The following is a 56,614-nucleotide window of genomic DNA, read 5'->3' as shown; positions in this document are numbered from 1 at the left end:
TCCTACACAATCGGCCAGGCGGCGCGCCTGCTCGGCGTCAGCCCGGACACCGCACGGCGGTGGGCGGACGCGGGCCGGGTCGCCACGCACCGTGACGAGGGCGGTCGCCGCCTCATCGACGGACGCGCCCTCGCCGCCTTCTCCGTCGAGCTCGCCCAGAGCGGCAACACGGAGGAGGACGCCTCCTACACCTCGGCGCGCAATGCCTTCCCCGGCATCGTCGCCGCCGTCAAGCTCGGCGACGTCGCCGCGCAGGTCGAGATCCAGGCAGGCCCCCACCGCCTGGTGTCGCTGCTGACCCGCGAGGCGGTCGAGGAGCTCGGCCTCGAGGTCGGCATGGAGGCCACCGCCCGCGTGAAGTCGACCAGCGTGCACATCGACCGCACCTGAGCCGTCCTCCGCAGCGCGCCCCCACACCGCTGTTCCCCTGAGCCGTCAACACCGCTCGTTGCGGCCCCAGTTCAGCGGCGGCCGTCCCCGTCGCCCCGCCCGCCAAGGAGTCCGACCCTCATGTCCCGTTCCCTCTCCCCGGTCCTCACCCAGCGCCGCGCCGCCGCCGCGCTGGTCACCGTCGCGCTGCTCACCCCGCTCGCCGCCTGTGGCAGCGACGACGACAGCAAGAAGGACGGCGCCGCCGGCTCGAAGGACGTCAACCTGACCGTCCTCGCCGCCTCCTCGCTCACCGACGTGCTCCCGAAGCTCCAGGCGGCGTACACGAAGGAGCACCCCGGCACCAAGTTCACGCCCTCCTTCGCCGGTTCGCAGGAGCTGGCCGCGCACGTCAAGCAGGGCTCCGGCGGCGACGTCCTGGTGACCGCCGACACCAAGACCATGGACGGCCTGAAGTCCGACACCGGCACCCCGGCCGTCATCGCCAAGAACCGCCTCGTCATCGCCACCCGTGAGGGCAACCCCGACAAGGTCAAGGACCTCAAGGACCTGGCGAACGAGAAGCTGAAGGTCGTCCTCGCCGACGACACCGTGCCCGTCGGCCGGTACAGCAAGCAGATCCTCGACAAGCAGCACGTCGACGTGAAGCCGGTCTCCAAGGAGCCCAACGTCCGCGCCGTCCTCAGCAAGGTCGAGCTCGGCGAGGCCGACGCCGGTCTCGTCTACAAGACGGACGCCGCGTCGGCGACCGGCAAGACCGACGCCATCGACATCCCGGACGCGCAGAACGCCGTCGCCTCCTACCCGGCGGCCACCATCAAGGAGTCCGAGCACGGCAAGGAGGCCGCGGACTTCGTGAAGTGGCTCAGCACGCCGAAGGCGCAGAAGATCCTCCAGGACGCGGGCTTCCAGAAGCCGTAACCGTCGCGCGGGGGTGCCCGGTCGGGGGGCCGGGCACCCCCGCGCCCCCAGGGCCTGAGCCGCCACACGGCGGGCCCCGGCTGAAACTCTTCCCAGGAACCCGCCATGAGCAGCCTTCTCCGGAAACACGCACCCGGCCGCACCCGGCCGCCCCTCGCCCTCGCCGTGCCCGCCCTGCTCGCCGTCGCGTTCCTGTTGCTGCCGCTGCTCGGCATCCTCGCCCGCACCGAGTGGGGCGACCTCGGCACCCACCTCACCAGCCCCGGCGTCACCGAGGCGCTGAAGCTCTCCCTGTACGTGTCCTTGTGGGCGCTCGGGTTCTCGATCGTGCTCGGGGTGCCGCTGGCCTGGGTCCTCGCCCGGGTGGAGTTTCCCGGCAAGGCGCTCGTGCGGTCGCTCGTGCTGCTGCCCATGGTGCTGCCGCCGACCGTCGGCGGTGTCGCGCTGCTGCTCGGGTTCGGGCGGCGCGGGCTCATCGGGCCCTGGCTGGAGAACACCTTCGGGATCGTGCTGCCCTTCCACACCTCGGGCGCGATCCTCGCCGCCACCTTCGTGGCGATGCCCTTCCTCGTCATCAGCCTGGAAGGGGCCCTCTCGGGGCTGAAGCCCGGGTACGAGGAGACCGCCGCGTCGCTCGGGGCCTCTCCCGTACGGGTCTTCCTCACCGTCACCCTGCCGATGGTCGCCCCCGGGCTCGCCGCCGGGGCCGCGCTCACCTGGGCCCGGGCGCTCGGTGAGTTCGGCGCCACCATCACCTTCGCGGGGAACCTGCCGGGCTCCACGCAGACGCTGCCGCTCCAGGTGTATCTGCTGCTCCAGGACTCGCCGGAGGCCGCGACCTCCGTATCGCTGCTGCTGCTCGCCATCGCGATGGCCGTCCTCGTCGCGCTGCGCGGGCGGTGGACGGGCGGGGCGGCCGACCGGGGGCGGCGGGCGAAGCGGCGGGTGGTGCCCGAGGAGTCCGAGCCGGGGCCCGATGCGCCCGTCGCACCTCCCGCTGCCGTCAAGTCGCCCGAACCGCACGAGCGCTGGGCCCTGCACGCCGACGTCACCGGCTTCAACCGGCTCACCCTCGACGCCGAGCCCGGCACCACCATCGCCGTCGTCGGCGAGAACGGCGCGGGCAAGACCACGCTGCTGCGCGCCCTGCTCGGCCTCACCCCGCGCGCCCGCGCCGAGCTCCGGCTCGGCGACAGCGACGTCACCGCCCTGGCGCCGCACCGGCGTGGCGTCGCCTGGGTGCCCCAAGAGGGCGCGCTCTTCCCGCACTTGAGCGCCCTGACCAACACGGCATACGGGCTGCGCGCACAGGGCGTGGCACGGGCCGAGGCCCGGCGGGCCGCGCAGGAGTGGCTGGACCGGCTCGGCGTCGGACACCTCGCGCACCGGAAGCCCGCACAGTTGTCCGGTGGGCAGGCTCAACGGGTCGCGCTGGCGCGGGCGTTGGCGGCACGGCCCCGGCTGCTGCTGCTCGACGAGCCGCTCGCCGCCCTCGACCAGACGACCCGCGCCCACGTCCGGCACACCCTGCGCCGCCACCTCGACTCCTTCGGCGGCGTCTGCCTCATCGTCACGCACGACCCGGTGGAGGCCGTGTCCCTTGCCGACCGCGTCCTCGTCCTCGACGAGGGGCGCACCCTCCAGGACGCGCCGCCCGCCGAGGTCGCCCGGCATCCGCGCTCACCGTGGGTGGCCCGGATGCTGGGGCGCAACGCCTGGCCGGGGACGGCGAGTTCGGACGGAACCCTTGCCCTCGCCGGGGCCGGGCAGCTGGTGGTCGCCGACCCGCTGGACGAGGGCACCCGGGCGCTCGCGATCATCGCGCCCGAGGCGGTGTCGCTGCACCGGGACAAGCCCGAGGGCAGTCCGCGCAACGTCTGGCCGGGGACGGTGCGCGAGATCACGGCGGCGGGCAGCAGGCTGCGGGTCCTGATCACCTCGGACCAGGCGCCCGACCTGGTCGCCGAGATCACCCCGCAGGCGTCGGTCGACCTGGGGCTCGCGGACGGGGCCGAGGTGTGGACGAGCGTGAAGGCGACCGAGGTGTCGCTGGTGGCTCTCTGAGGGGCGGTCCCCCGATGCGGCAGTTCCCGGACGCGGGCAGGTCCTAGAGCGGGGCCTGCCACGTCTCCGTCGTGCCCGTGGTCCCGTCGTCCGTCCTGCCGTCGTCGTACACCGTGAGCCGCACCGCCTCGCGCCCGTCCGGCAGGGCGGCCGTCGCGTCGACCGTCACGTCCACGCGGGTCACGTCCGTGCGGCGGGAGACGGCGGCGAGGGCGCGGCGCAGGGCGGACAGGAGGTGGCTGCCCGGGGGGTCGGTGACGCGGGCGTCGACGGCGCCGGTGAAGTGCACGGACGGCTGGAGCCCGAGGACCGCCGCCGCCCCCGCCGTCTCGCGAAGTACCTTGCCGCGAAAGGTCGTCGGGGCGTCGGCCGGGGGCTGCTGGAGCGCGAAGATGGCCGTGCGGACCTCCTGGATGGTGGCCTCCAGCTCGTCCACGGCCCGGTCGAGCGTGTCCTGCACCACCGGCAGCCGGGCCCGGCGGCGGGTGGACTCCAGCATCATGCCGGTCGCGAAGAGGCGCTGGACGACGAGGTCGTGCAGGTCGCGGGCGATCCGGTCGCGGTCCTCGAAGACCGCGAGGCGCTGCCGGCTCGTCTGGGCGTCCGCGAGGACGAGGGCGATCGCCGCCTGCGAGGCGAACTGCGTGGCGAGCAGCCGCTCGGCCGGGGTGTAGGGGCGGGCGCCGCGGTGCCGGGGCAGGGCCAGGGTGCCGATGAGCTGCCCGCCCGCCTGCAGCGGCAGCATCATGCTGGGCCCGAAGCGGCTGCGCACCGGGGTGGTCATACGGGGGTCGGTCGCCGAGTCCTCGATGAACACCGGTTCCCCGCCGAGGAGTTGCTCCAGGACGGCGGTGCCCGGCTGGATGGTGGTGCCGATCAGGTCGTTCTGGAAGCGGAGCGAGGGGTGCGGGCCCCGCGGGTCGTTCGTGGACGCCGCGACGATGCGCATGCCGCCCTGCTCCGTGGGCTGGAGGATCACCCCCGCGGTGGCCTCGGCGAGCAGCCGGGCCCGCTCCGCGACGGTCCACAGCGCGTCCGCCGCGGCCTCCCCGGTCAGCAGCGACGTGGTGACCGCGGCCGCGCCCTCGATCCAGCGCTCGCGCTGCCGCGCCGCCTCGTACAGGCGGGCGTTGCCGATCGCGATGCCCGCCTGCCCGCCGAGGACCTCAAGGAGCTGGACGTCCTCCTCGGTGAAGGAGCCAGAGCGCTTGTCGGTCAGGTAGAGGTTGCCGAACACCTCGTCCTGGACGCGGATCGGGACGCCGACGAAGCCGCGCATCCCCGGGTGGCCCGGGGGCATCCCGCTGGAGCGCGGGTCGTCCGCCAGGTCGTCGAGGAGCAGCGGCCGGGCGTCCTCGATGAGCGCGCCGAGGACACCGGAGTGGCCGTCGGGAAGGCGCCCCATCCGCTCCCGCTGCCCCTCGTCCAGGCCGACCGTGAGCAGCTCGGCGATGCCGCTGCCGCCGGGCCCGAGGACGCCGAGCGCCCCGTACCGCGCGTCCGTCAGCTCGGCGGCGCGGGTCACGATGTGCTGGAGCGTGGTGCGCAGTTCGAGGTCCGTGCCGATGTCGAGGACGGCTTCCAGGAGCTGGGGGAGCCGGGGTGCTGCGGGACCTTCGGTCATCGGGACGTCGTACTCCGTACTCCGGTTCGGGGCGGTCAGCCGCGCGGCCGGTGAGCTGCTCGGCCGGTCAGCCGGCGGACAGCGGGTCCAGGACCAGCGGCTGGATCTTGCCCTCCAGCATCGCACCAAGTCCGAGAACAGCGCATACATCAGGCCGTTCCGCGATATGTACCGGCATTCCGGTCGCATTGCGAAGCATCTGGTCAAGTCCGGGCAGAAGGGCGCTGCCGCCGACCATCATGATGCCGCGGTCGGCGAGGTCGGCCACCAGGTCCGGCGGGCAGTCCCGCAGCACCTTGCCGATGCCGTCGAGCACGGCGGTCAGCGGGGTGTGGATGGCGTCGCGCACGGCGGCCGTGTCGACCTGCACGGAACGGGCGAGCCCGGTCGCCACGTCCCGGCCGTGGATCTCGGTGGAGGCTGGGCCCTGCGGGGTCAGGCCGTTGCCGCTGAGCGCCAGTTGCAGGGGGCGCACGGACTGGCTGGGCAGCACCAGTTCGTGCTGGTGGCGCAGGTGCTGGACGATCGCGTGGTCGATGGCCTCGCCGCCGACGGGGATGCGCTCCGCGGTCACGATCGCGCCCATCGAGAGCACCGCGACCTGGGTGGTCGCCGCCCCGCACACCATCAGCATGGTCGCCTCGGGCCGCTCCACGGGCAGTCCGCAGCCGACGGCCGCCGCGATCAGGGTGTCCACCAGCTCCACGCGCCGGGCCCCGAGCCCGACCATCGTCTCGACCGCCGCGCGCTGGGCGAGCGGGTCCGCGTCGTGCGGGGTGCAGGCGGCGGCGCGCAGCCGGGGCTTGCGGCGCAGGGTGCGGCGGAGCTTCTCGCCGAGCAGGTGGCGGAGCATGCGCTGGGCCATCTCGATGTCGACGACGGTGCCGCCGGAGACGGGCCGCACGACCCGGATGTAGGCGGGGGTGCGCCCCGTCATCTGCTCCGCGAACTCGCCGACCGCGATGAGCGCGCCGGTCCTGGTGTTCACGGCGGCGGCGCTCGGCTCGTCCACGACGAGGCCCGCGCCCTTCACGAACACGCGGGTGCGCGCGGCGCCCAGGTCGACGGCGAGATGGCAGCGGCGCAACTGCTCCAGACTGACGGTCATGGCAGATCCTCCCGAGAGCGCAGACCGTTGAGGACCGCCGGGCGGCGGTCCCCTGTCTCGCATCGTGCGGTGGCCGTGGGCGGCGCGCGCGCTGGGCTGAGCCGGCCGGGGTGCGGCCGCACGGGTGGTCTTGAGGGAGCGGACGGCGTCCCGGTTAGAGTCCCCTGTGCCAGAAACGACCTCGAAGAGCGGCGACGAAGCCGGTGTCCCCCCGATATCCCCTCCACCAGTGGACCCGGAGCGGCCCGCCAAGAAAAGGCGGATACTCGCCGATCTGACGCCTTTGCGCACCTCTGCCGACTACCGGCGCCTCTGGCTCGGCAACACCATCTCGTGGGTCGGCCAGGCGATGACGACGCTCGCCATCTCGCTCCAGGTCTACGACATCACCGGGTCCAGCTTCTCCGTGGGCCTCGTCGGCCTCTGCTCCCTCGTCCCGCTGCTCGCCCTCGGCCTGTACGGGGGCGCGGTCGCGGACCGGGTGGACCGGCGCCGGCTCGGGCTCGGCTCGGCGGCCGGGTCCTGCGCGCTGTCGGTGACGCTCGCGGTGGCCGCGTTCGCCGGCTTCCACCATGTCTGGTTCCTGTACGCGGTGGTGGCGCTGCAGGCGGTCTGCCTGTCGCTGAACTCCCCGGCCCGTACGTCGATGATCCCGCGCCTGCTGCCGCCGGAGCAGCTGCCCGCCGCGAACGCGCTCAACTCCGTGACGATGACGTCCGGTTCGATGCTGGGGCCGATGCTCGGGGGTGTCGTCGTCGGGGTGTGGGGCTATCAGGCCGCGTACACCGTGGATGTGGTGGCCTTCAGCGCTTCGTTGTACGCGATGTGGCGGTTGCCGGCGATGCGGCCGGAGGTGGCGGGGGGTGCGCCGGAGGTTCGTAAGAGGGCTTCCGTTGTGGACGGGCTGCGGTTTCTCGGGTCGCGGCCCAATCTGCGCATGACCTTCTTCACCGATCTGTGCGCGATGGTGTGCGCGCATCCGCGCTCGCTGTTCCCGGCCGTCGCCGTGGTGTGGTTCGCGGGGGACGCGCGCACGGCGGGGATGCTCGCGGCCGCCCCGGCCGTGGGGGCGCTCGCGGGTGGGGTGTTCTCCGGGTGGCAGGGGCGGGTGCACCGGCACGGGCTGGCGATTCTGCTGGCCGTCGCGGGGTGGGGCGGGGCGATCGCCGCGTTCGGGCTGACGCGGCAGTTGTGGCTGGGGCTCTTCTTTCTCGCGCTGGCCGGGTACGCGGACACCTCTTCCATGGTGTTCCGCAACACGATGTTGCAGGCGGCCACTCCTGATGAGATGCGGGGGCGGCTTCAGGGGGTGTTCCTGGTGGTCGTGGCGGGTGGGCCGCGGCTGGGGGAGTTTCTTGCGGGGGTGGTGGGGGACTGGGCGGGGCCGGAGGTCGCCGTGGTGGGGGGTGGGGTGGTGTGTGTGGTGGCTGTGGGGGTGCTGGCTTTGGTGTGGCGGGGGTTTGCGGGGTATGACGCGAGGGTGCCGGAGGCGTAGGCGGTTTTTTCCTTCCCCGATCCCGCCCCTTCCCGAATACGGCGACTCCGTCGCGCCTGGGGTGGCCCTCCTGGGGCTTTGCCCCTAGACCCCCTGTCGGCGCTGAACGCGCCTCGTCCTCAAACGCCGGACGGGCTGAATGGGTCCCGGACGGGCTGAATGGGTTCCGGACGTGCTGAAGGGGACCCCGGGCCGGCTGAAGCGCGGCGGGAATGTGCTGTGGCGGGTTTCCGCCAGTGTTCGTCAACAGCCCTGTCACACGCGGCCCTTCACACTCCTGGCATGAGCAGATCACCCATGGGGCGCAGCGTACGACTGGTGGTGTCGGCGGGGCTCGCGTTCGCCCTGCTCCCGGCCGGGCACGGGGTCGCCCGTACCGGTGGCGGCGAGGCCCGCCCCGTACGGGCCGACGCCCACACCGTCACCCTCGTGACCGGCGACCGCGTCACCGTGACCCGGCTGGGCGGCGGCAAGCAGACCGTGACCGTGCGGCGGCCCGACGGGGCCAGTGGGGCGGTCAGGAGTCAGGTCTCGGGCGGGCACGTCACCGTCGTGCCGGACGAGGCGCGGCCCTATCTGCGGGCCGGGGTGCTCGACCGGCGGCTCTTCGACGTCACCGAGTTGATACGGCAGGGGCTCGGAGGGCCGGGTGAAGCGCTTCCGCTCGTCGTGACGTACGCGAAACGCCTACGCGATGCCGCGGCGCCCGCAGGGGCGACCAAGGTGCGGGCGCTGCCGAGCATCGGCGCCCTCGCCGTCGAGACGAAGGCCGCCGAGGGGGAGGCCGCCGAGGGGGAGGGGGGCTTCTGGCGCTCCCTCGCGAGGGAGACGGGTGCCAACTCCTCGTATGACGCTGGGAGTTCGCGGTTCTCCGGTGGGGTGCAGAAGGTCTGGCTCGACGGGCGCGTGCGGGCCGACATGGAGCAGAGCAACGCGCAGATCGGCAGTCCGAAGGCGTGGCAGGCCGGGCTCACCGGCAAGGGGGTGAAGGTCGCCGTGCTCGACACCGGTGTCGACGTCTCGCATCCCGACCTCAAGGACCGGGTGGGCGAGACGAAGAGCTTCGTCCCGGGGCAGGACGTCGCCGACCGGCACGGTCACGGCACCCATGTCACCTCCACGGTCGGCGGCAGCGGTGCCGCGTCGGACGGGAAGGAGAAGGGCGTCGCGCCCGGTGCGACGCTCGCCGTCGGCAAGGTGCTCGACGACTCCGGCAACGGGTCCGAGTCGGAGATCATCGCCGGGATGGAGTGGGCCGCCGAGGACGTGCGCGCCAAGGTCGTGTCCATGAGCCTCGGTTCACGGGAGCCGAGCGACGGCACCGATCCGATGGCCGCCGCCGTGAACAGCCTGTCCAAGGAGACCGGCGCGCTCTTCGTCGTCGCGGCGGGCAACAGCGGCGCCCCCTCCTCCATCGGCTCGCCCGGCGCCGCCGACGCCGCCCTGACCGTGGGCGCGGTCGACGCGGGCGACCGCGCGGCCGACTTCAGCAGCCAGGGCCCCCGCATCGGCGACCAGGCGCTCAAGCCCGACCTGTCCGCGCCCGGCGTCGACATCCTCGCCGCCCGTTCCCAACTGGCCGGCGGCGAGGGCTACTACACCTCCATGAGCGGTACGTCGATGGCCACTCCGCATATCGCGGGCGCCGCCGCGCTGCTCGCCGAGCGGCACCCCGACTGGTCGGGCGCCCGGCTCAAGGACGCCCTCATGTCCAGCTCCACGCAACTCGACGCGTCCGCCTATGCGTTGGGTGCGGGGCGGGTCAGTGCCGGGGATGCCGTCGATGCCCGGGTCACCGCCACGGGCAGCCTCGACCTCGGCTTCCACCGGTGGCCGTACGGCGGCAATCGCCCGGTCCGGCGGACTCTTGCCTACGCCAACTCGAGCGCTGTCGACGTCGAGTTGAGCCTTGCCGTCGAGGGGGGAGGCGAGGGGGTGGCCGAACTCGCCGACCGTACCCTCACCGTGCCCGCCCACGGCACCGCGACGACCACCGTGACCGGTGACGGGGCCAAGGCCGCCGTCGGGGGCAACAGCGGTCGCATCGTCGCCACCTCCGGTGGCAAGGAAGTCGCGCACACCGCCTTCGGGCTGGTCAAGGAGGACGAGCGGTACACGCTCACGGTCCACGTCAAGGACCGTGCGGGTGCCGCGACCGCCGCCGACCTCGTGGTGCAGCAACTCGCCGACGGCACCGAGCCGTTCCCGGTCTCCGCCGGTGACTCCGGCACGGTCGAGCTGCGCCTGAAGCCGGGCACGTACGCGCTGAGCTCCTTCCTGGACGTGCGCGGCGCGGGCGGCAAGGACTCGCTGGGCCTCGGCTTCCTCGCGGCGCCCGAGATCACGTTGGACCGGGATCGTGACGTCACCCTGGACGGAAGGAAGTTGAGGAGGGTCGCTGCCGACGTGGGGCGGCGTACCGAGACGCGGCAGCTGGTCATGGAGTACGACCGTGCGGCGAACGGGGCGGACCTCCAGGGTGCGGTGCAGGTTCCCCTCACCTACGACAGCGTCTTCGCGGCGCCCACCCGGAAGGTGACCCGGGGCAGCTTCGAGTACCGCACGGTGTGGCGGCTCGGACAGCCCCAACTCGCCGTGCGGGGGCTGGAGGAGGCGGTGCCGCAGCCCGGCGGCACGCTGACGGCCGGCCGCACGAAGCTGTCCCTCGTGGACGCGGGCGGCGGCGCCCCCGCCGACTACGCGGGCAAGGACGTGCGGGGGAAGGCGGTGGTGGTGCGCCGGACCCAGGGCGGTGCCGCCCCGGCGGAGCTCGCGCAGGCCGCACAGGACGCGGGCGCGAAGGCGCTCTACGTGACGGACGACGTGCCGGGACGCCTCATGGCGTGGTTCGGCACGGACGACAACGCGGACCGGCCGCTGCAGATCGCGACGGTGGACGCGGCGGACGGTGCGCGCCTGATCGCCGCCGCGCGGGCCGGGCGGACGGTGGAGTCGGCCGGGACGCCGTACACGCCGTACGTGTACGACCTCGCCAAGTCGTACACCGGAGCGGTGCCGGAGCGGGACCTCGCGTACCGGCCGGGGAAGCGTGAACTGGCCGTCCTGGAGAGCGAGTTCCATGCGGCGAAGCCGGTGGCGGGCGGCGAGTTCCGGTACGCGATCAGCGACGCCTTCCCGGTCGGGCTCGGGTTCCTGGAGAAGATCGCGTACCCGGTGCGGCGGACGGAGTACGTGTCGACGGGCGGCGGCACGCGGTGGCACGAGTCCGCCCAGGCGGGCCCGACGTCCCTGGAGCAGCGCAGCGGCCTGGTGGCCTACCGGGGCGGGCGGCGCGGGAAGCTGGACTGGTTCCGGCCGGTGTGGCACCCGTGGCTCGGCACCGGGCTCGGCTGGGGCCAGACGCGCACCGGCAACGACCTGGAGTTCAACGTGCCCGGCTGGGGCGACTCGGGGCCCGACCACACCGGGTTCGGCGACGTGTGGGACGAGGGCTCCGGGATGACGCAGTTCAGCGAGGTGTACGCGGACGGGAAGCTGGTCGACCGGAGGAAGAGCTCGGGGGTGTACGCCTGGGACTCGGACCCGGCCGAGCACACCTACAAGGTCGTGACCGACACATCCCTCGCCCCGGCCGTCTGGGGGCGGGCGACGAAGGGGCACACCGAGTGGACCTTCAGGTCGAAGGAGACCCCGGCCGGGCGGAGGACGTATCTGCCGCTGCTGAACCTCGGGTTCGACGTGCCCACGGACCTCACGGGCGCGGTGCGGGGCGGCCGGACCGTCCCGGTGGGGATCTTCGCCGAGTACGTGAAGGGGGCCGTGGACACCGGCAGCATCGGGGGCGGGCGGCTTGAGGTGTCGTACGACGACGGGAAGACGTGGAGGCCGGTCGAGCTGCGGAGGGACGGGGGAAATGCCTTCTGGAAGGGGGAGTTGACGGTGCCGTCCGGTGCGTCGTCCCTGTCGCTGCGGGCCTCGGTCTCGGACGACCGGGGTGGGTCCGTGGTGCAGGAGATCGTCGGGGCGGCGGGAGTGAAGCAGGCCAAGTCGCAGGCCAAGTAGGTGGAGTGGGCGAAGTAGGCGCAGTGGGCGGCCTCCGAGGGAGGTCGCCTGGCCCCAACTTGTTCTACTACTATGCGAACAAGGGGGTTTTCATGAACCGAGTCCGAAGCCGTCTCGTCGCCGTCGCGGCGCTGCCGTTCCCGCTGGCCCTCGCGGTCGACCTGGCCTTCTTCCTGGCCTGGCGGGAGCGGCTGCCGGAGCGGATCGCCACGCACTTCAGCGGCGGGGGCGACGCCGACGGCTACTCCTCACGCGGGTCCTTCGTCGTCGTGGCCGCCGCGCTGCTGGTCGGGATGGCCGTCCTGTGGGGCGGCATCGCGGCCGCCTCGCAGCGGGACGCTCGTGGGATGAGGGCGGTGCTCGTCATCGGGTACGGCGTCGCCGGGCTCATCGGGTATCTGATGGTGGCCACGCTGCGCGCCAACCTGGACGTCGCCGCCGACGCCGGGACGGTCCGACTGCCGCTGTGGCAGCTCGCGGCGGCCGTCGGGGCGGGGGCGCTCGCGGCGGGGCTCGGCGTCCTGGCGGTGCGGAAGCTGCCCGAGTCCGCGCCGCCGCCGGGCGGGGGCGGGCCCGTTGAGAGGATCGACCTCGCGGACCAGGAGGTGGCGAGCTGGTCCCGGCGCGCGCCTTCCAGAGTGCTCGGCGCCGTGAGCGCGGCCCTGGTCGTGTTCGGGGGCGTCATGGTGTACGCCGACGGGTGGAGCGGTGCCGTGCCGCTGCTGTGCGGACTGCTCTGCCTCGTCTTCTGCGCCCCGCACGTCACCGTCGACCGGCACGGGCTGACCGTCCGGTTCACGCCGCTGCCCTGGCCGCGTGTGCGGGTGCCGCTCGCCGACGTCGAGCGGGCCGACAGCCGGGAGGTCAAGGCGCTGCCCGATTACGGGGGTTGGGGCTACCGCGTCCGCAGCGGGCGGTCCGGCGTGATCCTGCGGTCGGGGGAGGCCGTCGTCGTACGGCGCTGCGGCGGGCGGGAGTTCGCGGTCACGGTCGACGACTCGGCGACCGCGGCCGCCCTGCTGAACACTCTCGCCGGCCGAGAGGCCGTGAGGCGCTGATGCTGTTCCGGGTCGACCCCGCCGCGCCGCAGCCCCTCGGCGACCAGATCGCCGCCTCGGTGCGCCGCGCCATCGCCGAGGGCGCGGTCGCCCCCGGCGAACGGCTGCCCGCCGCCCGGCTGCTCGCGGACTCCCTCGGCGTCAACGTCCACACGGTCCTGCGCGGCTACCAGCGGCTGCGCGAGGAGGGCCTGATCGAGCTGCGCCGGGGGCGCGGCGCCGTGGTGGTGGACGGCCGGAGCTCCCGCGACCGTGCTCAACTTCTCGTACGGGTACGGGAGTTCGTCGACCAGGCGCGGGATCTCGGGCTGTCGGAGGGAGAGGTGCTGAAGCTGGTGCGGGACGGGTTCGGGGCCCGGTCGTAGTGCGTGTCCGGCGTCAGCCCGCCCGCAGCGCCCGCTTCATCACCTTGCCCATGTCGTTGCGGGGCAGCGCCGCGAGGTGGTGGACCACCCGCGGCCGCTTGTGCGGGGCGAGGCGGTGGGCCACATGGTCCGCCAACTCCTGTGCCGTGGGCGGGTGTTGCGCGTCGGCCGGGACCACCCACGCCACCACCCGCTCGCCCAGGTCCGGGTCCGGCTCGCCCGTCACCGCCGCCTCCCGCACCCCGTCGAGCTCAAGCAGCGCGTTCTCGATCTCGCCCGCCCCGATCTTGTAACCGCCGCTCTTGATCAGGTCGGTGGCCTTCCGCCCCACGATCCGGACGTACCCGTCCGGGTCCCGCAGCGCCACGTCCCCCGTACGGAACCAGCCCCCCGGCGCGAACGCCGCCGCCGTCGCGTCCGGGCGCCCCAGGTACTCCGTGAAGAGGTTCGGGCCCCGCACCTGGATCTCGCCGACCGCCTCGGGGTCGCCGGGCGGGAGCTCCTCGCCCGCCTCGTCCACGAGGCGCAGCTCGACGCCGGGCAGCGGCACGCCCACCGTGCCCGCGCGGGGCTCCCCGTCGGCGCGCACACTCGTGTTCATGAGGGTCTCCGTCATGCCGTAGCGCTCGATGACCCGGCGGCCCGTCGCCGCCGCGATCCGCTCGTGGTCGTGCACCGGGAGCGCCGCCGAGCCCGAGACGAGGAGGCGGGCGGAGGCCAGGGCCTTGCTCAACTCCGGGTCGTCCGGGAGCGCTTCGGCGATGCGGTGGTACATCGTCGGGACCCCGAACAGCATCGTGGCCCCCGCACTCAGCTCCCTGGCCACCCCGTCCGTGCTGAACCTGCCGAGGTGACGCACCGAGCCGCCGCGCCGCAGCGGGCCGAGGACGCCGAGGATCAGACCGTGGACGTGGAAGAGGGGGAGGCCGTGCACCAGGACGTCGTCGGCGGTCCACTGCCAGGCGTCCGCGAGCGCGTCCAGCGTCGTGGCGAGCGCGCGGCGGGGCAGGACGGCGCCCTTGGGCGGGCCCGTCGTGCCGGACGTGTAGACGATCAGGGCGGGGGACTCAGGGTCGAGGGGCGTCTCCGTGCGTACGGTGTCGTGGCGTCCGGCCCCTGGGGGCGCCGCCTCGGCCCTGACCTCGATCTGTTCCAATGCCCGCAATTCTGGCGGGAGTTGAGCCCCCGGCCCCGCCAGTACCGCCGCCGGCTCACTGTCCGCCACGATGTGCGCCAGCTCCCCGCCCCCCGACTTCGGGTTGAGCGGCACCGCGGGCACCCCGGCGAGGAGCGCCGCCACCACCGCGACGGCCGTCTCCAGCGTCGGCGTCGCCCACACCGCGACGCGGCCCGCGCCCTCCAGGCGTCCCGCCAACGTGCGTGCCGTGTCCGCCAGTTGCGCGTACGAGAGGGAGCGCTCACCGAAGCGGAGTGCGGGGCGGCCGGTGGTGCGCCCGGCAGACAGGGGCGGGAACAGCGGGCCGGAGGGTGCGGTCACGTGGGTGCTCTCCTTCGTGTGCTCAGTCCGTGCACAGGGGCGTAATCAGAGCTTTACGCCCCTGAAGATGCGGTGTCACAGAGATCGTTGAGGCTGATGTGGCCGATTGGCCCGGGATTTCGGGTTGGTCGGTGGTCCTCCCCCACAATCCGAACAGGATGGGACCACACACATATGGTCACTGCAATACCGCCGCGCCCGGGCCCCCGTCAGGCCCCGGGCGCCGTCGCTCATGTGCTCGCCGTCGGCCCGCCCGGGCCCAGCCGGGAGCAGCTCACCCTCAATCTGAAGTCGACCGGGTACGAGGTCACCCACGCCGCGCCCGGCGAGGTGCACCGGCACGTCCGGCAGGCGCCCCCGGACGCGATCGTCGCCCTCGACGGCGGCACCAAAGGCTCCGGCGGGATCGAGCTCGTCCGGGAGGTCCGGGGCGATCCGGCCGGGCAGGCGCTGCCGCTCGTCATGGTCACCGAGGACCGCGCCCCGGACCCGGAGGCCGTCGCCGACCTGCTGCGGCACGGGGCCGACGACTGTCTCCCGGAGACCTCCGCGCCCGTCGAACTGTCCGCCCGCATCGCCGCCAAGCTGCACCGGGTGCCGATCCCCGTAGAGCATCTGATGCGGGACCCGCGGACCGGGCTCTACTCCGCCCCGCACTTCATGGACGAGCTCGACCGCGAGCTGCGCAGGCCCGCCGCCGCCCGCCTCGGCGGGATCCTCGCCGTCGTCGGCGTCGCCGAGATGAGCGCCCTGGAGGCGCGGCTCGGTCCGCGGGTGCGGCGCGAGGTCGCCGAGCGGCTCGCGGGCGTCGCGCAGGGGGTCTCCCCGGCCGCAGCGGGATCGAGAGCCCGGGGAGGGATGGGGAGCGCGGCCGCCGGCCTGCTCGGCTGGGACGAGAAGGGGCAGCTGCTCGTGCTGATGCCGGGCGTCGACGAGGACGCGGCCGTCGTCGCGCTGCGGGAGTTCGCGCACTCCGTCGCCGGGACCCGGTTCGTCGTCGCCGACGAGAACGTCCGGCTCACCCCGGTCGTCGGCTGGACCCCGCTCGCCGGCTGCCCGGACCACGAGCGGGCCGCCGAGTACGCGCGGGACGCCGTCGCGGAGGCCGTGCGCCACCGCGATCTGCGGCCCGTGCGGTACGAGCCGTGGATGCGCACCAGCACCCCGCACCGGCACCGCGCGGGCGCCCGCTTCGGCCTGCGCCCGCTGCTGCGTCCGCTGCTCTGTGCGCTCACGCCGCTGCTGCCGCTCGTCCTCGGCGTCGGGCTGCCGTTCCTGCTGTACCAACAGGCGTACGCCATGGGCTGGGACGCCGCCTCGGTGGCGTACTGGGTGGTGGTCGCGGGGCTCGTCCTGTCGGCGCTGCTCATCGTCCTGGAGTGCCTGTTCTCGCTCGACGCCGAGCCGCGCCCGGACGGGCCCGCGCAGCCGTACCCGGCGGCGAGCGCCGTCATCGCGGCGTACCTGCCGAACGAGGCCGCGACGATCGTCGACACCGTCGAGTCGTTCCTGCGCCTCGACTACCCGAACGAGCTGGAGATCGTCCTCGCGTACAACACCCCGCACCCGCTGCCGGTCGAGGACACGCTGCGCCGGATCGCGGAGCGGGACCGGCGGCTCGTGCTGCTGCCCGTCGCCGGGTCGACCTCCAAGGCGCAGAACATCAACGCGGCCGTCACGCGCGTGCGCGGCGAGTTCGTCGGGATCTTCGACGCCGACCACCACCCCGCCCCGGACGCCTTCCGGCGCGCCTGGGACTGGCTGTCGAACGGCTACGACGTCGTGCAGGGCCACTGCGTGATCCGCAACGGCGAGAGCTCCTGGGTCGCGAAGCTCGTCGGCGTCGAGTTCGAGGCGATCTACGCGGTCAGTCACCCCGGGCGCACCCGGATGTACGGCTTCGGGGTGTTCGGCGGCTCCAACGGCTTCTGGCGCACCGATCTGCTCGCGCGCACCCGGATGCACGGCTCGATGCTCACCGAGGACATCGACTCGACCATGCGCGCCCTGAACGAGGGCGCCCGCATCGCCATGGACCGCACGCTCATCTCCAGGGAGTTGGCGCCCACGACGCTGCGGCCGCTGTGGAACCAGCGCTCCCGCTGGGCGCAGGGCTGGCTTCAGGTCTCGCTCAAGTACCTGTGGCAGGGCCTGCGTTCACCGTCCTTCACACGGCGGCAGAAGGCGGGCCTCTTCGTGCTGCTCGGCTGGCGCGAGGTGCAGCCGTGGCTGACCCTGCAGATCCTGCCGGTGCTGCTGCACGCCGCCTGGCGGGCGGGCGGCGCCGACCGGCTCGACTGGGCGGTGCCCGTCTGCCTGATCGCGTTCGCGGTCACGCTCTCCGCGGGGCTCGTGCAGGCGGCCTTCGCCTGGCGGCTCGCGGTGCCCGAACTGCGCCGCCGCAAGAGCTGGTTCTGGCGCTACCTCGTCGTCACGACCGTCTTCTACACCCACTTCAAGAACATGGTGGCCCGCCAGTCCCACCTCAAGGAGGCGCTGGGCGACCGGAAGTGGCGGGTCACACCGCGCACGGAGACGGCCGCCGCGGCGACGGCACGGGCGGAGGCTTCATGACCGCGCTGACGGCCACCACGGCCAGGCCCGAGGTCCGCACGGCCGCCACGGCCACCAAGGCCGCCACCACCCCGGCCCCGGGGCGGCGCGCCCTCGAACTCCAGGGCTTCCGCGGGATCGCCGCGCTCAGCACGGTGATCTTCCACGTGTGGCAGCAGTACCACACGTACGACGCGGACGGCTCGCACCCGCCGGTGGACAGCCCCTACCTGGGGGCGCTGCTCTCCCTGGAGGTCATCGACCTCTTCTTCGTCATGTCGGCGTACCTGCTCACCCTGTCGTACGCGCGGGCGGCCATCGACGGCGACGACCGTTCGGTGCGGACCGCCCGAGTGTTCCTCTTCCGGCGTGCCGTCCGCATCCTGCCGCTGTACTTCCTGGCGGTCCTCGTGGTGTGGGCGACGCGCAACCCGACGCTGCCGGGGGACTGGCGGGACCTGGTCGAGCACCTCACCTTCACCCATGTCTTCGACCGGGAGCGGATCTTCTACACGCTCGGCCCGACGTGGTCGCTCGCCCTCGAAGTCGCCTTCTATCTGGTGCTGGTCGCGCTCGGCCCGCCGGCCGTGCGGGCGTGCCGGAAGCTGCCCACGAGGCGGGCGCGGGCCGCCCTGTGCGGCGCGGGGTGCGCGGCGCTGTTCGCGGCGCCGGTCGCCTGGATCGGCTGCGCGCACTACCTCGCCGGGGTTCCGTACACCGACTGGCCGGTGTACTTCGGGCCGCAGGCCCGCTTCGGCGGCTTCGCGGCCGGGATGGGCCTCGCGGTGCTCCTGGTGGCGCTCGGCGACCGGGGGCGGCTCACCGCGCGCGGGGCGGCGCCCCTGGCGCTCGGCGCGGCGGCGGGCCTGTACGTGCTCTCGTACACGTCCGCGCCGGAGAACTTCGGGCAGACCTTCTACCACCCGATCGCGGCCGTTCTGTGGAGCGTGCTCCTGTACGCCACGCTGCATCTGCGGACCGGCCAACAGCCGCGCTGGCACGGCCTGTTGAGGTCCCGCTCGCTGACGGCCGTCGGCCTGATCAGCTACAGCCTCTACATCTGGCACGAGCCGGTGATGCTCCAGCTCGACCGGTCGGGTCTGCTCCCGTCCGGCCGGACGGGCTTTCCCGTCGCGCTCCTCGCCGTACTCCTGGTGGCGCTGGTGGCGGGGACGGCGAGCTACTGGCTGATCGAGTACCCGGCGAGCCTGCTGGGCAGGGCCAGGGACGGCAAGGGGGCGGCACGGGACTTCTACCCCCGCGCGTGAGCCCGGTGCGCCCGTTGCACGCGGCGGCGCCGCCTCCCCTGGGACGGGGGAGACGGCGCCGCGCTGTCGTGCGGTCCTGCGGGTGACGTCAGACCAGCCAGCCGACGAAGTGGGCGAGACCGGCGAGGACGTCAGTGATGAGGTTCATGGTGGTGCTTCTCCTTGGGACATGCTTGGGACATACGGGACTTGATGGAACGTCAACTACGGTCTGCAGCCCGTTGGTTGCGCCCCGTAAGCATCGTCAATCACAGGGGCCGCACGCAAACTCTGGGGCGACGACCACCTGTTCCGGGGAACAACTGCTCCCCTGTTCGCATGTGTGGGGTGGCGCGCCCCTGGTGGTTGCCTCAACTCCAGCGCGTCGGAAGGGTGCGAGAGGTGCGCCCAGGTGATCCCGGGCACGGGACAGGCCCCCGCGTGAGCGATCCGCGGGGGCCTGTTCCGCTGGGGAGGGGAAGGGTCAGAGAAGGTGGATGCCCCCCAGCAGGTTCAGGCCCAGGTCGATGTCCGCGTTGAGGCCGAGGTCCACGTCGATGCCCGCGTCGATCGCGGCGTTCAGGTCGACGTCGAGGTCCGCGGCCAGCGCGGCGTCGAGGTTCAGGCCGACGTCGACCGAGCCGGTGGTGAGGACGGCGCCCTCGACCAGCACGTCGACGCCGAGCGCCGCGTTCAGCCGCGCCGCCGCGGCCGCGTTCAGCACGATGTTGTTGTCGGCGCTGAGGCCGATGTCGAGGTGGAGGAGGTGCTCGCCCTCCTTGGAGTACGCGTGCAGGGAGCTGGTGTCGATGGTGCCGAGCACCATCACCGTGCCGTTGACCGACCCGCGTACGTTGCCGGTGGCGAGGTCGATGCTGACGTTGGAGATGGTGGCGGCCTTGGCGCCCGCGTTCAGGGAGATCTTGCCGGTGAGGTTCACCGTGCCGCCGACGATGCGGTGGTCGGCGGTGACGATCCGGCCGCCGCCGATCTTCAGGCCGACGTTGCCCTGGATGCCCAGGTCCGCGTTGAGGCCGAGCGAGACGGTGCTGTTCGCCGCGACGATCGGGGTGTCGTCACCCGGGGCGGCGACGGCTGCGGCGGGCGCCGTGACCGGCGCCTTCGGGGCGGCCGGGGCGGCGTGTGCGGCGGCGGGCAGGGCCACCGTCGAGGCGAGCGCGGCGGCCACGACGAAGGCGGCGGCCCGGGCGGAGAGGAGGGTGCGGGACATGGGTACGGGATCCTTTCGGCAGGGGACTGTGGAATTGATCGCTTAATCGCACAGTTCCGCCCGGCCGTGGACTTGCCCCGGCTCTCCTGCCTCTTCCACCCATACGGCCCCGTGCCGCGACCGGCGGCCGCGGGCCCGCGACGGGGTGTGTGAACGGACCCGCGACGGGGTCCGCAAAGGGCCCGGCTCAGCCCCCGGCGGCCGCCTTGAAGGACCCGCCGGCCTTGTCGAAGTGGCGCTTGCCCGTCGCCTGCTGCCCCGTCGGCGCGGACACCCACAGGTCGTACATCTTTCCGCCCTCGTCCCAGCTCAGGTCCCACGTGGTGCGCGGGCCGCCGTCCGTCGAGCTGCCGTCCCACGTGAACACCCAGAGCGCCGCCGGGTGTCCGTTGTGGGTGGTCTTCGTGACCGAGGCGGCGCGATAGCCCGGATAGTCGGAGGGGCCGTCCTTGTGGGCCTGGCGCATCACCTCGTACGGGCCCGCGGGGTCCTGTTCCTGCGGGTGGACGCCGATGCGGAACTCCTTGCCCGGCGAGTAGTAGTAGACGCGCGGGCCCTCGGGGGTACGGGTGAACCCGGTCGGCGCGCTGAAGGAGAAGCCCGTCGGGTCCGTGACCGTGTGATAACCCGTGCCCGACGGCGTGGTCGGCTTGGGCGACCCGGCGGAGGCCGGGGACTCCGCGGGCTTCGGGGCCCGGGTGGGGACCTTGGGCCCGTCGTCCTTCTTGCGGCCGGGCCCGCTGGTGTCGGGCTTCGGCGCCGAGGTCTTCCTGTCCTTCTTCTTGTCCTTCTGCTTCTTGCTGGGGTGCGGCGTCGGCACGTCCTTCTCGCGCACCTCCTCGGCCGCTCCGCCCGAACCGGCCGACTGCGCCGAGGAGTTGGTGTCGTCCCGGGTCATCGCCCACACCCCGGCGCCGACCCCGCCCGCCGCGAGCGCGGCGACGGTGACACCGATGACGAGGGCGCGGCGGCCGCGTCGCCCGCGCCGGTTCGCGGCCCGGGCGGAGGCGTGCACCACGGGCTCACCCGGGTCGCCGGGGGTGCCTGGACGGCCCGGGCCGTTCTCCTGGCGGAGGGTGGCGGCGGGCGGAGGAGGCGGCGGGGCGGCGTGGCTGTGCGGGGCGGCGTGGGTGTGCGGGACGGTGGCGGCTTCACCGTGGGCCGACCGCCCCCCGCCCGCTCCGGGATACCCGTTCGGGTTTCCGCCCCCGCTCAGCGCCGACTGCAGCGCCCGCTCCGCCTCCGCCGTGTCGAACCTGCGCTCCGCGTCCCGCTCCAGCAGTCCCCGTACGACGGGAAGCAGCGCCCCCGCCGACTCCGGCAGCCGCACCTCGTCGACCACGACGGCGTGCAGCACCCCCGCCACCGAGTCGCGGTGGAACGGCGACTCGCCCTCGACGGCCGCGCACAACAGCACGCCGAGCGACCACAGATCGGACTCGGGGCCGGTGCGCCGCCCCGACATCCGCTCCGGCGCCGTGTATTCGGGGGAGCCCACGAACGACCCGGTCGCGGTGAGCGTCGTCTGCCCGTCGAGCTGGGCGATGCCGAAGTCGGAGAGGACGACGCGGTCGCTGCCCGACTCCAGCAGGACGTTCGCGGGCTTGAGGTCGCGGTGCAGCACCCCGGCGGAGTGTGCGGCGCGCAGGGCGGCGAGCAGGTCGAGGCCGATGCGGGCGGCCTCGGCGGGCGGCAGCGGGCCCTCGGCGGTGATCCGGTCGGCCAGCGAACGGCCGTTGATCAGCTCCATCACCAGCCAGGGCTGCCCGTCGTGCTGCACCACGTCGTGCAGGACCAGGATGCCGGGGTGCCGGATCTGCGCCACGGTGCGGGCCTCGCGCAGCACGCGCTCGCGCTGCACCTGGGCGTCGACGGCCGAGAGCCCGTCGTCGACGTGCAGCTCCTTGACCGCGACGGCGCGGCCGAGCAGCTCGTCCTGGGCACGCCAGACCGTGCCCATGCCGCCTCTCCCCAGCCGTGCTGTGATGCGGTAGCGGCCCGCTATGAGATCCCCGTGGCTTGCCATGGGCGGCATCATAGGCGCGGTGAGGTCATGGCCATGAATCCGTGTGCCCATGTGAACTGACCCTGAATGTGCGGTAGTTGAGCGTTTCTGGATCGCCTCAACATCCTCACGTGTCACATCTTGCGCAGGGAGAGGCGAGGGTTTTGTCGGTACGGGATCGAGGTCGGGGCCGAGATCGGGGTCGGGATCGGGGTGGGGATCGGCGGCCTCGGGTTGCTCTGGTCACCATGCGGCCCACCGAGGGGTACAGCGTGGACCCCGATCTGGCGGGGCTGCTCGCGGCGGTGGGGGAGGCGGGGGCGGAGGTGGACGCGCCGTACTGGGACGACCCCGGTGTCGACTGGTCCGCGTACGACCTCGTGGTCATCCGCTCCACCTGGGACTACTGCGAGCGGCCCGAGGAGTTCGTGGCGTGGGCGGAGCGGTGCGGGGAGGCGACCCGGCTCGCCAATCCGGTGGAGGTGGTGCGGTGGAACGCCGACAAGCGGTACTTGGGGGAGTTGGCGGAGGGTGGGGTTCCTACGGTTCCTACGTGGTTTGTGGGGCTGGGGGAGGGGGCGGTGGGCCCGGTGGGGGAGGGGTTCGAGGGGCTCGAGGAGTTCAAGGAGTTCGTGGTCAAGCCCACGTCGGGCAACGGGGCGCGGTACGCGGCGCGTTACGGGGCCGGGGACGGTGACGCTGCCCGGCGGCATGTCGCGCGGCTGCACGCCGAGGGGCTCACCGCGATGGTGCAGCCCTACGTCCGGGCGGTCGATGTGACGGGGGAGCGGGCCCTCGTCTTCTTCGGGGGGCGGTTTCTGCACGCGGTGCGGAAGGGGGCGGTGCTGGCTCCCGGGGTGGCGTACGACGCGGCGAAGGTCGCGCATCCCGGGCGGCGGGCGTGGGTGCCTTCGGCGGGTGAACTCGCCCTTGCCGAGCGGGCGTTGGGGGCGGTTCCGGGGGGTGAGGGGTTGTTGTACGCGCGGGTTGATGTGGTGGACGGGGAGGGTGGGCTGTGTGTGATGGAGGTGGAGCTGGTTGAGCCGAACTTGTTCCTGAGTGTGTGCCCGGGGGCGTTTCGGGTGGTGGGGGAGGGGGTTGTGGGGGTGGCCCTGCGGGGCTCCTTTCGCCAGTCCCGCCCCTTCCCGAATCCGCTGACGCGGCTCGTCCTCAAGCGCCGGACCGGCTAGGGATAGCCCGTCCGGCGATTGAGGACGAGGCCGTTCAGGCCGATAGGGGGGAAAGGAACCGCCGGAGGCAACACCGGCCGTGCACGGCTCTGTTCATCCCACCCCCCAAGCCTCACCCTTCTCCCTATGTCCCCCACATCCCGGCGCCTCGCCCGCGCCACCACCCTCGCGGCCTGCCTCCTCCTCGGCGCCGCCACCACGGCCACCGCCCAGCCGAAGGCCCCCGAAGCCGCCGCGCACACCCCCGTCATCTTCGTCCACGGCTACAACGCCGACCCCGGCGTCTGGGGCTCGCTGCGCGACGACTTCAAGGCCGACGGGTACACCGACGACGAGCTGTACTCCTGGGGTTACGACACCAGCCAGTCCGTGAACGAGACGCTGTCCGGGCGGTTCGCCGACTATGTCGACGAGGTGCGCGCCAAGACCGGCGCCACCAAGGTCGACGTCGTCGCCCACTCCTTCGGGAGCCTCGTCACCCGCTGGTACGTCAAGTACGACGGCGGCACCGGCACCGTCGCCCACTGGGCCTCGCTCGCCGGGCCCAACCACGGCACCAGCACGGCGTGGGCCTGCGCCGCCTGGTCGCAGGCGTGCCGGGACATGACGCCCGGCTCGTACGTCCAGGACGGGCTCGCCGAGGGCGACGAGACGCCCGGCGGCGTGGCGTACGCGACCTGGTGGTCCAACTGCGACGAGGTCATCAACCCGGACGACAGCGTCCCGCTGGACGGCGCCGCCAACAACGCCGCGGGCTGCCTCAAGCACAACGACCTGCTGGGCGACGACGGAGTGTCCCAGGGCGTACGCACCTTCCTGCGCGGCTAGTCGCGCAACGCGACCCGTTGCAGCAGTCCCCAGGTGAACTCCGCGACGCACGAGCGGACTTGACCGTCCTCGTCCGTCCCCGAGAAGGCCAGCCCCCACCGCGTGGGAGCCGTGCCCTCCATGGGGCGGGCGGGGGCGAACGCGCGGGCCACCTCGTCCACCGTGCACGACCAGGGCGCGAGGTCGGCCAGGGTGCGCAGGGCGGGAGGCGGGGCGCCCGGCGCCCGTACCAGCCACTCGTTCCACACCGCCCCGTTCGGCGCCAGGAGGATCTCGAAGCGCAGGTCCGGCCAGAGCGGCACCGGCCACAGCAGCGCCTCGCAGGACAGATCGCCGACCTGGCGGCGCACCGTGTCGGACGGGGGGCCGAGGACCGAGCGGTAGCGGGATGCCGCGCCGCGGGCTTTCGGAGAGCGGGTCATCGCCTGCCAGCGGGCGTTCGCCTCTCTCATCTCCGTGATGGACACGCCCAGTTGGTGGCGGGCGGCCTCGACCAGGTCCGGGTTGTGGTCGGCCATGCGGCGCAGCAGGACCAGCTGGAAGGAGAGCGGCGTGAAGGGGGTCGACTTCGCGGGGTCGGGGCGGGAACCAGGGCTAGCGGGCATGGGCTCCATGGTTGCGCACCGCGCGCTCGCCGGGTCTGCGGCCGTGCGGCAGGAACAGCACCGAGTTGACGTACCGCGGATGGCGGGGGGTCAGGACGCGGCGCAGCAGGCCCTGGGTGACCACGTGCGACGTGTCCGACTGGTGTGCTTCCAGGTCGAACGCGGTGAGGGGGAGCCAGGTGTCGTGGGGCAGGACCCAGCCCTCGTAGCCGTGGTGGCCGGTGAGGTGCTCGACGATCGGGGCGATGGGCTGGATACGGGACTCCAGCTCCACGAAGAGCGCCGGGCGGTCCCGGGAGAGGATGCCCTCCGCGCCGTGCAGGACGGGGAGTTCGTTGCCGTCCACGTCGATCTTGATGAAGTCGACGTCGCGCAGGCCGAGTCCGTCGAGGGTGAGGCAGGGGACGTCGAGGGCCGCTCCGTGGATGTCGCGGCGGATCAGGGAGGAGACGCCGCGGTCGCCGCGGTCTCCCGTGGGCAGCCACAGGCGGGCCGTGCCCGGGTGGTCGGTGGCCGCCGCCTGGATGACGCGGACGTTGCGGGGTGTGCTGTCCGCGAGGAGGCGGGCGAGGTGCGGCACCGGTTCGACCGTCACCACGCGGTGCGCGCGTGCGGCGAGGCGGCGCGACCAGGGGCCGTACCAGCCGCCGACGTCCACCGCCGTGGCGCAGCCGGGCGGGCACAGGTCGGCGAGGCGGGCCAGCTCCGGTTCGAAGCGCGGGTAGACGAGGCGGGCGAGCGAGGCGACGATCCGGGCCGGGAGGTGCGGGGCGAGGCGGGCGGCGAGGGTCTTGTGGGGGCTCGGGTCACTTGCCGTCATGGGGAGATCCGCTTCACGAGCTGCTCGTGTTCCTCCTCGGGGACCTGTTCACCCGAGGAGGGAAGCAGCTGCGGTATGCCGTCGACGATCGGGTAACGGCGGTGCAGGCGCGGGTTGTAGAGGACGTCCTCGGGGGTGAGGAGGTGCAGCGGGCCCTTGTCGAGGGGGCACGCCAGGATCTTCAGCAGCGGGTCGTCGGGGTTCATCCGGACGTCAACTCCTTCGGAGTCGTGGGGGGTTGGGGGGTGGCGGGTGGTGCGTCGTGCTTGGGCATGGCCAGGAGCACCGACACCGCCAGTGCCGTGCCGCCGATGCGCAGGGCCAGCCGGACCGGTTCGTGCGGCAGTGCCTCGCCGAAGGCCAGCGTCCCCAGGACCGCCGTGAACAGCGACGTGACCGTCGTGCACACCGGCACGATCAGGGACGCCCGGCACCGCTGCAGCGCGGCCTGCGACATGACGAGGCCGAACGCGCCGGTGAACAGGAGGAGATAGGGGTACGGGGAGCGGAAGAGCTGGCCGACCGCCGAGCCCAGGTCGTCCGTCGTCAGATAGCTGGAGACGCCCTTGATGGCGAGGGAGCTGACCCCGTACAGCAGGCCCACCGCCACGCCGTACTCGACGCCCGTCGTGGGCAGCCGGTGCCGGTGCCGGGAGCGCCGCTCCGCGTTGCCGTACAGCCAGACGCCCGCCGCGAGCGACGGCAGGCACACGGTGAGGACCAGCGGCACGGGCGCGCTGTGGCTCACCGTGTCCGAGCCCTCCTTGAGGGAGAGGACCACCATCAGCAGCGCCACCAGGATCGCCGCCACCGCGTACCGCTCGCGCCCCGACGTGCGCTCCCCGAGCAGCACCGAGGACAGCAGCAGGAGCAGCACCAGACCGGAGACGAAGATGCCCTGTGCCGCGGCGATCGGCAGCGTCCGGTAGACGGCGAGCTGCGCGCCGAAGCCCGCCGCGAGCGCCAGCGAGCCGCCGATCCACAGCGGGCTGCCGAGGACGTTGCGCAGCAGCCGCGCCGGGTTGCGCACGCTGACCGACGGCATCGCGGTCAGGGCCCGCTTCTCCAGGACGAAGCCGGTGCTGTAGAGGAGGTTGGCGAGGAGCGCGGCGGCCACACCCACCCACATCGCTCAGGTCCTCCGCGCGTGCAGGAGCAGGATCGAGGCGGCGCTCGGCGCCGCGCAGGCCAGTCTGTCGAGGGCACGAAGGGGGCGTGGCACGCCGTGGAAGGGCGCGCCCGCGACCTTCACCACCTCGAAGCCGGACGCGGCCACGAACTCCCTGAGCGCGCGGGCGGTGTAGAGGCGCAGGTGTCCCACGACCTCGCTGCCGGGGCGGCCGTGGATGCCGCGCAGGCTGACCTCGGAGAACACCGGCTGGACGCCCGCGAGCAGCAGCCCCCGGTTGTACCAGGCCGCCAGGTTCGGCGTGGACAGCATCAGATGGCCTCCCGGCCGCAGGACCCGGCGCAGCTCGTCCAGGGCGCTGTCCGGGTCGACGAGATGCTCGATGACCTCGCTGAAGAGCACGGCGTCGGCGGCCCCGTCGGCGAACGGCAGCCCGCCGTCGGTGAGTTCACCCCTGATCGCGTACGGGAGGTGGGCCTGGGCCCGCCGCAGGGCGTCCTGCGACCAGTCGACGCCGACGACACGGTGCCCGGCGAGCAGCGGCGCCGCGGTCCGCGCGGCCCGGCCGTCGCCGCAGCCGATGTCGAGGACCACGGCGGGACCGGTGGGCCCGGTGGCGGGGCCGAGCGCGGCGGCGAGCAGCCGTGCCTGGCGCAGGCTGCGGGCGTCGCCGGAGGCCACCGGCACGGCCGGGTTCTCGTAGAAGTCGCGCAGGCTCGGCGGGCGCCGGTCCGCGCTGGTCGAGGTGGGCGCGGTGGGCGCCGAAGGCGCGGTACTCATCGGGATGCCGTCTCCTCCGTGGCGTGGGAGTAGTGCTCGAAGAGGTCGCGCAGATGGGCGCCGTCGCCGTGGCTGAGCAGGGTCCTGGACCAGCGCAGGGCGAGGTGCAGCCGGCCCGCCGTGGACGCCGTCGTCACGGTGAGGCCGCGCGGCATCCGGGCGGGCGCGGAGAACCACACGGCGTGTGCGCGCCCGGCGTCCCCGAAGTCGAGGGCGTAGGGGACGCGGCCGATGTTGCTGAGCAGCGTCGTGGACGTCCAGGGCGCGGCGGCCCTGCGCAGGCCGCGGGTGACGGCGGCGCGCAGGCCCACCGGGACGACGGGCGCGGTGAGCAGCGCCGCGCCGTGGCCGAGCTGCGGGCGGGCCAGGGACTTGAGGGCGCGGGTGCGGCCCGAGGTGCGGGTGAGGAGCGCGCGGATCTCCGCCGGAGTCCACTCCTTGCCGTTCAACTCGTCGGCGCTGAAAGGGACTTCGACGAGCCGCGTGCCGTTCCCGATGGGCATGGTCTCGTCGCGGGGGCGGTCGTCGACGGGCATGGTGATGCGCAGCGGGCGCGGCTTCTCGCCGTGCTCCCGGTTCCAGTGCGTGATCATCAGGGCCGTCGCCACCATGAGCTGGTCGTTGACGGTGAACGCCGAGCCCTTCGGCCGCTTGGGGACCGGGAGTTCGGCCACCAGCATGCCGTTGCCGGGGGAGGGCGCCGGGGTGCCGTGGGCGACGCGGGCGGGCGGGGCCCAGGGGGAGGAGGGGGCGTCCGGCTGCTCCTCCTTCTGCTGGTCGGCCGCTGCCGCCGCCGCACGGACGGGGGCAGCGGCCGGGGAGTTGTCGCGGCCGCCGTACAGCTCGGCGGCGGTGGCGAGGACCCGCAGGCAGGCGGGGCCGTCGAGAGCGGTGTGGTTGATGGTGAGGAAGAGGACGGCGCCGGACTTCTCGGCGGTGTCCCGCACCGTGGTGTCCGCGTCCGGGGTGACCACCTCGAGGCGGATCGGCGGGGACGACGTCAGCGGCGGGGCCTCGGTGAGCGACCGCTCCCTGGCCCGCTTCAGGGCGTCCCGCTCCGCCGCCGGGTACGTCACCACCTCCACGTCCGGCCCGTCGGTGAGCTCCCACTCGTAGCGCCGCCGGTACCAGGGGCCCCGTGCCTCCCGCATCAGGATGCGCGGGTGGCGCCGCAGCGCCTGGCCGAACGCGGCCTTCAGGCGGGCCGGTTCGGGGACGCCGGGCAGGTGCACCTCGATGTGCACCGTCTCCGGCTCCTCCTCCTGGAGGCAGTGCCGTGCGACCTCGTCGACCACGGGGAACGGGATGCGCTCCGGGGGCCGGCCGGGTTCGTCGGCGCGTCGTGCGGGGTGTTCCAGAGCGGTCATGTGCGGTTGCCTTCCCCCGGGGGCGGTGATGCTTCGGGCGGCGTCTCGGCCGGAGGTGAAGCCGGCTCCGGCGGCGTCGCCTTGAACTTGGGCCGCCGCTGCGGCAGCGGCCTGGTCGGCGGGTCCGGCTCCGGCTGCCCGGCGGACGGTCCGCGCGCGGCGAGGGTCGGCCCGGAGACATAGGGCGTGTACGGGTTCGGGTTCCCCGGTGCTCCCGGTGTACCCAACGGCGGCGTCGCCGTCGACGGGTCCGACCCGGCCCGCTCGCCCTCGGCGGCCGGACGCCCCCAGGGCTCCTCGTCCCGCACCGTCACCAGCGCCGCGAACACCGCGATGAGCGCGAGGAGTTGGGCGGCGGGTGAGAAGGCGCCCGCGTCCGCCCCCGACGGCTCCCCGGCGCCCGTCGCCGCGACCACGCCCGCCGCCGCCATGGCGAGGAACGCGAGCGGCACGAGCAGCCGGTGCCGCTTCCACGCGACGACGGCGAGCACCGGCACGAGCAGCGCGAACAGGCCCGCGATCACGGCGCCCACCAGCGTCAGCGCCACCGTGCCGAGCACGAGGCCGGGTCCGGGCGGCGCCGGGGCGGTCTCGTCCTCGCCCGGCTCGCGCCGCCGCCACAGGACGAACACCGCGACGGCGAGCAGCAGCACGCCCGCCGCGCCGCCGAAGAGCCCGGCCTCATAGGTGTCCGCGGGCTCGTAGCTGAGCTTGATCGTGCCGCCCGCGCCCTGCGGCACCAGCCAGCCCTGCTGCCAGCCGTCGAGCCGCAGCGAGGTCAGCTCCTTGCCGTTGAGGGTCGCCTTCCAGCCGTCGTTCACGTTCTCGTACGTCGTCAGGTACGAGGCCGCGCCCGAGCCGACCTCCACCGTGCGGCGGTCGCCCAGCCAGTCCTTGACGGTCAGGGTGCGCTTGGTGGTGTCGAGGGCGCCCGGGGTGCCCCGGGTGAGCTCGGCGCCGGTGAGCGCGAGCGGACCCGCGTCGCCCGCCTCCACGCTGTGCCCGCCCGAGCCGAGCGTCACCTCGGGCCTCTCCTTGCCCCGCTGGCAGAGCGTCACGTCGACGGGCCGCCGGTCCACGAGGTCGCGGACGGTGCCCTTGGCGCTGGTCTCGTACAGCTTGCCGTCGATGGCGACCACCGGGCCCTGGCCGCACGGGAGTTCAAAGGTGCGCTTGGGGGAGGGCTGCTCGGTGCGGTACTTGTCGAGCGCCGGGATGTACACCTCGGTGAGGCCCACCGGGAGCTGCAGGTCGTCGTCGGCCACCGGGTTGTGGACGGTCAGGTGCGCCTTCTTCGTGACGGTGATGGTCATGCGGTCGGTGGTGATCGGGTCGAAGCGCGCGACGCCGTTCTGGTCGACGCCGACGGTGGCGTCCCCGTCCGGCGTGCTGATCTGGATCTCCTCGGGGCGCGTGGACAGACCGCCCGCCGCCGGGAGCACGACCTCGCCGACCGGCTGCTTGCCCGGCCACTTCAGATGGATGACCGGCCGGTCCCCGGCGATCCACGCCGTCGTCAGATCGCCGTCCGTGAGGTTGCGCGGGGAGAGGCCGGTGCCGAGCGACGACGTGGAGTCGGCACTCGCCACGATCTGCTGCTCCTGGTCGGGCGCCACCTTGTAGAGCAGCTCGTCGAGCTCCTCGCCGGGCACCGCGACGGCGCTCGCCTTCATCTGGTACGTGCCCTCGGCCGGCGTCGAGAAGCGCCGGTGCAGGCCCGCTTCGGCGGTGACGGGGGACAGGCCGCTGGGGTCGGCGGAGCGGTGCATGGAGTATGTGGTCGCGGCGGCCTCGGTGGTGGGCTCGCGCTCGTCCGTGGGCTCCGTGTCCGTCGGCATCCGCAGCAGCTTGGTGATCTGCACCTTCGGGATGGAGATCTCCGCGAACCCGGCGCCGGTCAGCCCGGACTTGCCCGACTGCACGTCCAGAATGGTGATCTTCACCCAACTCGACGCGCCCGCCTTGGCATTGATGCGCTGCGCCATCCCGTTGGGCTGGAGGTCGCTGACGACGCTGCCCTGCTCCGTCTCCACCTTCACCTTGGTCGGCGCGGGCCGCACGCCTTCCTGGGGGAGCGGTGTGACCTTGAAGGAGGACGGGATCGCGGTCTTCTTCGTGAACTCGGCCCGGAGCCACTGGCCCTCGGGGTGGCTCGGGGTGCCCTCGGTCCACGCGGTGTCCGGGTTGCCGTCGAAGGCGTTCACCGGGTCGTACTGCGGCAGATGGAACAGCCAGCTCCCGTAGCTGGACGCGGTCACCGAGCGGGCGCCGCGCAGCTGGGCCACCGTCTGGTGCTCCTGGCCCTTCGTCGGCAGGATCTGGTGCGGCTTCTTGCCCGCGTCCTGCTCGGCGTCGCTCGCGTTGCGCTCGTCGCGCGTGTACGGGTACGAGGTGTTGGTGTTGACCAGGCCGAAGCGGGTGTCGGCGCGGCGCAGCCCGTCCCCGACCGTCTGCAGCCCGGCCTTGCCGAGGCCCGGGTGGTTGTCGCCCGTCAACACCGTGGGCCGGTCGCGGAGTTCGGGGTCGGCGGAGAGCGGGAGCAGCGACTCGGGGCCGCCGCTGACCACCGCCGTGTTGGAGACGGGCTTGAGGCCCGCCTGCCCGGGGCGCTGGGCGCCGGAGTCCGGGGCGTAGATCTCGACGGCGCGCTGGCGCGGGTAGAGGCCCTCGACCTGCACGGGTGTGTCGTTCGGGATGATCCCGCCGGTCTCGGTGGGGCCGAAGCCGGTGACCCGCTTGTAGCCGGACTCCTCCAGGGTCCGCTTCACCGTCGACGTCGGCACGTTCCCGACCTGGTCCGGGTCGAGGTCGTTGCGCACCACGACGTAGTGGAGCCCCGCGCGCGACAAGTAGTCCCGCAGGCCCGGGACTTGGCCGCCCGTCATCAGGGCCTGCTCGACCGCGTCCATGGCCCGCCGGTTGCCCGCGGTGCCGAAGGGGACGTAGTCGCGCTGCGCCCAGCGGGAGTCGGCGAGGACGTCGAGGGGCTGGTCGATGGTGGAGCCCCAGGTGTAGATGCCGTGCGCGGTGGCGGGCACGACGAGGGCGCGCGAGTCCGGCGAGTACTTCTCCAGCCAGTCGGCGGTCGTCTGCCAGTACGTGGGCAGCTTCTGGAACGAACCCGGCTGCAGGGCCGACCCGTTGAGATACGGCCAGGCGAGCCCCGGAAGCACCAGGACGGCGGCGATCAGCGGCGCGTAACGCCGCCCCCGCACCCGGCGCGCCCCGCGCGTCTGCGCGGCGATGCCCACGAGGTGCGCGAGGCCGAAGGCAAGGGCGAGCGCGAGCCCCGTCTGGAACTTGTAGATGTTGCGGAACGGCACCAGCCAGCCGTTCAGCCAGCCCTGCACCGTCCCGTGGAACGGCGCCCCGAACGCCCCGCCGTACCCGGCGAGCGTGATCAGGACGACGGAGAGGACGGTGAGCACCAGCCAGCGCCGCTCGGGCAGGTCGCGGCGGGCAAGCCCGGCGAGGCCGAGCGCGGCCGCGAACCCGGAGCAGACGATGGTGACCACGGCGCTCGCGACGGTCCACCCGGCGGGCAGCCACGCCTCGCCGAAGTGCAGATACGCCACCCAGTTCCCGGCGCCGCGCAGCGACTCGGTCGCCGACATCGTGCCGGTCGTGGTCGCCGAAGTCTCCACGTAGGGAAGGAAGTTCTCCCCATACATGCCGAGCATCAGCAGCGGCACCACCCACCACGCGGTGGCCAGGATGACGCCCGGCACCCACCACAGGATGAGCCTGCGCTTACGGGGACCGTTCGGCCGCGACAGGAGATAGAGCCCCACGGGCAGCAGCGAGGCCAGTGTGGCCGCCGCGTTCACGCCGCCCATGAACGGGATGAGCAGCGCCGAGCGCAGCGCCGCCGTCCGGGCGCTCACCCGGTCGTTGGTGAGCGGGAGGAGCACCCACGGCAGGAACGCGCCGGGCAGCGCCGCCGCCGACGTCGAGCCGACCACGACGGTGAACACCGGCCACAGCGCGTACACGACGGCGCCGAGCAGCCGGGACGCGGAGCTGCCGATCCGCAGCCGCTCGGCCAGGCGCAGGGCGCCCCAGAACGCGACCGAGACGATCAGCGAGAACCAGAGCCGCTCGGCCAGCCAGACCGGCAGGTGCACGGCCTTCGCGAGCCCGTAGAACGGCAGCATCGGGAAGACGTAGCCGACGTACTGGTCCTGGATCCCGCCGAAGCCGCCCCGGTCGTGCCACAACTGCCCGAGATCGGACAGGAACTGCCACGGGTCGAGCGCCACGCCCAGCTTGGTGTCGAACGTCATCCGGCCCGGATGGACCGCGAGGAACGCCACGAACACCACGGCCCAGAACCCGGCGAGCCAGCGCCGCGACCGCGGGCCGTGCGGGGGCTCGGGGGCGGGCGCCGTGGGCCGTGCCGGAGCTGGGGGTGGTGCCTGCACCGTGCTGGTCATGGATACCGCCGGAGGATGAGGAGGAGGTTCCAGGTGGCGAACTCACGGACGCCGGGCACCTTGGTGACGGCACCGGCCAGGAACGGCCAGTAGCGGGAGCGGGCCGCCACGACGCGCACGTCGTCGCGGGCCCGCACCTGTCGCAGGGTGTGCCCGACGTGATGGGCGAAGAGGTTCTCGCCGAGGGTGTGCTTGGCCGGCCGTCCGGTGCGCTTCTCGTAGCGCAGCCGGGCCCGGTCGGCGCCCAGATAGTGCCAGGGCGCCCACTCGTGACCGCCCCAGGGCGACAGCCAGTTGGTGAACGAGACATAGATGAGCCCGCCGGGCCGGGTGACCCGCACCAGCTCGCTCAGGAAGGTCTGCGGGTCACAGACGTGCTCCAGCACGTTGGAGGAGAAGGCGACGTCGGCGACGCCGTCCCCCAGGGGCAGCAGATAGCCGTCCGCGACGACCGCCCCGTCCGGCGGCTTCTGACCGGCGGCGCCCAGCTCGGCCAGGTCCGGCTCGAACAGGAACGCCTGGGCGCCGCGCCGCCGGAACTCCTGCGTGAAGTAGCCGCCCCCGCCGCCCACGTCGACGACGACCCGGTCCGCGACCCGGCCGCCGTACGCCTCGACCTGGTCGGCGGCGTCCCGGGCCAGGAGCGAATAGCACCGCTCGGGCTCCTGCTGTTCCCGCAGGAAGGCCCGGAAGAGGGTGACGGAGCGGCGCAGGGAAGGGTCTTTCACGGTTGGCGGCTCCCGCCTGGGGAATCGGCTTCGGGCGCCCCGGCCTCCGGCCGGCCGGACTGTGCGTCATGCGCACCCGGCGACGGGGGCTGCCCAGCCTTCGGCCGGCTGGGCTTCGAGCCCTGCACGCCCGGCGACGTGGGCTCTCTGTGGGGCGGGCCCCACAGAGCGGGACGCCTGCCCACGGCGGTGGCGGCTGCGTCCGTGCCCCGCCCGCGACGCCCGCGCCCTCGCTCGGCCTCAGGCCCGGCGGCGGCCGCCTCGTGGCGCTCCACCGCCTCCACCGCCGCCGCCCTGAACTGCCGTACGGTGTGCGCCCAGCGGAAGCGGGCCGCGTGTTCGCAGGCCGCCTTGCCGAAGTTCTCTCTGCGCTCCGTGCTGAGCGCCAGCGTGCACCAGGCCGCGGCGAAGGAGCTCTCGCCGCGGGCGAGGAGACCGGTCACGCCGTCCTCGACGGAGTCCCGCAGGCCCGGCACGTCGAAGCCGATCGTGGGCGTCGCCCGGGCCGCCGCCTCCGTGACCACCAGGCCCCAGCCCTCCACCGCCGAGGGGTGCAGCAGCAGCCACGCCTCACACAGCAGCCGGTGCTTCTCCGCCTCCGGGACATGGCCTCTGAACTCCACGCCGGGACCGGCGAGTTGTTCGAGCCGCCCGCGCTCGGGGCCGTCTCCCACGATCACCAGGCGGCCGCCCGTGACGGGTCTGACGCGCTCCCACAGGCGCAGCAGCAGGTCGATGCGCTTGTACTCGACGAGCCGCCCCATCGCGAGGAACAGGGGCTCGTCCGAGCGGGGGTGCAGCGGGCCCGGCTCCTCGACGCCGTTGTGGACGATGCGGATACGTTCCCGCTCGACTCCCAGGTCCCGCAGGGCGGTTGCCGTGGAGGGGGACACGGCGACCAGGAGGTTGTCGCGCTGCGCGCCGGACAGCGCCCAGTGCTCCAGCTTGCGGCCGAGCCGGGCCGCCGGGGCGAGCGGCCCCTGGAAGCGCATGCCCCAGAGGTCGGTGTGGACGTGGTTGACCAGGCACAGGGTGGGCCCCCGGTGCCAGAGCGGCGCCAGGTACGGCATGCCGTTGCAGACCTCGACCAGCAGGTCGCAGTCGCCGACCTGGCGGGCGAAGGCGGACCGGGCGCGCAGATAGTGCCCGGAGTCGCCGCCCGCCGAGACGACGCGGTAGTCGCGGTAGGCGGCGGGACCACCGCACAACAGCGTTACTTGATGGCCGAGTTGAGTAAGCCCGCCGGCGAGCTGGTCGACGAGGAGCTCGGAGCCGCCCGCGGCCGGGTTGCCGAGGTCGCGGCGGGCGAGAAAAACGATCCGGCGCGGATGTGGGGGACGCGCCGGAGGGTGCTGTGCGACCCGAGGGGACGTGTCGCGCAGCGAGGAAGGTACGTGCTGGGGCATGCGTGCTCCAACTCGTCTCAGGGTGCGGAACTGTGGGGGGTCGGGCGGGTGGTGCGTGGGGGGATCGGGCGGTGGTGCGTCGCGCGGAACGAGCGGGACTGCGGAATAGCGGGACTGCCGAACTCGGTACTGCCGGACTGCGGTACTGCCGGACTGCGGAACTGCGGGGGACTGTTGCGGAGGTACCGTGCTGTGGCTGTGCGGGGACTGTGCGTGGGTGGGGTTGGACAGTTTTCGCCGCGCGGCAGGGCGCGGCTACTCACGGAGATGACAATTTCCGGGCTTGTTCGAGCTGACGTCTCATCACATCGTGGTGTGTTGCAGGGCGGTTGGGGACGTATCAGGATTCGGACTCCCCGGCTCCGCCCCCTCCCGGTGCCGTCCGCCACCCCCGTCACCGCTGCGCTCGGGCCGCCCCCGCACGACGAGGACGAGGCCCGCGACGGTCAGGAGCAGCCCCAGGGCGCCCGCCCCGATGGGCAGCGTCGTGCCGACCAGCTTGAGCTTCGTGCTGTCGGTGTCGGCGAGGTCGACCTGGTCCCGCTGCGTCTTCGGCGTGAACGCGATCCGCTCGCTGTCGAGCAGCACCGTGGAGTCCTTCTTCGAGCCGGGTGCGCGCAGCGTCTTGCGGGGCCCGATCGCGGCGTAGATGATCCGGCCCGTGCGCTGGTCGGCGACGAGCTCGATGCCGTGGTTGGCGTAGTACTCGTCCGCGATCACCTGGCTCTTCTTCAGCCCGACCATGCGGCCCGGCACCTGCCGGGTGCCCGTCTTGGTGGCCTTCACGGTCGCGGTGAAGCGCAGGCCCTCGTACCCCTGGATCTTCTTCTTGCCGCGGTACGTCAACGGCACCGTCGCGCCGAGGGTGTTGTCCCACCAGCGGTAGGAGCGCTTCTCCACGTCGAAGGGGAACTTCAGGTACGCCTCGCCCTCGAAGTACGGCTCCTCGCCGCAGCAGTGCACCGGCGCGTTGGTCTTCCGGTCGGTGACCCAGCGCTCCAGGGTCCACTGCAGCGAGTCGTGCGGGTCGGCGGCGGGCAGCGACTTGTCCGGGTCGACCGACGTGGAGACGTCCCAGACGGCCTTCCCGCTCTTGTCGCTGTCCTTCACATCGCCCCTGACCTGCCGGGTCACGGTGAGGTTCTGATTGTGTACGGTCTTGATCTTCTCGGTGTCGAAGTAGCTGCCCTTGCCCTTGAAGACGGTGGTCACGTCGATGTTGATCGGGGTGCGCTTGGCGTGCGGCTCCACGTACCAGGCCAGCATCGCGGCCAGCACGAGGAGGAAGACCCCAAGACCTGTGAGGATCAAGGAAAGCGGGGAGGCTGTGCGGCGCATCAGGGCACCTCTGTTCGGAGAAGTGTTACTGAGCCGTATCGGCCGCGAACCGTATGCGCACCCTTGACGGAGTGTCAATGCGTTGTCGACACTGGGCACTTGCCGGGCGGGGCCGGTGAGCCAAAGAGCGGGACCCATGGGACAAGGGCTTGTGCGGCCCCCGGGTTCCGTGTGACCAGGGTGGGGACGGACCTCCAGCAGAGAGGCTGACCCTGCGATGCACAGACTGCTCGCCGCCACACTGACCGCCGCCCTCGGCGCGGCCCTCGCCGTGGGCGCCGCCCTCGGCATCGTCGCCGCGCTCAACGCCACGCCTGACCAGCCCAACACCCCACTGGTGCACTACGAGACCCCGCCGCGCGGACAGTGAGTGGTGCCCATGGCCGTCTCCGAGACCCAAGCGACTCAAACGACCGAAAGCATGCCTTCCGTATCGCACCCCGGGCGGGTCCCGGGCGGCGGCCTGCCCGCCCGCTCCGCCTGGCGTGACGTACCGCCCCGCCTGGTACGGCGGTTCGCGGCGCTCGCCCTGGAGGAGGTGCCCGCGCTCGCCCAGGACATCCTCCGGGAGATCCGCGCCGAGTACCCCGGCCTCCCCGTCGTCCTCGACGACTCCGGCGAGCCGATGGCGCTCATCGGGATACGGCGCGCCCTGGAGGGCTTCGTCCAGCAGCTCGCCTCCGCCGAGGGCCGCCCCCGCTACCACCCGGAGGTCTTCCAGGAGTTCGGCCGCGGCGAGGGGCTGCACGGCCGCAGCCTCGACTCGCTCCAGGCGATCTACCGGCTCGGCGTGCGCCTGGCCTGGCGGCGCCTCGCCGAGATCGGCCAGGAGATAGAGATCCCGCCGCCCGCGATGTACGAGCTCGCCGAGTCCGGCTTCGAGTACCTCGACGGCCTGGTCGACCAGTCCGTACGCGGCTACGCCGAGGCGGCGGCCCGGCAGGCGGGCGAACGGCTGCGGCTGCAGCGGAAGTTGATGGAGCTGCTCCTGGCCGAGCGGGGCCCGGAGGCGGTACGGGACGCCGTCGCCCCCCGAGCCGACTACAGCCGCACCGCCCGCACCACCCGCGCCACCCCGGCGGAGAACTCGAACTCCCTCGTCGAGCGGGCCGCGCGGGTCGGCTGGACGCTGCCCGAACGGGTCGCCGTCGGCGTCCTGTTGCGCCCCGCGCGCGAGTCCGTCGCCCCCGCCGTCGGCGAGGGCGTCCTCCTGGACATGGAGACGGAACAGCCCCGCATGGTCGTGCCCGAGCCCGAGGCGGCGGGCCGCCCCGAACTGCTGCGCCGGGCGATGGCGGGCTGGTCGGGCGCGATCGGCCCGCCGGTGCCGCTCGCCGACGCGGCCAAGTCGCTGCGCTGGGCCCAGGCCGCGGTCCGCCTGATGGAGCGGGGGCTGCTGCCGTCGGGCGAGGTCCTGCACTGCACCGAGCACACGGAAGCCCTCGTCCTGCTCCAGCCCGAGGAGCTCATCGAGGACCTGGCCCGCCGCTGCCTCGCCCCCCTCACCCACTGCGGCCCCGCCCACGGCCGCCGCCTGGCCGAGACCCTGCTCGCCTGGCTGGAGACCCGCGGCGGCGCCCCCGAGGTGGCGGCCCGCCTGGGCGTCCACCCCCAGACGGTGCGCTACCGCCTGCGCCAGATCCGCGAGCTCTGGGGCGACGAGGTGGACGACCCGGACCGCCGCTTCGAGCTCGAACTGGTGCTGAGGGCGCGGCGGTTGCGCGGAGAACTGGGCCGGGTGTGACCCCCCCTTCCCTTCGGGGGCGCCCTTCCTGGGGCTTCGCCCCTAAGCGGCCTCGGGCAAGTCTGCTGCTGATCCCTCTCGGAATTGTGTCGACGTAGTGGGTGTATGAACGCGCTCAGTTCGGGGCGCGGCCGCGGAAGGGAAGCGGGTATCGGCCATGGCCGTAAGGGTGCTCTGGCCGGTGTGGCCGGCGGGTCCTAGCGTCCTGCCGCAGTGAGGTGGCGGCGCCCCTTCGATAAGGGCTTCGCCGTCGTGTGCCGTGATGCGTCGTAAAGGAGAGTGCATTCGTATGCCGAGTGATGCGCAGTCCACTGAGATCCCGACCCGTACACGGATCATCGCCAAGCACAGCGGCCTGGTCGTGTGCGTGGGCGAGGCGTCCACCGCTAACGGGGCCCATGTGATCCAGTTCGAGCGGGGGCACAACAGCAACGAGAAGTTCACCCTGGAACCGACGGACGACGGCTACTACCGCATCGTCGCCAAGCACAGCGGCAAGACCCTGGGCATCGAGGACGTCTCGAAGAAGGAGGGGGCCGGTCTCATCCAGTGGAAGCAGATCGGCACCGACAACGAGAAGTTCCGCTTCGAGCCCCAGCCCGACGGCGCATTCCGGATCCTGGTCAAGCACAGCGGCCAGTACCTGGACGTGGCGGGCGGGTCCACGGGCGACGGCGCCCGCATTCTCCAGTGGCCCCACAAGGACGTCGACAACCAGTTGTTCCAGCTCGAAGCCATCCCTGACACCGACTGGTAGCCCACGGCCCGGACGGAACGCCAGAGCGGACGTACACCGGAGTCCGTCCGCTCCGCTTGGCGCCAGCGCTGCCGGGGCCCCGGCAGCCCCGAAATCGACGACATCGAACCCGTCTGGGGCCCATCCGAGTACGAGAGCACCCGCCACGCCCACACCGGCCTCGACGGCATCGGCACTGCAGTGGACCAGGCCCTGCCCCGTCAACGAACCTGTGCCCAGGGATCAGCAGCAAACTTCACCCCAACCGCTTAGACCCCCGACCGGCCTGGACGGCCTCGTCCTCAAGCGCCGGCCCACCCGCCCATAGGGATAGCCCGTCCGGCGCTTGAGGACGAGCCGCGTCAGCGGCGATCAGGGTGCCCCAGGGCCGACGGAGTCGGCGGTTTCAGGAAGGGGCGGGACTGGGGAAAGGGAAAGCGCCCCGGAACCCCCGCTTCCCCACACAACATTCACAGCCACACCTACCTCTGTGACCACCGCGCCACCTAGCCTCCAAGCCTCATGGACTACTGCCACCCGTGCCGCAGGCACCTCAACGGCGCCCTCACCTGCCCGGGGTGCGGAACCCCGGCGGAAGCCTGCCGTGAGTACGCGGAGTCGGTCGCCGCGCGGGTGGAGCCGGAGGGCGCCGAGGACCCGTACGCGGACGAGGCGCCGCGCGCACGGGGCCGGGGGCGGGACCGGGGGCGGGACCGGCGGCGCAGGGCCCACCGGCGTCGCCGTCACAAGATCCTGCTCGCCACCGCGGGCCTGGCCCTCGCGGCGGGCGGCCTGAGCCTCGCCGAACTCGCCACGGAAGGCCCGTCCGAGGATCCGAAGGCGGCGTCGGAGCCGGACGCGGAGCCCTCGGCCGACGTGCCGGAGGGCACGGACGCCGCACCCTCGTCGCCCACGGCCCCCACCACGCCCGTGCGCCCCTCGTCGTCGGTCCCCGGGACCCAGGTCGAGGACGCGAAGAACACGGACGAGGACAGGCTCAAGGACAAGGGCAAGGGCAAGGCGAAGGACAAGAGCGCGAAGGGCGGAGCGGAGACGGAGGAGCCGGGCGGTGACGGCCCCGCCGACCCCGCCACGACGTCCCCGGGGAGCACCACCCCCGCCACGACGCGCCCCGCGCCCCCGCCGACCACATCGAAGCCGAAGCCCACCCCGAAGCCCACGCCCACAGAGACCTGCGACCGCTTCCTGTGGTGGTGCACGTAACTCCCGTACACGAACTCTCGTATACGAAGGGGTGCACGAACTCTCGTACTCGAAGCGCGAGTTACCCCTCCGAGGAGTCCTCACCCAGCATCCGCCGCAACAGCCCCCGCAGCGACAGCCGCTCCTCCCGCGACAGTTCCGCGAGCGGCTCGCGGGCGAAGTTCAGGGACTCGCGCAGGCTGCGCGCGACCTTCGTCCCCTCGGGCGTGGGCGCGGCGAGCTTCACGCGCCGGTCGGCGGGGTCGGGGCGGCGCTCGACGAGGCCGCGGGACTCGAGCCGGTCCACGATCCCCGTCACGTTCGACGGCTCGCACTTCAGCTTCTGCGCTATCCGCCGCATCGGCATCGGCTCCAGCGAGAGCAGCCCGAGGACCCGGGCCTGCGCCCCGGTCAGCGAGTGCCGGCCCGCCGCCTCCTCGTACTCCTCGTAGTAGCGCGCCACGACCGTGCCGATCAGCTCGACGACTTCGAGCGTCAGCGGATCGGTGCGGGGTGCGGGGTGGCGCGGGCTGCTTTCGGTCATGGGATCCAGGCTACCGGTTTACTTGACAACATGAAATATCTAGGAGCATGGTTGTTTCACTACCTGAAACAATCTCGATCCGCCCCGAGGATCTGAACCGCAGGAGGACCCCGGATGTCAGCCACCTCTCCGCAGCTCCCGACCGTCAGCCGGGAATGGCACCTGGTCCGGCGGCCGAACGGCTGGCCGGTCCCGGAGGACTTCGCCCTGCGCGAGGCCCCCGTCGCCGCGCCGGAGGAGGGCCGCATCCTCGTCCGGAACCTGCACTTCTCCGTGGACCCGTACATGCGCGGCCGCATGAACGACGTGAAGTCGTACATCCCGCCCTTCCAGCTCGACCGGCCCATGGACGGCGGCGCGGTCGGCGAGGTCGTCGCGTCGAACGCGGCGGGCTTCGCGGTCGGCGACCACGTCCTGCACGGCCTCGGCTGGCGCGAGTACGCCGACGTCCCGGCCCGTGGCGCGAAGAAGGTCGACGCCTCGCTGGTGCCGCTCACCGCCTACCTCGGCGTCCTCGGCATGACCGGCCTGACGGCGTACGCGGGCCTCTTCGAGGTCGCGTCCTTCAAGGAGGGCGACGCGGTCTTCGTCTCCGGCGCGGCCGGCGCCGTCGGCAGCCAGGTCGGCCAGCTGGCCAAGCTCAAGGGCGCGTCCCGCGTCGTCGGCTCGGCGGGCTCGGACGAGAAGGTCAAGCTGCTGGTGGAGGAGTACGGCTTCGACGCGGCGTTCAACTACAAGGACCCCAGGCCGGTCGTCGAGCAGCTCAAGGAGGTCGCGCCCGACGGCATCGACGTCTACTTCGACAACGTCGGCGGCGAGCACCTCGAAGCCGCCATCAGCCGCATGAACGTGCACGGCCGGGCCACCATCTGCGGCATGATCGCGGGCTACAACGACACCGAGCCGACGCCCGGCCCCCGCAACATGGCCATGATCATCGGCAAGCGGCTGCGCCTCCAGGGCGTGCTCGTCGGGGACCACGCGGCGCTGCAGCCGGAGTTCGTGCGCGAGGTCGGGGCTCTGGTGGCCTCGGGCGAGCTCAAGTTCCACGAGACGTATCGCGAGGGCATCGAGAGCGGCGTGGACGCCTTCCTCGGGATGCTGCGCGGCCAGAACACGGGGAAGATGATCGTCTCCCTGGCCTGAGCCGCCTCGGCCGCACCCCGGCCCCCGCACCCCCGGCCCCCGCACCCCGTACCCCGGCCCCCGGACGCCTCTTCCGGCATCCGATAACCTACTTCCACAAAGTCGTCGCTGTGGGCGCGCAGCGGCGGCGCATCTCAGGAGGAATCGGCACTTATGTCCATCCAGAAGATCGACGTCAAGTACACCGCCGTCGCCACCGCCGAGAACGGCCGTGACGGCCGCGTAGCCAGCGACGACGGCAAGCTCGACGTCGTCGTCAACCCGCCGAAGGAGATGGGCGGCTCCGGCGCGGGCACCAACCCCGAGCAGCTCTTCGCCGCCGGCTACAGCGCCTGCTTCCAGGGCGCCCTCGGTGTCGTCGCCCGCAAGGAGAAGGTCGACATCTCCGGCTCGACCGTCACCGCCAAGGTCGGCATCGGCCAGAACGAGGAGGGCGGCTTCGGCCTGGAGGTCGCGATCTCCGCCTCCATCCCGACCGTGGACGCGGCCACCGCCCAGTCCCTCGTCGAGAAGGCGCACCAGGTGTGCCCGTACTCGAACGCCACGCGCGGCAACATCAAGGTCGAGCTGTCCGTGGCCTGATCCCCGCGCAACGCGCATCGCGCATCGCGATCGAGGGCCGCACTCGGCGGAGTGCGGCCCTCGTGCGTTTCCCCGTGGCTGTTCTCGGGGGCCAGGCGCTCAGTGCCTCGGGTGTCAGGCGCTCAGCGCCGCCCGGTGCACGGCCAGCGCGAGCCGCTCGTTCTCCACGGCCGCGCCGCCCGGGAACGCGTACCGGCGGCGCGTGTACCCGTAGGCGACGCCGCTGCTCGGATCCGCGAACGCCTGCGAACCGCCCGCGCCGCTGTGCCCGACGGAGCCGGCGCCCAGGAACGGGTACCAGCACTCGGACGTCGCCTGGAAGCCGACCGCGAAGGCTTTGTGGGTGTTCGCGACGACGTCGTGCCCGATGGAGTGGATCTGCCCGAAGGCGCCGAGCGTGTCGGCGGTGAGCAGCGGTGGCCCGGACTCGATGCCGGTGGAGAGCGCCGCGTACATCCGGGCGAGCCCCCGCGCGGACGCGACGCCGCCCACGGAGGCGGGCCCGTTCGCCCGCACCGCACGGGAGTTGGGGAACGACTCGATGTCCGTCGGGTGCGCGCCGTTGCCGTTGAAGGCGATGGAGAGCAGGCTGTGCGGCGCCTCGGGCAGGGAGTCGAGCAGGGCCCGCTGCTCGGGGTTCGGCGCCATCGGCAGCACGGAGTGGAAGCGCGGCTCCTCCGTCTCCGGCAGCCCCAGGTGGACGTCGAGCGCGTGCGGCGCCCGCACCCGCTCCTCGAAGATCTCCTGGAGGGTGTGCCCGCCGGAGGCCCGGAACACCAGCTCGCCGACGAGGGCGCCCATGGTCAGGGCGTGGTAGCCGAAGGTGCTGCCCGGCCGCCAGTAGGGCCGCTGCCCCGCGAGCCGCGCGGCGATCGCCCGGTCGTCGGTGATCTCCTCCGGGCCGAACCCGCCCGGCACGCCGACGACCCCGGCCCGGTGCGCGAGCAGCTCGCGCACCGTCACCCCGCCCTTGCCCTCGGCGGCGAACTCCGGCCAGTAGTACGCTACTTCGCGGTCCAGGTCGAGCCTCCCGTCCTGCACGAGGAGCGCCGCGACGAGATACGCGGCGCCCTTCGTGGAGGAGTAGACGCCGTAGAGGGTGTCCCCGTCGGTGTCGGGCCCGACCCACAGGTCGACGACCTGCCGCCCGCGCACATAGGCGGCCAACTGCCCCGCGTACTCGGGCTGTTCGCCGGCGAGAACGGAGGTGAAGGCGTCCCGGACGGACTCGTACCCCTTGGCGACGGTTCCCTGGATGGTGATTTCACGCGTCATGACGGGGCAACGGCGCCGGGCCCGGACGGCATTCCCGCGCCCGGCCGCCCGCCGGACCGGCGCCCGGACCGGCGCCCGGCCCGACTGCCTGCCCGGCGCCCGGCCCGACTCCCCGCTCGGCCCGGCAAGGCCCGCCCTCACCCCAGCAGGGCCCGCCCCACCTGGGCGAATTCCCCCTTCGGATGGTCGCGGAAGAGCGGTTCCGTGCCGAACAGGACGACCTTCGCGCCCCCGGCGGAGCCGCTGACCACCGACGCCTGACCGGCCGCCGCGCCCGGACCGCCGCTGCCGTCGTCGAGGGCGCGCCAGTGCCCGGACACGAGCGGATTCCCGGTCCCGTACGACTGGTCGGTGCGCACGCCCGGTCCGAGGTCCGTGAACCACACGGGCGCGTAGACGAAGCCGTACGCGGGTGCGTCCCCGGTGACGGTGCCGCCCGCGTTGGTCAGCCGCACCACCCCGTTGGCGTCGCCGTTCCCCTCGACGGCCTTCGCCGCGAGCAGCTTCGCATCGGCGTTGAGCGCCGCACCGCCCGCGCCGCGCCCGACGAGGGTGCCGCCGCCCTTGAGGAAGCCGTCGAGCCCGGAGCGCGCCCGCCCGGTGAGCTTGCCGTGGTCGAGCCCGGCCGACACGAACAGCGCGCCCACACCCGAAGTCCCCCAGTCGAAGCCTGAGTTGAGGATGTCAGTGGAGACCGGCACCACGTCGAAGTTCATCTCGCGCAGCGCGAAGAGCTCGCCGGGCGTGACGGCGGCGGCGACCCTGACGCGGTGCAGCGGGGCGCCGCCCCGCTTCTTCGTCGCGTCGAAGGAGACGTCGTACCTCGTCGCCACCGCCCGTACGGCGTCCCGGGCCGACCCGGGCACGACGGCGCTTCCGTCAGCGGCCCGGCGTACCGAAATCCCCTCCTCCAGAAGCTCGTTGAGTGCGGCGATCTCCCTCGGATCGGAGAGCCGCAGCCGCAGATCGCCGCGCGGCGCGACGTACCCGACCCGGGTGGCGGCCGACACCGCACGCGAGGGCACCCGCGCCGGGGAGCCGGACCGGACCTCCGCGACGCTCGCGCCCCACAGCCGCCCGAGGCTCCACCCCGAGATGTCGTACATCGTCGAGACCTTGTCGCTGATGTCGCGCCCGTCGGCGAGCATCACATTGGCGATGCCGCGCTTGGGCTGGTGCATGTCGACGACGTACGAGCCCTTGGCGTACGCGCGTCCGCCGAGCCGGAAGTCATGGGTGGCGCGCCGCACGCGGACGTCATTGGCGAGGAGGTGGTCGACGAGCCGGGCGGCCGCGGCGCTCGACCGCTGACTCCTTCCGCGGGCCGGAATGACGTACGCCCGGGGGAAGCGGGTCGTGTACACGTCCTCGGGCCCGATCCCCGGCACCCCCGGCACGGTCTCCTCCGACACGGGCACCTGCGCGGCTCCGGCGGAGCCCCGCCGGAACACCTCGATCTGGTCGCCGATGACGGAACGCCGGTGCGCGTCGGTGTAGTTGAGGGTGGCCCGCATGGCCGCGCCCGCGATGTCCACGTTGATGGCGGAGCGCCGCCGCAGCTCGCTCGCCGGCCGGCTGTCGTACTCGTCGCCGTTGACCTGCATCGGGAACTCGATGGTGTGCGCGGCGACCGCGCCGTGGAACGGCATGTACTGCGGCGTGAAGACCGGCGGCCAGTCGTCCCACCCTTCCTTCTGGTCCCGGAAGGGGATGACGGCGGGCTTCACCCCGTCCTTCTCCTCCGTGTATCCGAGCCCGTTGACGGCGGACTCCATGCCGAGGGCGTTGGCGTAGGCGTTCTTGAGGAAGAGGTCGTACTCGTAGTTCTCCCCGTGGGGCGGCGTCGTCGGCTCGATGAGCGTCCCGTTGACGTACCCGTGCAGGTCGATCATGACGGCGGGCTGCTTGCCGACGGCGATGCGCCGGATCGCGCGGTCCTCGGGCTGGGAGGCGGTGATGAAGTCGCGGTTGAGATCGAAGCCGTTGGCGTTCTCGCGGGTCCCGGCGATGCGCCCGTCGGGGTTGGTGGTGATGTTGAGGTAGACGCGATTGCGGCCGAGCAGCGTCGCGGTCTTCCGGTCCTTGGCCCGGGCCAGGTCCTCGACGAGCTCGAGGGCGGCATCGGTGCCCTCCCACTCGTCCCCGTGGATGTTGTTGTTGATGAAGACGGGCGTCTTGTAGTGCGCCTTGACGGCGGGGTCCTTCGCGGCCGTGGCGGGATGGTTCTCGATGAGCTCCCGCATCCGCTCCTGCCGGGCCGTCTCCCGGGCGGACTCCGGGGCGGTGACGGTGACGAGATACAGCTGATGCCCGCCCGCCGACCGCCCGGCCACCTCGACGCTGACCCGGTCGCTCAGCTTCCGCAGGGCCTCCAGCTTCGGGGCGATGCCGTGGTACGGGGTGAGGCCCAGCTTGATCGACTTGTCGGCCGGATCGGCGGGGACGCGTTCGAGGGGGTCGTGGCGGGGGTAGCCGAGCCTGTCCTCGGCCGTGCCGTCCTGGGCCGTGCCGTCCTGGGCGGAGAGGGCCCGGTCGGCGGCCGCCTCGGGCGCGGTGGCGGCGCGGTCGGGAGCGTCACGCGGGGCGCCTTCGCGGTGGGCGGCCGACCGCCCCGGGCCGTCGTGCTCGGCTGCGGCGGGCGCGGCGAGCGGCGCGAGGAGGAGGGCGCCGGTGGCGGCGAGGGTGGTGATCAGTGCGGGTCGGCCGGGTCTTATGGGCCGGGATATTCGCATGCGTACCTCCGGGACACGGAAGATCGGTACGCGTGGTCTACCGGTTCAACTCCCGCGCAACAAGAGGGCCCCGGCCCCGCACATGGCCTGCGGATAGGGTGTGCCGCATGCGTGATCTGCGACGGGGCTTCGGCTACCTGGTGAAGGGACAGCGCTGGGTCGCCCAGCACGGAAAGCAGTACGGCTGGGGCCTGCTGCCCGGATTGATCACCCTTGTCCTGTACGCGGCCGCGCTCGTCGCCCTCGCGCTCTGGGGCGCCGACCTGGTGGGCTGGGCGACCCCGTTCGCCGACGACTGGTCCGCGCCGTGGCTCGGCCTCTTCCGCGGCTTCCTCACCGCGCTTCTCTTCGCGCTGGCGCTGCTGTTGTCGGTGGTGACGTTCACGGCGGTGACGCTGCTGATCGGCCAGCCCTTCTACGAGTCGCTGTCGGAGAAGGTCGACGTCTCGATCTCGGGCACGGCGCCCGAGTCGGGCCTGCCGCTCTGGCGGGACCTGTGGATCTCCGCGCGGGACAGCCTGCGGATCCTGGTGCGGGCGGCGCTGTGGGGCGTCCTGCTCTTCGCCCTCGGCTTCATCCCGGTGGCCGGGCAGACGGTGGTCCCGGCCGTCGGCTTCTGCGTCACGGGCTTCTTCCTGGTGGAGGAGCTCACGGCGGTGGCACTCCAGCGCCGCGACGTCCAACTCCGCGAGCGCCTCGCCCTGTTGCGCGCCCGCAAGACCCTGGCGTGGGGCTTCGGCACGCCCCTCGCCCTCGCGTTCCTGGTGCCGTTCGTGGCGGTGTTCCTGATGCCGGGGGCGGTGGCGGGGGCGACGCTGATGGCGCGGGACCTGGTGGGGGAGCCTACGGAGCCGGAGTCCGAACCGTCCCCGGACCCTGAGCCGGAGTCCGACGCGACTCCGGCGCCCCGGCCGCCACAGCCAGGATCCCCTTCACCTGCCGGATGATGTCGAGCCGGTTCCGCACGAACTCGGGATCGGTGACGGTCCCGGTGGCCGGGTCGGTGTTCCCGGCGCCGAACTGCAGCACGGGCGTGTGCACATGGCCCCCGGGCAGCCGGTCATGCAGCCCGAGCCGGTCCCGCAACAGCGTGGCCCGATAGGCGATCTCATTGGAGAGGTAGTTCCCGCCACCGCCTTCCCGGGCGGCCGACCCCTCGGTGGGCCCACCGGGCCGGACGACGGGCTCGGTCTCCCCGGCGGGAACCTCGGTCACGTTGGTGTTGTCATACACGGGAAACCGCCCGGTACCGGCTTGGACGATCTCCTTGTACGGCAGGGTGGTCACGGTCCACTGAGGCTGTGTGTCCGGGCGGCCGACCGGAACGGTCCCCGTACGCGAGAGGTTCTCATTGTCGGGGAACCCGCCCCGCCAGGCCCCGTTGTTCCGCTCGACGTCGAACCGCCCCACGCGCCCCTGGCTGATGGTGGTGAAGAGATCGACGCGCGGCAACTGCCTCCGCAGGGCCCGCTCCACGGCCCCGTCGGCGAAGTCGTCCCAGCGCACGGGGAACACGACGGCCTCCACCCGGGCGGGCCCGCCGGGGGTCTGGACGGTGGTCCCGTCGAGGGCGAGGGCGGTGGCGCCGGAGGGGTTGCTGATGCGGATGTCACGGTCGAGGGTGAAGGGATCGAAACCGGTCACGAGGATCCGCTTGACCTGGTGACGACCCGGGTAACGCACGTCTCCCTGCCCGCGCGACGCAGCCTCCAACTTCCGCATCAGCGCGGCGCGTCGACCCTCGCTGAGGCGCTCACCACGTGGCGGCTCCCAGCCCCGCAGAGCACGGGTCATCCCGAGCCGGGCCCAGTACAGCGGCCGGTCGTCATCACGACCCAGATCCCCACCGGCGGGCCCCCGCCCCTGCACCCGCGCGACGGCCCGCCGCCACAGAGCGGACCCATGCCGTACGACGACACGTTCGGCCTCCCCGTACGACCGTGCCTCGTCCAACGCACGCCCGAACGCGGGCGCGAGGCCGTCGAACCCACTGCGCCGCAATATCTCCTGCGGAGCGGCCCGGTCGAGCCGCTGCTCCTCGACGGTGGGCCCGGCAGCCACCCTCTCCCCACCCCGCTCGACAGCAACAGCAGTCCCCCCACTCCCCACTCCGGCTCCCACTCCCACCCCCACGACGAGGGCACCGACAACACCGAACACACCAAGTCGCGCACGCACGCGGGTCCTTGTCACGCGGGTCCTTGTCACGTGGTTCCTTCCGTAACGGGTGAGGTGGAGGAAGTATCGGGCGCCCAGAGGGACTCGCGCTACGGTGCCTGTTCGGACGAAGGAGCCCTCCCATGACCCCCGCCACCCTCACCCTGCACGTCGACCCCACCCCCTCCGCCCCCGGCCTGACCCTGCGCCCCTGGCGCCCCGACGACGTGGGGGCGCTCGTGGCGGCTCACCGGGATCCGCAGCTGCGGCGGTGGATGGTGACGGGGCTGGAGGGGGAGGAGGACGCCCTGCGGTGGATCGAGGAGCAGGAGGCGGGGCGCGTCAACGGGGCGTGCTTCAGCTTCGCCGTGGTGGAGCAGACAGGGGGAGCGGGCGGGCGGAGTGAGGGTGCCGCAGGCGAGGGGCGGCCCCTGGGGCATGTCGCTGTCCGGGTCGAGCCCGATCGCACCCGGCCCGGCGCCGCCTCCGAAGTGGGGTACTGGGTCGCCCCCGAGGCGCGCGGGCGCGGCATCGCCGCCCGTGCCCTCGACGCCGCCTCCCGCTGGGCCTTCGGCTCACGTCTTCCGACGCCCCCCGACCGCCTCGAACTCCTCCACTCCGTCGCCAACCACGCCTCGTGCGCGGTGGCCCGGAAGTGCGGCTACACCCTCGACTCCGTCCTGCCGCCCTTCCCGCCCCTGTTCCCGGCGGAGGGGCACCTTCACGTCCGCCGCAGCACCTCGATCACGCTCGCGTAGCTGTCGTTCCCGTGCCCCGCCGAACTCGCCCGCTCCATCGTCGACTTGAGCAGCTCCGGCAGCGCGTTGTCGATGCCGCGCCCGGCCGCCGCGTGGATGAGGTGGCCGATCGCCGCGATCTGCACGTCGACCGTGGCGTCGTCGCCCGGGTAGCGGCCCGCGTCCACCTGGGGCGCGTACGTCGTCAGGAAGCCGGAGACCGCGCCCCGCAGCCAGCGCAGCGCGACCGACGTGAAGTCCGTCGCGGCCGTCCCCTCCGCGCCCACCAGCGCCGTCCCGTGCAGCCAGCCCGTGAACGTCGCCCACATCAGGCCCAGCAGCGCCGCGTCGTAGAGGGAGGCCAGGCCCGGTTCCGTGCCCAGGTACAGCGGGTCGCCGAGCGCGCTCAGCAGCGGGCGGTGCGCGGTGAACGCCGCCTCCGAGCCGCTGTAGAGGAACATCATCTCGGGGCTGCCGACACCCGGCGGCGTCGTCATGATGCCGCCGTCGACGTACTCCGCCCCGTGCGCACCCGCCCACGCGGCCATCTCGCCGGCCTGCTCCGGCGAGCCCGACGTCAGGTTCACCAGGGTCTTTCCGGTGAGCGTGCCCGCCTCGGCCGCCGGGGCGAGGACGGTGCGCAGCGCGTCGTAGTCCAGGACGCAGGCCACGATCAACTCGCCTGCTGCGACGGCCTCCTCGGGGGTGGCTGCCACGAGAGCACCGCGGTCGGCGAGCGGTTTGGCCTTCTGCGGGGTGCGGTTCCAGACAGTGGTGGGGTGGCCGGCGTCCAGGAGGGCGCAGGCCAGGGCCGAGCCCATGGCGCCGAGGCCGATGACAGTGACGTTCGTGCGGTCCGTGGGGGTCCCGGCCGCCTGCTTCTGCTGCGTGTGCTTCGCGTTCATGAAGATCACGTTCGCAGCGCGGCGCAGCGCACGACAGTGACAGGGATGACGGCGGCCACCAAATTCCTGCCATAGCCTCGGACGCATGAGCGCAGGTACCGTCGCCGTCGTCGTCCCGGCCGAGATCGGGGTCCCCTCCTGGGACCTGTACGAACTGAGCATTCCCTTCACGGTGTTCGGAAAGCCACAGCCCGACCTCGTGGAGCGCTGGTACGACATGATGCTGTGCGCCACCGGTGAACGCGGGCCCGGCGACGGCGACTTCGGGCTGTCCCTGCGCACCCCCTTCGGCCTCGAAGGGCTGACCGGCGCCGACACCGTCATCGTCACCTCCGTGCCCGACCCCTGCGTGGAGGACGGGGAGCCGCTGCCGCCCGGCCTCGCCGACGCGCTGCGCGCGGCCCATGACGGGGGCGCCCGCATGGTCTCCCTGTGCACGGGAGCCTTCGCCCTCGCCGAGGCGGGGCTGCTCGACGGACGCCGGGCCACCGCCCACTGGATGCACACCGCCCAACTCGCCGCCCGCTACCCGAAGGTGACGGTCGACGACTCGGTCCTGTACGTCGACGACGGCGACGTCCTCACCAGCGCCGGACTCAGCGCCGGGCTCGACCTCTGCCTTCACCTGGTCCGCCGCGACCTCGGCGCACACGTCGCCAACCAGCTGGCCCGCCGCATGGTGGTGCCCGCCCACCGCACCGGCGGCCAGGCGCAGTTCGTCGACCTGTCGGTGCCCGCCACGGACGACGCGGGCCTGGGGCCCGTACTGGAATGGGCCAGGGAGCGCCTCGACGAGCCGCTGACCGTGACCGACCTCGCGCGGCGTGCCGCCCTGAGCCCGCGGACCTTCCACCGGCGGCTGCGGGCCGCCACGGGGACGACGCCGCTGCGCTGGCTGCTGGGCCAGCGCCTCGGCCGGGCCCAATCCCTCCTGGAGGCAACGGACTTGCCCGTCGAGAAGGTCGCCGAGCTCAGCGGACTCGGCACGGCCAACAACCTCCGCCACCACTTCCTCAAGCAGGTCGGCGTCTCGCCCGGCGCGTACCGGAGGGCCTTCCCGAAGCAGTCGTGAGCCCGGAGCCCGCCCGTCCGGAGCCCGCCCGTCCGGAACCCGTCCGCCCGGTCGCCGCCAGCCCGGGCAGCGCCTCCCGCAGCGCCGTGAGGAACGGGCCCAGCGAAGGAGGCGCCGCCCGGCCCCTCGGCGTCGCCGCGTACACCGCCCGCGCGGGCGCCCCCTCGTCCCGTACGCGGACCAGGGCCAGGTCCGGGCGCGCCGCACCCGCCGCGAGCGTCGGCACCAGGGTCACGCCCAGGCCCGCCGCGACGTACCCCAGCTTCGCCGTCCACTCCGCCACCACATGCGCGACCCGGGGCCGGAAGCCGTGCCGCAGCGCCGCGTCCAGCAGGGTGCCCTCGGCCTGCGCGCTGCCGGACACCCAGTCCTCGTCAGCGAGTTCGGCGAGGCCCACCTCCGCCCGCCCGGCCAGCGGGTGCCCGGCGGGCACCGCCACATACAGCGCCTCGTCGAGGAGATGACTCAGATCGCAGGCGGCGGCGTCCGTGAGCGCGCCGCCCGTCGTGGACACCACCGCCACGTCCAGCGCCCCCTCCGCCACCCGGGCCAGCAGCCTCGGCGTCAGACCCTCCTCCCTGGTCACCGTCACCCCGGGGTGGCGCTCCCGGAACGCGGCGAGGGCCCGTGGCACCAGGCCCGCGTCCGCCGTCGCGAACGCCCCCAGGCGCAGGGTGCCGCCGTGCACCTCGTCCAGCTCCGCCAACGCCCGTCCCGCTCCCGCCAGTTGGGAGACGACCGTCTCCGCGTACGGGAGCAGCGTCCGCCCGTGCGCGGTGAGCCGTACGCCGCGCGCCTCCCGGTCGAAGAGGGGCGCACCGCCGAACGCCGCCTCCAGCGAGGCGACTTGGCGCGACACCGCGGACTGGGTCAGGGAGAGGTCCCGCGCCGCCCGGGTGAACGAGCCGTGCCGGGCCACGTCCAGGAAGACGCGCAGCCAGAGGGTGGAGACATCGGGCGAGGTGTGCGATATCTGCATGGCTGACATGCTAGACACTCGCTTGTCGCATGCCTTCCCTGGGCCTAACGTCGAGGCCATGAAGAAGATCGCCTTCCTGGGGCTCGGTCACATGGGCGCGCCCATGGCCCGCCAACTCCTCGCCGCCGGACACCCGTTGACGGTGTGGAACCGCACCGCGGCCAAGGCCGGACCGCTCGCCGCCCAGGGCGCGCGGGTCGCCGCAGACCCCGCCGACGCCGTGCGCGACGCCGACGTCGTCATCACCATGCTCGCCGGTCCGCAGGCCGTCCGCGCCGTCGCCGACGCCATCCTGCCGCTGCTGCGGCCCGGCGTGCACTGGGCCGAGATGTCCACCGTGGGCCCCGATGCCGTACGGGAGCTGGGCGCCCGCATGCCGGCCGGCGTGACCCTCGTCGACGCCCCCGTGATGGGCAGCACCGACAAGGCGGAGGCGGGCGCCCTCGGCGTCCTCGCGGGTGGCGACGCCGACGCCGTCGTGCCCGTCCTGTCGCGCTTCGGGCCCGTCACCCGCACCGGGGCGCTCGGTTCCGGCGCCGCCCTCAAGCTCGTCGTGAACACCGCGGTGATCGGCGGCGTCGCCCTGGTCGCCGAGGCCATGCGGCTCGCCGACGCGCTCGGCCTCGACGAGTCCACCGCCCGGGACGCCCTCGCCAGGGGCCCCCTCGGCGGCGCCGTCGCCCGTGCCTTCGCCACCGACGTCCACTTCGGCAGCGACCTCGCCGTCAAGGACGTCGCCCTGGCCACGGGGACCACCGAACTCCCGGCGATGGAAGCGGTGTTGGCCCACTTCGAGGCGGCCGCCGCCGACCCCGCCGTCGTCCACGAGGACATCGCCCACGCCGTCACCCGCATCCGCCGCCACCCGGGCAAGAGCCACGAACAGGAGAGGCGGTCCCCGTGAACGTCACCCTCGACAACCCCGCCACCGCCCCCGCACCCCTCGGCCCCTACTCCCAGGTGGCCCGCGTCCAACTCGGCGACGGCGGCGTCCTGTTGTACGTGTCCGGCCAGATCGCCGAGGGCGCCGACGTCGCCGCCCAGAGCCGCGGCGTCTTCGAGGCGCTGCGCGCGCTCCTCGCCGCGCACGGCGCGACCCTCGACGACATCATCAACATCCGCACGTTCCTGACCGACATCACGGCCCTGCCCGCCTACGCCGCGGTCCGCACCCGCTACCTCACCGGCACCCCGCCGACGAGCACCACCGTGGAGGTGCCGCGCCTCTTCCGGCCCGGGGCCCTCATCGAGATCGACGTGGTCGCGGCCGTCAACTCTCCTGCGGGGCAATCAGCTTGAGGAAGTCCGCGAAGGCCCCGGGCATGTCCACCGACTCGGGGTCGAGCAGCCACTGGTACTGGAGCCCGTCCATCACGGCCGTCAGGAGCGGCGCCGCCGCCTCCGGGGTCAGGCCCCCGGGCAGCCGGTCCCCGTACTCGGCGCGCAGCAGCTCCGCGAAGGACGCGCGCACCGTCTCGTAGCGGCGGGTGAAGAACGCGCGTGCCGGATGCCCGTCCGTGACGCTCTCGCCGAGCAGGGCCGAGAAGGTCTGCACGATGCCGGGGCGCATCGCGTTGTACTCGACGAGGGAGCCGAGCAGGTCCAGGCGGAGCTCGCCGCCCGGCACCGCGTCCCACTGGTCGCGCGCGTCCAGGACCGCGACCAGGAGGGCCTCCTTGGTGGGGAAGTAGTGCAGCAGGCCCTGCTGTGTGAGGCCGACCCGCTCGGCGACCGCCCCGAGGCTCGCGCCCCGGTAGCCCCGCTCCGCGATCACCTCGAGCGCCGCGCGCAGGATCTCCGCCCGCCGCTCCTCGCTCCGTGCCCGCACCGCAGCCATGCCCTGAGCCCCTTCCCTTCGCCCCGTTCCGCCTCCGCCCCTGCTCGGAGGACCGTACGCCACCTTCATATTACGAGGAGATAACGAAACCTACCGCTTCACAGGGAACGGATGCAGGATGGAGGGACCGGGGACACGGAACGGACTCAACGAGGAGGCGCCGCCATGGCGGTAACCAGTGCCGGAATCAGCCCCACCCAGGTCGACCAGGACGCCGAACGCGCCCGCGAGGCCGTGGTCGAGGCCGCGCTCGGCAAGCTGGACCTGGACGCCAAGGCGCGGCTGCTCGGCGGCCGGGACATGTGGTCGCTGCACGCCCTGCCCGAGATCGGCCTGAAGTCGCTCGTGATGTCGGACGGCCCCGTCGGCGTCCGGGGCGTGCGCTGGACCGCCGACGACCCGTCGATCGCGCTGCCGTCCCCGACCGCGCTCGCCGCCACCTGGGACCCCGGACTCGCCCGCAGGGCAGGCGCGCTGCTCGCCCAGGAGGCCCGCCGCAAGCACGTCCACGTGCTGCTCGCGCCCACCGTCAACCTGCACCGCTCCCCGCTCGGCGGCCGCCACTTCGAGGCGTACAGCGAAGACCCGTATCTGACCGGGCAGATCGGCAGCGGCTACGTCCAGGGCGTGCAGTCCGGCGGCGTCGGCACGACCGTCAAGCACTTCGTCGCCAACGACGCCGAGACCGACCGCTTCACCGTGAACAACCTCGTCTCCGAACGCGCCCTGCGCGAGCTGTACTTGGCGCCCTTCGAAGCGATCGTCGAGAACGCCCACCCCTGGGGCATCATGACCGCCTACAACCAGGTCAACGGCACGACCATGACCGAGCACCGCTACCTCGTCAACGAGGTGCTGCGCGGCGAGTGGGGCTTCGACGGCTACAACGTCTCCGACTGGATGGCCGCCCGCTCCACCACCGGCGACATCGAGGGCGGCCTCGACGTCGCCATGCCGGGCCCGCAGACGGTGTACGGCGAACCGCTCGCCGAAGCCGTGCGCGCCGGACAGGTCGCCGAGGCAACGGTCGACGAGGCGGCCCGCAACGTCCTCCGCCTCGCCGCCCGCGTCGGCATCCTCGACGGCGCAGAGCCGGTCGTCGGCGAACTCCCGGCGGACATCGACGGCGAGGCCCTGGCCCGCGAGATAGCCCGCCGCGCCTTCGTCCTCGTGCGCAACGAGGGCGGGACCCTGCCCCTGGACGGCGCCGCCACCATCGCGCTCAGCGGTGCCGCCGCGCGCGATGCCCGCGTCCTCGGCGGCGGCTCCGCCACCGTCTTCCCGGCCCGCGTCGTCTCCCCGCTCGACGGCCTCACCGCCGCGCTGCCCGAGGGCGCCCTCAGCTACTCGGTCGGCGCCGACCCGAGCGAGGAACTCACCCCCGCCGACAAGGGGTTCGAGCTGCGCGCCGTCTGCCGCGACGAGTCCGGCACCGTGCTCGGCACCGGCAGCCTGCCCTCCGGCCAGGTCCAGTGGATCGGCGACGACCTGCCCGCCGGCGTCACCCACGAGGCCCTGCACAGCATCGAGGTCACCGGCACGTTCACACCGCGCGAGAGCGGCCCGCACTCCTTCGGCACCCGCGGCCTCGGCGCCTTCAGGCTGACCGTCGACGGCACGGTCCACTACGACGGATTCCAGGCCATGAGCCCGGACGCCGACCCCTTCGAAGCCTTCTTCGGCGCCTCCGCCGAGCGCGCCCGGGTCGACCTCACCGAGGGGCGGCCGGTCGAGGTCTCGCTCCTCCACACCCTCGCCAAGGAGTACGCGCCGCCGCTGCCCGCCGTCATGTTCTCCTTCGTCCACCTCGGCCCGCGCCGCGACGCCGACGCACTCATCGCCGAGGCGGTGGAAGCCGCCCGCGCCGCGGACACGGCCGTGGTCGTCGTCGCCACCACCGAACGCGTCGAGTCCGAGGGCTTCGACCGCACCGACCTCCACCTCCCCGGCCGCCAGGACGACCTCGTGCGCGCGGTGGCCGCCGCCAACCCGCGTACGGTCGTCGTCGTCAACTCCGGCTCCCCGGTGGAGCTCCCGTGGCGCGACGAGGTGGCGGCGGTGCTGCTCGGCTGGTTCCCCGGACAGGAGGGCGGCGCGGCCCTCGCGGACGTGCTGCTCGGCGCGGCGGAACCGGGCGGCCGCCTCCCCACGACGTGGGGCACCCTGACGGACGCCCCGGTCACCGACGTGACCCCGACGAACGGCGAACTCCCCTACACAGAGGACACGTTCATCGGCTACCGGGCCTGGGACCGATCGGGCGCCACCCCCACGTACCCCTTCGGCCACGGCCTCGGCTACACCGACTGGGAGTACGAGTCCCTGACCGTCGTCGGCACCACGGCCCGCATCACCGTCCGCAACTCGGGCACGCGCCCGGGCCGCGAGGTGGTCCAGCTCTACGTGGCCCCGACAACCCCCGACACCACCCGCCCGACCCGCCGGCTGGCCGCCTTCGCCACGGTGGAGGCCGCACCCGGCGAGAGCGCGGAGCTCACCCTCGAACTCCCGCACCGCTCCTTCGAGATCTGGGACGAGAAGGCCAACTCCTGGTCGCACCAAGCGGGTTCGTACCATGTGGAGGCGGGCCGGTCGCTCACGGACCGCCGCCTCAGCGCGGAGATCACCGTCTGACGACCTCCCACACCACGCGCCCCGGGCCCCGGCACCTGACACCGGCCTCGGGGCGCGTGCGGCGACTCAGCCCGTCCGGTGTGTGAGGACGAGGCGCGAAGCGCTGCCCCTTTCCCCCAGCCCGT

44 protein-coding genes and 1 pseudogene (1 of these 45 only partly in view) are annotated in these 56,614 nt (G+C 73.1%); 23 read left to right on the top strand and 22 right to left on the bottom strand.

Features of this window, described 5'->3' with window-relative positions; genetic code table 11:
• From ACFWYM_RS06905 to ACFWYM_RS06895, 3 genes are all read left to right on the top strand, one after another.
• Positions 1-390 carry the 3' portion of a molybdopterin-binding protein gene (locus ACFWYM_RS06905; protein WP_384831110.1) on the top strand. 6 nt of this gene lie to the left of the window's left edge, so the window shows 390 of its 396 coding nt (coding positions 7-396); its start codon lies beyond the left edge, outside the window; the stop codon is at positions 388-390.
• A gap of 120 nt (positions 391-510) precedes the next feature.
• The gene (gene modA / locus ACFWYM_RS06900) at positions 511-1,311 is read left to right on the top strand and encodes a molybdate ABC transporter substrate-binding protein (protein ID WP_384831107.1); all 801 of its coding nucleotides are present in this window, start codon (positions 511-513) and stop codon (positions 1,309-1,311) included.
• A gap of 105 nt (positions 1,312-1,416) precedes the next feature.
• On the top strand, positions 1,417-3,375 hold the full coding sequence (locus ACFWYM_RS06895) for an ABC transporter permease (RefSeq protein ID WP_384831104.1): 1,959 nt from the start codon (positions 1,417-1,419) through the stop codon (positions 3,373-3,375).
• 43 nt (positions 3,376-3,418) lie between these two features.
• On the opposite strand, the gene ACFWYM_RS06890 is transcribed toward ACFWYM_RS06895, so the two are convergent.
• Positions 3,419-4,999 (bottom strand): GAF domain-containing protein, encoded by a 1,581-nt coding sequence (locus ACFWYM_RS06890; protein WP_384831102.1) that lies wholly within the window; start codon positions 4,997-4,999, stop codon positions 3,419-3,421.
• A 67-nt stretch (positions 5,000-5,066) separates the two neighbouring features.
• The gene (locus tag ACFWYM_RS06885; protein WP_384831099.1) at positions 5,067-6,107 is read right to left on the bottom strand and encodes a rod shape-determining protein; all 1,041 of its coding nucleotides are present in this window, start codon (positions 6,105-6,107) and stop codon (positions 5,067-5,069) included.
• Between the two features lie 214 nt (positions 6,108-6,321).
• Between ACFWYM_RS06885 and ACFWYM_RS06880 the strand changes: the two genes are divergently transcribed.
• The 4 genes from ACFWYM_RS06880 to ACFWYM_RS06865 all read left to right on the top strand — a co-directional run bounded on the left by ACFWYM_RS06880 (position 6,322) and on the right by ACFWYM_RS06865 (position 13,048).
• Entirely contained in the window at positions 6,322-7,602 is a 1,281-nt protein-coding gene (locus ACFWYM_RS06880) for an MFS transporter (protein WP_384831489.1), read from the top strand.
• 282 nt (positions 7,603-7,884) lie between these two features.
• The gene (locus ACFWYM_RS06875; protein ID WP_384831096.1) at positions 7,885-11,625 is read left to right on the top strand and encodes a S8 family serine peptidase; all 3,741 of its coding nucleotides are present in this window, start codon (positions 7,885-7,887) and stop codon (positions 11,623-11,625) included.
• 92 nt (positions 11,626-11,717) lie between these two features.
• Positions 11,718-12,683 (top strand): DUF1648 domain-containing protein, encoded by a 966-nt coding sequence (locus ACFWYM_RS06870; RefSeq protein ID WP_384831093.1) that lies wholly within the window; start codon positions 11,718-11,720, stop codon positions 12,681-12,683.
• Positions 12,683-13,048 (top strand): GntR family transcriptional regulator, encoded by a 366-nt coding sequence (locus ACFWYM_RS06865; protein ID WP_384831090.1) that lies wholly within the window; start codon positions 12,683-12,685, stop codon positions 13,046-13,048. Before ACFWYM_RS06870 ends, ACFWYM_RS06865 begins: the two co-directional genes overlap by 1 nt.
• A 13-nt stretch (positions 13,049-13,061) precedes the next feature.
• Here the strand turns inward: ACFWYM_RS06865 and ACFWYM_RS06860 are convergent, their stop codons facing one another.
• Positions 13,062-14,546: an acyl-CoA synthetase gene (locus ACFWYM_RS06860; protein ID WP_384831088.1), complete on the bottom strand. Its 1,485-nt coding sequence runs from the start codon at positions 14,544-14,546 to the stop codon at positions 13,062-13,064.
• A gap of 174 nt (positions 14,547-14,720) precedes the next feature.
• Between ACFWYM_RS06860 and ACFWYM_RS06855 the strand changes: the two genes are divergently transcribed.
• Together ACFWYM_RS06855 and ACFWYM_RS06850 are read left to right on the top strand one after the other, a co-directional pair.
• Positions 14,721-17,120 carry a glycosyltransferase gene (locus ACFWYM_RS06855; RefSeq protein ID WP_384831085.1) on the top strand — a complete coding sequence of 800 codons (2,400 nt, stop codon included), beginning with the start codon at positions 14,721-14,723 and terminating at the stop codon, positions 17,118-17,120.
• A complete protein-coding gene (locus ACFWYM_RS06850) occupies positions 17,117-18,367 on the top strand; it encodes an acyltransferase family protein (protein ID WP_384831082.1) in 1,251 nt (416 codons plus the stop codon). Before ACFWYM_RS06855 ends, ACFWYM_RS06850 begins: the two co-directional genes overlap by 4 nt.
• Positions 18,368-18,830: 463 nt before the next feature.
• Here the strand turns inward: ACFWYM_RS06850 and ACFWYM_RS06845 are convergent, their stop codons facing one another.
• Positions 18,831-19,577 carry a hypothetical protein gene (locus ACFWYM_RS06845; RefSeq protein WP_384831079.1) on the bottom strand — a complete coding sequence of 249 codons (747 nt, stop codon included), beginning with the start codon at positions 19,575-19,577 and terminating at the stop codon, positions 18,831-18,833.
• Between the two features lie 187 nt (positions 19,578-19,764).
• Positions 19,765-21,603, bottom strand: coding sequence for a protein kinase (locus ACFWYM_RS06840; RefSeq protein WP_384831076.1), 1,839 nt, complete (start codon positions 21,601-21,603; stop codon positions 19,765-19,767).
• 227 nt (positions 21,604-21,830) lie between these two features.
• On the opposite strand from ACFWYM_RS06840, the gene ACFWYM_RS06835 reads away from it, so the two are divergent.
• Positions 21,831-22,772, top strand: coding sequence for a RimK family alpha-L-glutamate ligase (locus ACFWYM_RS06835; RefSeq protein WP_384831073.1), 942 nt, complete (start codon positions 21,831-21,833; stop codon positions 22,770-22,772).
• Positions 22,773-22,898: 126 nt separating this feature from the next.
• Positions 22,899-23,600 carry an esterase/lipase family protein gene (locus tag ACFWYM_RS06830; RefSeq protein ID WP_384831070.1) on the top strand — a complete coding sequence of 234 codons (702 nt, stop codon included), beginning with the start codon at positions 22,899-22,901 and terminating at the stop codon, positions 23,598-23,600.
• Here the strand turns inward: ACFWYM_RS06830 and ACFWYM_RS06825 are convergent.
• The 10 genes and pseudogenes from ACFWYM_RS06825 to ACFWYM_RS06780 form a co-directional block, all read right to left on the bottom strand.
• The gene (locus ACFWYM_RS06825; protein WP_384831068.1) at positions 23,597-24,214 is read right to left on the bottom strand and encodes a hypothetical protein; all 618 of its coding nucleotides are present in this window, start codon (positions 24,212-24,214) and stop codon (positions 23,597-23,599) included. The two genes, ACFWYM_RS06830 and ACFWYM_RS06825, sit on opposite strands and share 4 nt — an antisense overlap.
• Positions 24,195-25,025, bottom strand: a complete 831-nt coding sequence (locus ACFWYM_RS06820; RefSeq protein WP_384831065.1) for an FkbM family methyltransferase — start codon at positions 25,023-25,025, stop codon at positions 24,195-24,197. Before ACFWYM_RS06820 ends, ACFWYM_RS06825 begins: the two co-directional genes overlap by 20 nt.
• Positions 25,022-25,231 (bottom strand): Trm112 family protein, encoded by a 210-nt coding sequence (locus ACFWYM_RS06815; RefSeq protein ID WP_384831062.1) that lies wholly within the window; start codon positions 25,229-25,231, stop codon positions 25,022-25,024. Before ACFWYM_RS06815 ends, ACFWYM_RS06820 begins: the two co-directional genes overlap by 4 nt.
• On the bottom strand, positions 25,228-26,142 hold the full coding sequence (locus tag ACFWYM_RS06810) for a hypothetical protein (RefSeq protein WP_384831485.1): 915 nt from the start codon (positions 26,140-26,142) through the stop codon (positions 25,228-25,230). The genes ACFWYM_RS06815 and ACFWYM_RS06810 overlap by 4 nt, the downstream gene beginning before the upstream one ends.
• A gap of 15 nt (positions 26,143-26,157) precedes the next feature.
• Positions 26,158-26,934, bottom strand: coding sequence for a class I SAM-dependent methyltransferase (locus ACFWYM_RS06805; RefSeq protein ID WP_384831059.1), 777 nt, complete (start codon positions 26,932-26,934; stop codon positions 26,158-26,160).
• Positions 26,931-28,301, bottom strand: coding sequence for a condensation protein (locus ACFWYM_RS06800; protein ID WP_384831057.1), 1,371 nt, complete (start codon positions 28,299-28,301; stop codon positions 26,931-26,933). The genes ACFWYM_RS06805 and ACFWYM_RS06800 overlap by 4 nt, the downstream gene beginning before the upstream one ends.
• Positions 28,298-32,734, bottom strand: coding sequence for an alpha-(1->3)-arabinofuranosyltransferase family protein (locus ACFWYM_RS06795; protein ID WP_384831054.1), 4,437 nt, complete (start codon positions 32,732-32,734; stop codon positions 28,298-28,300). The genes ACFWYM_RS06800 and ACFWYM_RS06795 overlap by 4 nt, the downstream gene beginning before the upstream one ends.
• Positions 32,731-33,462 (bottom strand): class I SAM-dependent methyltransferase, encoded by a 732-nt coding sequence (locus ACFWYM_RS06790; RefSeq protein WP_384831052.1) that lies wholly within the window; start codon positions 33,460-33,462, stop codon positions 32,731-32,733. Before ACFWYM_RS06790 ends, ACFWYM_RS06795 begins: the two co-directional genes overlap by 4 nt.
• Before the next feature lie 272 nt (positions 33,463-33,734).
• A pseudogene (locus tag ACFWYM_RS06785) lies at positions 33,735-34,868 on the bottom strand (glycosyltransferase family 4 protein); the annotation flags it as partial.
• 303 nt (positions 34,869-35,171) lie between these two features.
• Positions 35,172-36,206, bottom strand: coding sequence for a DUF3068 domain-containing protein (locus ACFWYM_RS06780; RefSeq protein ID WP_384831049.1), 1,035 nt, complete (start codon positions 36,204-36,206; stop codon positions 35,172-35,174).
• Between the two features lie 217 nt (positions 36,207-36,423).
• On the opposite strand from ACFWYM_RS06780, the gene ACFWYM_RS06775 reads away from it, so the two are divergent.
• The 4 genes from ACFWYM_RS06775 (at position 36,424) to ACFWYM_RS06760 (ending at position 39,910) form a co-directional block, all read left to right on the top strand.
• A complete protein-coding gene (locus ACFWYM_RS06775; RefSeq protein ID WP_384831046.1) occupies positions 36,424-36,576 on the top strand; it encodes a hypothetical protein in 153 nt (50 codons plus the stop codon).
• Between the two features lie 51 nt (positions 36,577-36,627).
• Positions 36,628-37,950, top strand: coding sequence for a helix-turn-helix domain-containing protein (locus ACFWYM_RS06770; protein ID WP_384831043.1), 1,323 nt, complete (start codon positions 36,628-36,630; stop codon positions 37,948-37,950).
• Between the two features lie 289 nt (positions 37,951-38,239).
• On the top strand, positions 38,240-38,707 hold the full coding sequence (locus ACFWYM_RS06765) for an RICIN domain-containing protein (RefSeq protein WP_384831040.1): 468 nt from the start codon (positions 38,240-38,242) through the stop codon (positions 38,705-38,707).
• A gap of 501 nt (positions 38,708-39,208) precedes the next feature.
• Positions 39,209-39,910, top strand: a complete 702-nt coding sequence (locus ACFWYM_RS06760) for a hypothetical protein (RefSeq protein ID WP_384831037.1) — start codon at positions 39,209-39,211, stop codon at positions 39,908-39,910.
• 61 nt (positions 39,911-39,971) lie between these two features.
• On the opposite strand, the gene ACFWYM_RS06755 is transcribed toward ACFWYM_RS06760, so the two are convergent.
• Positions 39,972-40,433: a MarR family winged helix-turn-helix transcriptional regulator gene (locus tag ACFWYM_RS06755; protein ID WP_384831034.1), complete on the bottom strand. Its 462-nt coding sequence runs from the start codon at positions 40,431-40,433 to the stop codon at positions 39,972-39,974.
• Positions 40,434-40,547: 114 nt separating this feature from the next.
• Here ACFWYM_RS06755 and ACFWYM_RS06750 point away from each other — a divergent pair, with 114 nt between their 5' ends.
• Both ACFWYM_RS06750 and ACFWYM_RS06745 read left to right on the top strand, forming a co-directional pair.
• Positions 40,548-41,579: an NADP-dependent oxidoreductase gene (locus ACFWYM_RS06750; RefSeq protein WP_384831031.1), complete on the top strand. Its 1,032-nt coding sequence runs from the start codon at positions 40,548-40,550 to the stop codon at positions 41,577-41,579.
• Positions 41,580-41,732: 153 nt separating this feature from the next.
• Positions 41,733-42,161 carry an organic hydroperoxide resistance protein gene (locus ACFWYM_RS06745; protein WP_384831028.1) on the top strand — a complete coding sequence of 143 codons (429 nt, stop codon included), beginning with the start codon at positions 41,733-41,735 and terminating at the stop codon, positions 42,159-42,161.
• A gap of 114 nt (positions 42,162-42,275) precedes the next feature.
• Here ACFWYM_RS06745 and ACFWYM_RS06740 read toward each other — a convergent pair whose 3' ends face one another.
• Together ACFWYM_RS06740 and ACFWYM_RS06735 are read right to left on the bottom strand one after the other, a co-directional pair.
• The gene (locus ACFWYM_RS06740) at positions 42,276-43,436 is read right to left on the bottom strand and encodes a serine hydrolase domain-containing protein (RefSeq protein ID WP_384831025.1); all 1,161 of its coding nucleotides are present in this window, start codon (positions 43,434-43,436) and stop codon (positions 42,276-42,278) included.
• Positions 43,437-43,573: 137 nt separating this feature from the next.
• Positions 43,574-46,168 (bottom strand): M14 family zinc carboxypeptidase, encoded by a 2,595-nt coding sequence (locus tag ACFWYM_RS06735; protein ID WP_384831023.1) that lies wholly within the window; start codon positions 46,166-46,168, stop codon positions 43,574-43,576.
• Between the two features lie 107 nt (positions 46,169-46,275).
• Here ACFWYM_RS06735 and ACFWYM_RS06730 point away from each other — a divergent pair, with 107 nt between their 5' ends.
• Positions 46,276-47,115: an EI24 domain-containing protein gene (locus ACFWYM_RS06730; protein ID WP_384831020.1), complete on the top strand. Its 840-nt coding sequence runs from the start codon at positions 46,276-46,278 to the stop codon at positions 47,113-47,115.
• Here the strand turns inward: ACFWYM_RS06730 and ACFWYM_RS06725 are convergent.
• Positions 47,012-48,346: a pyroglutamyl peptidase gene (locus tag ACFWYM_RS06725; protein ID WP_384831017.1), complete on the bottom strand. Its 1,335-nt coding sequence runs from the start codon at positions 48,344-48,346 to the stop codon at positions 47,012-47,014. The two genes, ACFWYM_RS06730 and ACFWYM_RS06725, sit on opposite strands and share 104 nt — an antisense overlap.
• A gap of 122 nt (positions 48,347-48,468) precedes the next feature.
• On the opposite strand from ACFWYM_RS06725, the gene ACFWYM_RS06720 reads away from it, so the two are divergent.
• Positions 48,469-49,083 (top strand): GNAT family N-acetyltransferase, encoded by a 615-nt coding sequence (locus tag ACFWYM_RS06720; RefSeq protein WP_384831015.1) that lies wholly within the window; start codon positions 48,469-48,471, stop codon positions 49,081-49,083.
• Here ACFWYM_RS06720 and ACFWYM_RS06715 read toward each other — a convergent pair.
• A complete protein-coding gene (locus ACFWYM_RS06715; RefSeq protein WP_384831012.1) occupies positions 49,047-49,967 on the bottom strand; it encodes an NAD(P)-dependent oxidoreductase in 921 nt (306 codons plus the stop codon). The two genes, ACFWYM_RS06720 and ACFWYM_RS06715, sit on opposite strands and share 37 nt — an antisense overlap.
• Positions 49,968-50,052: 85 nt before the next feature.
• Here ACFWYM_RS06715 and ACFWYM_RS06710 point away from each other — a divergent pair, with 85 nt between their 5' ends.
• Positions 50,053-51,039: a helix-turn-helix domain-containing protein gene (locus tag ACFWYM_RS06710; RefSeq protein ID WP_384831009.1), complete on the top strand. Its 987-nt coding sequence runs from the start codon at positions 50,053-50,055 to the stop codon at positions 51,037-51,039.
• On the opposite strand, the gene ACFWYM_RS06705 is transcribed toward ACFWYM_RS06710, so the two are convergent.
• On the bottom strand, positions 50,981-52,027 hold the full coding sequence (locus ACFWYM_RS06705) for a LysR family transcriptional regulator (protein WP_384831006.1): 1,047 nt from the start codon (positions 52,025-52,027) through the stop codon (positions 50,981-50,983). The two genes, ACFWYM_RS06710 and ACFWYM_RS06705, sit on opposite strands and share 59 nt — an antisense overlap.
• 49 nt (positions 52,028-52,076) lie before the next feature.
• On the opposite strand from ACFWYM_RS06705, the gene ACFWYM_RS06700 reads away from it, so the two are divergent.
• Positions 52,077-52,922 (top strand): NAD(P)-dependent oxidoreductase, encoded by an 846-nt coding sequence (locus ACFWYM_RS06700; RefSeq protein ID WP_384831003.1) that lies wholly within the window; start codon positions 52,077-52,079, stop codon positions 52,920-52,922.
• Positions 52,919-53,317, top strand: coding sequence for a RidA family protein (locus ACFWYM_RS06695; RefSeq protein ID WP_384831000.1), 399 nt, complete (start codon positions 52,919-52,921; stop codon positions 53,315-53,317). The genes ACFWYM_RS06700 and ACFWYM_RS06695 overlap by 4 nt, the downstream gene beginning before the upstream one ends.
• Here ACFWYM_RS06695 and ACFWYM_RS06690 read toward each other — a convergent pair.
• Complete coding sequence (locus ACFWYM_RS06690) at positions 53,289-53,855, bottom strand: TetR/AcrR family transcriptional regulator (protein WP_384830997.1); 567 nt, start codon at positions 53,853-53,855, stop codon at positions 53,289-53,291. The genes ACFWYM_RS06695 and ACFWYM_RS06690 overlap by 29 nt on opposite strands.
• Positions 53,856-54,020: 165 nt before the next feature.
• Here ACFWYM_RS06690 and ACFWYM_RS06685 point away from each other — a divergent pair, with 165 nt between their 5' ends.
• A complete protein-coding gene (locus ACFWYM_RS06685) occupies positions 54,021-56,489 on the top strand; it encodes a beta-glucosidase (RefSeq protein WP_384830995.1) in 2,469 nt (822 codons plus the stop codon).
• Positions 56,490-56,614 lie beyond the last annotated feature (125 nt).

The sequence above is a fragment of the Streptomyces sp. NPDC059009 genome (genome assembly GCF_042740175.1).
GTDB lineage: Bacteria > Actinomycetota > Actinomycetes > Streptomycetales > Streptomycetaceae > Streptomyces.
The sequence above is the reverse complement of the archived record's forward strand: the minus strand, read 5'-3'. Positions and strand labels throughout refer to the sequence as shown.

Bases quoted from the DNA above. Each gene is read 5' to 3' on its own strand.
- modA (WP_384831107.1), top strand. From the start codon at position 511: ATGTCCCGTTCCCTCTCCCCGGTCCTCACCCAGCGCCGCGCCGCCGCC.
- ACFWYM_RS06895 (WP_384831104.1), top strand. From the start codon at position 1,417: ATGAGCAGCCTTCTCCGGAAACACGCACCCGGCCGCACCCGGCCGCCC.
- ACFWYM_RS06890 (WP_384831102.1), bottom strand. From the start codon at position 4,999: ATGACCGAAGGTCCCGCAGCACCCCGGCTCCCCCAGCTCCTGGAAGCC.
- ACFWYM_RS06885 (WP_384831099.1), bottom strand. From the start codon at position 6,107: ATGACCGTCAGTCTGGAGCAGTTGCGCCGCTGCCATCTCGCCGTCGAC.
- ACFWYM_RS06875 (WP_384831096.1), top strand. From the start codon at position 7,885: ATGAGCAGATCACCCATGGGGCGCAGCGTACGACTGGTGGTGTCGGCG.
- ACFWYM_RS06870 (WP_384831093.1), top strand. From the start codon at position 11,718: ATGAACCGAGTCCGAAGCCGTCTCGTCGCCGTCGCGGCGCTGCCGTTC.
- ACFWYM_RS06865 (WP_384831090.1), top strand. From the start codon at position 12,683: ATGCTGTTCCGGGTCGACCCCGCCGCGCCGCAGCCCCTCGGCGACCAG.
- ACFWYM_RS06855 (WP_384831085.1), top strand. From the start codon at position 14,721: ATGGTCACTGCAATACCGCCGCGCCCGGGCCCCCGTCAGGCCCCGGGC.
- ACFWYM_RS06850 (WP_384831082.1), top strand. From the start codon at position 17,117: ATGACCGCGCTGACGGCCACCACGGCCAGGCCCGAGGTCCGCACGGCC.
- ACFWYM_RS06845 (WP_384831079.1), bottom strand. From the start codon at position 19,577: ATGTCCCGCACCCTCCTCTCCGCCCGGGCCGCCGCCTTCGTCGTGGCC.
- ACFWYM_RS06840 (WP_384831076.1), bottom strand. From the start codon at position 21,603: ATGGCAAGCCACGGGGATCTCATAGCGGGCCGCTACCGCATCACAGCA.
- ACFWYM_RS06835 (WP_384831073.1), top strand. From the start codon at position 21,831: ATGCGGCCCACCGAGGGGTACAGCGTGGACCCCGATCTGGCGGGGCTG.
- ACFWYM_RS06830 (WP_384831070.1), top strand. From the start codon at position 22,899: ATGTCCCCCACATCCCGGCGCCTCGCCCGCGCCACCACCCTCGCGGCC.
- ACFWYM_RS06825 (WP_384831068.1), bottom strand. From the start codon at position 24,214: ATGGAGCCCATGCCCGCTAGCCCTGGTTCCCGCCCCGACCCCGCGAAG.
- ACFWYM_RS06820 (WP_384831065.1), bottom strand. From the start codon at position 25,025: ATGACGGCAAGTGACCCGAGCCCCCACAAGACCCTCGCCGCCCGCCTC.
- ACFWYM_RS06815 (WP_384831062.1), bottom strand. From the start codon at position 25,231: ATGAACCCCGACGACCCGCTGCTGAAGATCCTGGCGTGCCCCCTCGAC.
- ACFWYM_RS06805 (WP_384831059.1), bottom strand. From the start codon at position 26,934: ATGAGTACCGCGCCTTCGGCGCCCACCGCGCCCACCTCGACCAGCGCG.
- ACFWYM_RS06800 (WP_384831057.1), bottom strand. From the start codon at position 28,301: ATGACCGCTCTGGAACACCCCGCACGACGCGCCGACGAACCCGGCCGG.
- ACFWYM_RS06795 (WP_384831054.1), bottom strand. From the start codon at position 32,734: ATGACCAGCACGGTGCAGGCACCACCCCCAGCTCCGGCACGGCCCACG.
- ACFWYM_RS06780 (WP_384831049.1), bottom strand. From the start codon at position 36,206: ATGCGCCGCACAGCCTCCCCGCTTTCCTTGATCCTCACAGGTCTTGGG.
- ACFWYM_RS06775 (WP_384831046.1), top strand. From the start codon at position 36,424: ATGCACAGACTGCTCGCCGCCACACTGACCGCCGCCCTCGGCGCGGCC.
- ACFWYM_RS06770 (WP_384831043.1), top strand. From the start codon at position 36,628: ATGCCTTCCGTATCGCACCCCGGGCGGGTCCCGGGCGGCGGCCTGCCC.
- ACFWYM_RS06765 (WP_384831040.1), top strand. From the start codon at position 38,240: ATGCCGAGTGATGCGCAGTCCACTGAGATCCCGACCCGTACACGGATC.
- ACFWYM_RS06760 (WP_384831037.1), top strand. From the start codon at position 39,209: ATGGACTACTGCCACCCGTGCCGCAGGCACCTCAACGGCGCCCTCACC.
- ACFWYM_RS06755 (WP_384831034.1), bottom strand. From the start codon at position 40,433: ATGACCGAAAGCAGCCCGCGCCACCCCGCACCCCGCACCGATCCGCTG.
- ACFWYM_RS06750 (WP_384831031.1), top strand. From the start codon at position 40,548: ATGTCAGCCACCTCTCCGCAGCTCCCGACCGTCAGCCGGGAATGGCAC.
- ACFWYM_RS06745 (WP_384831028.1), top strand. From the start codon at position 41,733: ATGTCCATCCAGAAGATCGACGTCAAGTACACCGCCGTCGCCACCGCC.
- ACFWYM_RS06740 (WP_384831025.1), bottom strand. From the start codon at position 43,436: ATGACGCGTGAAATCACCATCCAGGGAACCGTCGCCAAGGGGTACGAG.
- ACFWYM_RS06735 (WP_384831023.1), bottom strand. From the start codon at position 46,168: ATGCGAATATCCCGGCCCATAAGACCCGGCCGACCCGCACTGATCACC.
- ACFWYM_RS06730 (WP_384831020.1), top strand. From the start codon at position 46,276: ATGCGTGATCTGCGACGGGGCTTCGGCTACCTGGTGAAGGGACAGCGC.
- ACFWYM_RS06720 (WP_384831015.1), top strand. From the start codon at position 48,469: ATGACCCCCGCCACCCTCACCCTGCACGTCGACCCCACCCCCTCCGCC.
- ACFWYM_RS06715 (WP_384831012.1), bottom strand. From the start codon at position 49,967: ATGAACGCGAAGCACACGCAGCAGAAGCAGGCGGCCGGGACCCCCACG.
- ACFWYM_RS06710 (WP_384831009.1), top strand. From the start codon at position 50,053: ATGAGCGCAGGTACCGTCGCCGTCGTCGTCCCGGCCGAGATCGGGGTC.
- ACFWYM_RS06705 (WP_384831006.1), bottom strand. From the start codon at position 52,027: ATGTCAGCCATGCAGATATCGCACACCTCGCCCGATGTCTCCACCCTC.
- ACFWYM_RS06700 (WP_384831003.1), top strand. From the start codon at position 52,077: ATGAAGAAGATCGCCTTCCTGGGGCTCGGTCACATGGGCGCGCCCATG.
- ACFWYM_RS06690 (WP_384830997.1), bottom strand. From the start codon at position 53,855: ATGGCTGCGGTGCGGGCACGGAGCGAGGAGCGGCGGGCGGAGATCCTG.
- ACFWYM_RS06685 (WP_384830995.1), top strand. From the start codon at position 54,021: ATGGCGGTAACCAGTGCCGGAATCAGCCCCACCCAGGTCGACCAGGAC.